This is a genomic window from Flavobacterium subsaxonicum WB 4.1-42 = DSM 21790, assembly GCF_000422725.1.
Classification (GTDB): Bacteria; Bacteroidota; Bacteroidia; order Flavobacteriales; family Flavobacteriaceae; genus Flavobacterium; species Flavobacterium subsaxonicum.
The window spans coordinates 57,672-115,342 of the sequence record NZ_AUGP01000029.1; the positions used below are offsets into that span (position 1 = coordinate 57,672).

Annotated in this window: 56 protein-coding genes and 1 other RNA gene (2 of these 57 cut by a window edge); 32 read left to right on the plus strand and 25 right to left on the minus strand. The window is 41.6% G+C overall.

Annotation, left to right across the window (positions count from 1 at the left end):
* On the plus strand, nucleotides 1-62 hold the end of the coding sequence (gene gldI / locus G509_RS0110000; protein ID WP_026991406.1) for a gliding motility-associated peptidyl-prolyl isomerase GldI. 499 nt of this gene lie to the left of the window's left edge; only the last 62 of its 561 coding nucleotides appear in the window; its start codon lies beyond the left edge, outside the window; it ends in the stop codon at nucleotides 60-62.
* 10 nt (nucleotides 63-72) lie between these two features.
* Complete coding sequence (locus tag G509_RS0110005) at nucleotides 73-1,173, plus strand: peptidylprolyl isomerase (protein ID WP_026991407.1); 1,101 nt, start codon at nucleotides 73-75, stop codon at nucleotides 1,171-1,173.
* Between the two features lie 150 nt (nucleotides 1,174-1,323).
* Here G509_RS0110005 and G509_RS0110010 read toward each other — a convergent pair whose 3' ends face one another.
* Nucleotides 1,324-1,755 (minus strand): hypothetical protein, encoded by a 432-nt coding sequence (locus tag G509_RS0110010; RefSeq protein WP_026991408.1) that lies wholly within the window; start codon nucleotides 1,753-1,755, stop codon nucleotides 1,324-1,326.
* 174 nt (nucleotides 1,756-1,929) lie between these two features.
* Between G509_RS0110010 and G509_RS0110015 the strand changes: the two genes are divergently transcribed.
* Nucleotides 1,930-4,599 carry a beta strand repeat-containing protein gene (locus G509_RS0110015; protein ID WP_026991409.1) on the plus strand — a complete coding sequence of 890 codons (2,670 nt, stop codon included), beginning with the start codon at nucleotides 1,930-1,932 and terminating at the stop codon, nucleotides 4,597-4,599.
* A gap of 181 nt (nucleotides 4,600-4,780) precedes the next feature.
* Here the strand turns inward: G509_RS0110015 and G509_RS0110020 are convergent, their stop codons facing one another.
* Together G509_RS0110020 and G509_RS0110025 are read right to left on the minus strand one after the other, a co-directional pair.
* Nucleotides 4,781-5,527 (minus strand): YqjF family protein, encoded by a 747-nt coding sequence (locus tag G509_RS0110020; RefSeq protein ID WP_026991410.1) that lies wholly within the window; start codon nucleotides 5,525-5,527, stop codon nucleotides 4,781-4,783.
* Nucleotides 5,528-5,614: 87 nt separating this feature from the next.
* Nucleotides 5,615-6,850, minus strand: a complete 1,236-nt coding sequence (locus G509_RS0110025; RefSeq protein WP_026991411.1) for a T9SS type A sorting domain-containing protein — start codon at nucleotides 6,848-6,850, stop codon at nucleotides 5,615-5,617.
* Nucleotides 6,851-7,028: 178 nt separating this feature from the next.
* Here G509_RS0110025 and G509_RS23815 point away from each other — a divergent pair, with 178 nt between their 5' ends.
* Nucleotides 7,029-7,154: a hypothetical protein gene (locus G509_RS23815; protein WP_026991412.1), complete on the plus strand. Its 126-nt coding sequence runs from the start codon at nucleotides 7,029-7,031 to the stop codon at nucleotides 7,152-7,154.
* Nucleotides 7,155-7,231: 77 nt separating this feature from the next.
* Here G509_RS23815 and G509_RS0110035 read toward each other — a convergent pair whose 3' ends face one another.
* The 4 genes from G509_RS0110035 to G509_RS0110050 form a co-directional block, all read right to left on the minus strand.
* A complete protein-coding gene (locus G509_RS0110035) occupies nucleotides 7,232-8,386 on the minus strand; it encodes an aldo/keto reductase (RefSeq protein WP_026991413.1) in 1,155 nt (384 codons plus the stop codon).
* A 102-nt stretch (nucleotides 8,387-8,488) separates the two neighbouring features.
* The gene (locus G509_RS0110040; RefSeq protein ID WP_026991414.1) at nucleotides 8,489-9,385 is read right to left on the minus strand and encodes an OmpA family protein; all 897 of its coding nucleotides are present in this window, start codon (nucleotides 9,383-9,385) and stop codon (nucleotides 8,489-8,491) included.
* A gap of 128 nt (nucleotides 9,386-9,513) precedes the next feature.
* Nucleotides 9,514-10,305: an OmpA family protein gene (locus G509_RS22850; RefSeq protein ID WP_026991415.1), complete on the minus strand. Its 792-nt coding sequence runs from the start codon at nucleotides 10,303-10,305 to the stop codon at nucleotides 9,514-9,516.
* Between the two features lie 371 nt (nucleotides 10,306-10,676).
* Nucleotides 10,677-12,866: a glutamine synthetase III family protein gene (locus G509_RS0110050; RefSeq protein WP_026991416.1), complete on the minus strand. Its 2,190-nt coding sequence runs from the start codon at nucleotides 12,864-12,866 to the stop codon at nucleotides 10,677-10,679.
* Between the two features lie 370 nt (nucleotides 12,867-13,236).
* On the opposite strand from G509_RS0110050, the gene G509_RS0110055 reads away from it, so the two are divergent.
* Nucleotides 13,237-13,497, plus strand: coding sequence for a hypothetical protein (locus tag G509_RS0110055; protein WP_026991417.1), 261 nt, complete (start codon nucleotides 13,237-13,239; stop codon nucleotides 13,495-13,497).
* 130 nt (nucleotides 13,498-13,627) lie between these two features.
* Entirely contained in the window at nucleotides 13,628-16,006 is a 2,379-nt protein-coding gene (locus G509_RS0110060) for a glycosyltransferase (protein ID WP_026991418.1), read from the plus strand.
* Nucleotides 16,007-16,191: 185 nt separating this feature from the next.
* On the opposite strand, the gene G509_RS0110065 is transcribed toward G509_RS0110060, so the two are convergent.
* Complete coding sequence (locus G509_RS0110065; protein WP_026991419.1) at nucleotides 16,192-16,725, minus strand: hypothetical protein; 534 nt, start codon at nucleotides 16,723-16,725, stop codon at nucleotides 16,192-16,194.
* Between the two features lie 122 nt (nucleotides 16,726-16,847).
* Here G509_RS0110065 and G509_RS0110070 point away from each other — a divergent pair, with 122 nt between their 5' ends.
* Nucleotides 16,848-17,402: a DUF1543 domain-containing protein gene (locus G509_RS0110070; protein ID WP_026991420.1), complete on the plus strand. Its 555-nt coding sequence runs from the start codon at nucleotides 16,848-16,850 to the stop codon at nucleotides 17,400-17,402.
* A 53-nt stretch (nucleotides 17,403-17,455) separates the two neighbouring features.
* Complete coding sequence (gene priA / locus G509_RS0110075) at nucleotides 17,456-19,906, plus strand: replication restart helicase PriA (protein ID WP_026991421.1); 2,451 nt, start codon at nucleotides 17,456-17,458, stop codon at nucleotides 19,904-19,906.
* Between the two features lie 5 nt (nucleotides 19,907-19,911).
* On the opposite strand, the gene G509_RS0110080 is transcribed toward priA, so the two are convergent.
* Nucleotides 19,912-20,610, minus strand: coding sequence for a LytR/AlgR family response regulator transcription factor (locus tag G509_RS0110080; RefSeq protein WP_026991422.1), 699 nt, complete (start codon nucleotides 20,608-20,610; stop codon nucleotides 19,912-19,914).
* Nucleotides 20,611-20,785: 175 nt separating this feature from the next.
* Between G509_RS0110080 and rpsF the strand changes: the two genes are divergently transcribed.
* From rpsF to rplI, 3 genes are read left to right on the plus strand one after another with little or no spacing between them, the layout of a single operon-like run.
* The gene (rpsF, locus tag G509_RS0110090) at nucleotides 20,786-21,127 is read left to right on the plus strand and encodes a 30S ribosomal protein S6 (RefSeq protein ID WP_026991423.1); all 342 of its coding nucleotides are present in this window, start codon (nucleotides 20,786-20,788) and stop codon (nucleotides 21,125-21,127) included.
* 3 nt (nucleotides 21,128-21,130) lie between these two features.
* Nucleotides 21,131-21,427 (plus strand): 30S ribosomal protein S18, encoded by a 297-nt coding sequence (gene rpsR / locus G509_RS0110095; RefSeq protein ID WP_020211613.1) that lies wholly within the window; start codon nucleotides 21,131-21,133, stop codon nucleotides 21,425-21,427.
* 15 nt (nucleotides 21,428-21,442) lie between these two features.
* Complete coding sequence (gene rplI / locus G509_RS0110100; RefSeq protein WP_026991424.1) at nucleotides 21,443-21,889, plus strand: 50S ribosomal protein L9; 447 nt, start codon at nucleotides 21,443-21,445, stop codon at nucleotides 21,887-21,889.
* 449 nt (nucleotides 21,890-22,338) lie between these two features.
* On the opposite strand, the gene G509_RS0110105 is transcribed toward rplI, so the two are convergent.
* Genes G509_RS0110105 through nadC form a run of 3 tightly spaced genes read right to left on the minus strand, consistent with a single transcriptional unit; the run spans nucleotide 22,339 to nucleotide 24,571 of the window.
* A complete protein-coding gene (locus G509_RS0110105) occupies nucleotides 22,339-22,767 on the minus strand; it encodes a DUF2147 domain-containing protein (protein WP_026991425.1) in 429 nt (142 codons plus the stop codon).
* A gap of 20 nt (nucleotides 22,768-22,787) precedes the next feature.
* Nucleotides 22,788-23,714, minus strand: a complete 927-nt coding sequence (locus G509_RS0110110) for a YihY/virulence factor BrkB family protein (protein ID WP_026991426.1) — start codon at nucleotides 23,712-23,714, stop codon at nucleotides 22,788-22,790.
* Nucleotides 23,714-24,571, minus strand: a complete 858-nt coding sequence (nadC, locus tag G509_RS0110115; RefSeq protein WP_026991427.1) for a carboxylating nicotinate-nucleotide diphosphorylase — start codon at nucleotides 24,569-24,571, stop codon at nucleotides 23,714-23,716. Before nadC ends, G509_RS0110110 begins: the two co-directional genes overlap by 1 nt.
* Nucleotides 24,572-24,741: 170 nt before the next feature.
* Between nadC and G509_RS0110120 the strand changes: the two genes are divergently transcribed.
* The 5 genes from G509_RS0110120 to G509_RS0110140 all read left to right on the plus strand — a co-directional run bounded on the left by G509_RS0110120 (nucleotide 24,742) and on the right by G509_RS0110140 (nucleotide 27,672).
* A complete protein-coding gene (locus G509_RS0110120) occupies nucleotides 24,742-25,632 on the plus strand; it encodes a hypothetical protein (protein ID WP_026991428.1) in 891 nt (296 codons plus the stop codon).
* A 45-nt stretch (nucleotides 25,633-25,677) separates the two neighbouring features.
* Complete coding sequence (locus G509_RS0110125; RefSeq protein ID WP_026991429.1) at nucleotides 25,678-26,154, plus strand: tetratricopeptide repeat protein; 477 nt, start codon at nucleotides 25,678-25,680, stop codon at nucleotides 26,152-26,154.
* Between the two features lie 60 nt (nucleotides 26,155-26,214).
* On the plus strand, nucleotides 26,215-26,667 hold the full coding sequence (locus tag G509_RS0110130; protein ID WP_026991430.1) for a hypothetical protein: 453 nt from the start codon (nucleotides 26,215-26,217) through the stop codon (nucleotides 26,665-26,667).
* A 3-nt stretch (nucleotides 26,668-26,670) separates the two neighbouring features.
* A complete protein-coding gene (locus G509_RS0110135) occupies nucleotides 26,671-27,126 on the plus strand; it encodes a hypothetical protein (protein WP_026991431.1) in 456 nt (151 codons plus the stop codon).
* An 84-nt stretch (nucleotides 27,127-27,210) separates the two neighbouring features.
* Nucleotides 27,211-27,672: a hypothetical protein gene (locus G509_RS0110140; RefSeq protein WP_026991432.1), complete on the plus strand. Its 462-nt coding sequence runs from the start codon at nucleotides 27,211-27,213 to the stop codon at nucleotides 27,670-27,672.
* Between the two features lie 4 nt (nucleotides 27,673-27,676).
* Here the strand turns inward: G509_RS0110140 and G509_RS21840 are convergent, their stop codons facing one another.
* On the minus strand, nucleotides 27,677-28,612 hold the full coding sequence (locus G509_RS21840) for a mechanosensitive ion channel family protein (protein ID WP_035738828.1): 936 nt from the start codon (nucleotides 28,610-28,612) through the stop codon (nucleotides 27,677-27,679).
* Between the two features lie 193 nt (nucleotides 28,613-28,805).
* On the opposite strand from G509_RS21840, the gene G509_RS0110155 reads away from it, so the two are divergent.
* The 7 genes from G509_RS0110155 (at nucleotide 28,806) to rlmH (ending at nucleotide 36,123) form a co-directional block, all read left to right on the plus strand.
* Nucleotides 28,806-29,273, plus strand: coding sequence for a DUF6495 family protein (locus G509_RS0110155; RefSeq protein ID WP_026991433.1), 468 nt, complete (start codon nucleotides 28,806-28,808; stop codon nucleotides 29,271-29,273).
* Nucleotides 29,274-29,389: 116 nt separating this feature from the next.
* Nucleotides 29,390-31,390: an NAD-dependent DNA ligase LigA gene (gene ligA, locus G509_RS0110160; RefSeq protein WP_026991434.1), complete on the plus strand. Its 2,001-nt coding sequence runs from the start codon at nucleotides 29,390-29,392 to the stop codon at nucleotides 31,388-31,390.
* Between the two features lies 1 nt (nucleotide 31,391).
* Nucleotides 31,392-32,066 (plus strand): DKNYY domain-containing protein, encoded by a 675-nt coding sequence (locus G509_RS0110165; RefSeq protein ID WP_026991435.1) that lies wholly within the window; start codon nucleotides 31,392-31,394, stop codon nucleotides 32,064-32,066.
* Nucleotides 32,067-32,099: 33 nt separating this feature from the next.
* Nucleotides 32,100-33,548 (plus strand): MBOAT family O-acyltransferase, encoded by a 1,449-nt coding sequence (locus G509_RS0110170; protein WP_026991436.1) that lies wholly within the window; start codon nucleotides 32,100-32,102, stop codon nucleotides 33,546-33,548.
* 3 nt (nucleotides 33,549-33,551) lie between these two features.
* Nucleotides 33,552-34,544, plus strand: a complete 993-nt coding sequence (locus tag G509_RS0110175) for a hypothetical protein (RefSeq protein ID WP_026991437.1) — start codon at nucleotides 33,552-33,554, stop codon at nucleotides 34,542-34,544.
* Nucleotides 34,545-34,571: 27 nt separating this feature from the next.
* The gene (locus tag G509_RS0110180; protein WP_026991438.1) at nucleotides 34,572-35,579 is read left to right on the plus strand and encodes a hypothetical protein; all 1,008 of its coding nucleotides are present in this window, start codon (nucleotides 34,572-34,574) and stop codon (nucleotides 35,577-35,579) included.
* A 70-nt stretch (nucleotides 35,580-35,649) separates the two neighbouring features.
* Nucleotides 35,650-36,123 (plus strand): 23S rRNA (pseudouridine(1915)-N(3))-methyltransferase RlmH, encoded by a 474-nt coding sequence (rlmH, locus tag G509_RS0110185; RefSeq protein ID WP_026991439.1) that lies wholly within the window; start codon nucleotides 35,650-35,652, stop codon nucleotides 36,121-36,123.
* A 189-nt stretch (nucleotides 36,124-36,312) separates the two neighbouring features.
* Here rlmH and def read toward each other — a convergent pair whose 3' ends face one another.
* Nucleotides 36,313-36,963 (minus strand): peptide deformylase, encoded by a 651-nt coding sequence (gene def, locus G509_RS0110190; protein WP_026991440.1) that lies wholly within the window; start codon nucleotides 36,961-36,963, stop codon nucleotides 36,313-36,315.
* A 3-nt stretch (nucleotides 36,964-36,966) separates the two neighbouring features.
* Nucleotides 36,967-38,358 (minus strand): phosphoglucosamine mutase, encoded by a 1,392-nt coding sequence (gene glmM / locus G509_RS0110195; protein ID WP_026991441.1) that lies wholly within the window; start codon nucleotides 38,356-38,358, stop codon nucleotides 36,967-36,969.
* A gap of 195 nt (nucleotides 38,359-38,553) precedes the next feature.
* On the opposite strand from glmM, the gene G509_RS0110200 reads away from it, so the two are divergent.
* The 4 genes from G509_RS0110200 (at nucleotide 38,554) to G509_RS0110215 (ending at nucleotide 42,712) form a co-directional block, all read left to right on the plus strand.
* Complete coding sequence (locus G509_RS0110200) at nucleotides 38,554-39,138, plus strand: acyl carrier protein phosphodiesterase (RefSeq protein ID WP_026991442.1); 585 nt, start codon at nucleotides 38,554-38,556, stop codon at nucleotides 39,136-39,138.
* Nucleotides 39,138-39,803, plus strand: coding sequence for a DNA alkylation repair protein (locus G509_RS0110205; RefSeq protein WP_035738830.1), 666 nt, complete (start codon nucleotides 39,138-39,140; stop codon nucleotides 39,801-39,803). Before G509_RS0110200 ends, G509_RS0110205 begins: the two co-directional genes overlap by 1 nt.
* Nucleotides 39,804-39,875: 72 nt before the next feature.
* Complete coding sequence (locus tag G509_RS0110210) at nucleotides 39,876-41,696, plus strand: chloride channel protein (RefSeq protein ID WP_026991444.1); 1,821 nt, start codon at nucleotides 39,876-39,878, stop codon at nucleotides 41,694-41,696.
* A gap of 107 nt (nucleotides 41,697-41,803) precedes the next feature.
* Nucleotides 41,804-42,712 carry an NAD(P)/FAD-dependent oxidoreductase gene (locus tag G509_RS0110215; RefSeq protein ID WP_026991445.1) on the plus strand — a complete coding sequence of 303 codons (909 nt, stop codon included), beginning with the start codon at nucleotides 41,804-41,806 and terminating at the stop codon, nucleotides 42,710-42,712.
* 125 nt (nucleotides 42,713-42,837) lie between these two features.
* Here the strand turns inward: G509_RS0110215 and fsa are convergent, their stop codons facing one another.
* The 3 genes from fsa to ffs all read right to left on the minus strand — a co-directional run bounded on the left by fsa (nucleotide 42,838) and on the right by ffs (nucleotide 44,659).
* Nucleotides 42,838-43,494 (minus strand): fructose-6-phosphate aldolase, encoded by a 657-nt coding sequence (gene fsa / locus G509_RS0110220; protein WP_026991446.1) that lies wholly within the window; start codon nucleotides 43,492-43,494, stop codon nucleotides 42,838-42,840.
* Between the two features lie 70 nt (nucleotides 43,495-43,564).
* Nucleotides 43,565-44,368, minus strand: coding sequence for an SDR family oxidoreductase (locus tag G509_RS0110225; protein ID WP_026991447.1), 804 nt, complete (start codon nucleotides 44,366-44,368; stop codon nucleotides 43,565-43,567).
* A gap of 193 nt (nucleotides 44,369-44,561) precedes the next feature.
* An RNA gene (gene ffs / locus G509_RS23095) (signal recognition particle sRNA small type) lies at nucleotides 44,562-44,659 on the minus strand.
* Between the two features lie 87 nt (nucleotides 44,660-44,746).
* Between ffs and G509_RS0110230 the strand changes: the two genes are divergently transcribed.
* The 3 genes from G509_RS0110230 to G509_RS0110240 all read left to right on the plus strand — a co-directional run bounded on the left by G509_RS0110230 (nucleotide 44,747) and on the right by G509_RS0110240 (nucleotide 47,146).
* Nucleotides 44,747-45,784, plus strand: coding sequence for a glutaminyl-peptide cyclotransferase (locus G509_RS0110230; RefSeq protein ID WP_026991448.1), 1,038 nt, complete (start codon nucleotides 44,747-44,749; stop codon nucleotides 45,782-45,784).
* An 82-nt stretch (nucleotides 45,785-45,866) separates the two neighbouring features.
* On the plus strand, nucleotides 45,867-46,379 hold the full coding sequence (locus G509_RS0110235; RefSeq protein WP_026991449.1) for a hypothetical protein: 513 nt from the start codon (nucleotides 45,867-45,869) through the stop codon (nucleotides 46,377-46,379).
* A gap of 176 nt (nucleotides 46,380-46,555) precedes the next feature.
* Nucleotides 46,556-47,146 (plus strand): LURP-one-related family protein, encoded by a 591-nt coding sequence (locus tag G509_RS0110240; protein ID WP_026991450.1) that lies wholly within the window; start codon nucleotides 46,556-46,558, stop codon nucleotides 47,144-47,146.
* A gap of 50 nt (nucleotides 47,147-47,196) precedes the next feature.
* On the opposite strand, the gene G509_RS0110245 is transcribed toward G509_RS0110240, so the two are convergent.
* The 6 genes from G509_RS0110245 to G509_RS0110270 form a co-directional block, all read right to left on the minus strand.
* Nucleotides 47,197-47,616 (minus strand): organic hydroperoxide resistance protein, encoded by a 420-nt coding sequence (locus tag G509_RS0110245; protein WP_026991451.1) that lies wholly within the window; start codon nucleotides 47,614-47,616, stop codon nucleotides 47,197-47,199.
* A gap of 132 nt (nucleotides 47,617-47,748) precedes the next feature.
* Complete coding sequence (tpiA, locus tag G509_RS0110250) at nucleotides 47,749-48,507, minus strand: triose-phosphate isomerase (protein WP_026991452.1); 759 nt, start codon at nucleotides 48,505-48,507, stop codon at nucleotides 47,749-47,751.
* The gene (locus G509_RS0110255) at nucleotides 48,507-49,010 is read right to left on the minus strand and encodes a TlpA family protein disulfide reductase (protein ID WP_026991453.1); all 504 of its coding nucleotides are present in this window, start codon (nucleotides 49,008-49,010) and stop codon (nucleotides 48,507-48,509) included. Before G509_RS0110255 ends, tpiA begins: the two co-directional genes overlap by 1 nt.
* A gap of 125 nt (nucleotides 49,011-49,135) precedes the next feature.
* On the minus strand, nucleotides 49,136-50,212 hold the full coding sequence (locus tag G509_RS0110260; RefSeq protein ID WP_026991454.1) for an ABC transporter permease: 1,077 nt from the start codon (nucleotides 50,210-50,212) through the stop codon (nucleotides 49,136-49,138).
* Nucleotides 50,213-51,304 carry a MauE/DoxX family redox-associated membrane protein gene (locus G509_RS0110265; protein WP_026991455.1) on the minus strand — a complete coding sequence of 364 codons (1,092 nt, stop codon included), beginning with the start codon at nucleotides 51,302-51,304 and terminating at the stop codon, nucleotides 50,213-50,215. It abuts the gene before it with no gap.
* Nucleotides 51,305-51,362: 58 nt separating this feature from the next.
* Nucleotides 51,363-51,905 (minus strand): DUF1599 domain-containing protein, encoded by a 543-nt coding sequence (locus G509_RS0110270; RefSeq protein WP_026991456.1) that lies wholly within the window; start codon nucleotides 51,903-51,905, stop codon nucleotides 51,363-51,365.
* A gap of 237 nt (nucleotides 51,906-52,142) precedes the next feature.
* On the opposite strand from G509_RS0110270, the gene G509_RS0110275 reads away from it, so the two are divergent.
* Together G509_RS0110275 and folP are read left to right on the plus strand one after the other, a co-directional pair.
* Nucleotides 52,143-53,219 carry an acyltransferase family protein gene (locus G509_RS0110275; protein ID WP_026991457.1) on the plus strand — a complete coding sequence of 359 codons (1,077 nt, stop codon included), beginning with the start codon at nucleotides 52,143-52,145 and terminating at the stop codon, nucleotides 53,217-53,219.
* Between the two features lie 80 nt (nucleotides 53,220-53,299).
* Nucleotides 53,300-54,127 (plus strand): dihydropteroate synthase, encoded by an 828-nt coding sequence (folP, locus tag G509_RS0110280; protein ID WP_026991458.1) that lies wholly within the window; start codon nucleotides 53,300-53,302, stop codon nucleotides 54,125-54,127.
* 494 nt (nucleotides 54,128-54,621) lie between these two features.
* Here the strand turns inward: folP and G509_RS23640 are convergent, their stop codons facing one another.
* Nucleotides 54,622-57,671: the 3' portion of a choice-of-anchor I family protein gene (locus tag G509_RS23640; protein ID WP_207382708.1), read on the minus strand. 1,402 nt of this gene lie beyond the right edge of the window; 3,050 of the gene's 4,452 nt are visible here — the last part of the coding sequence; its start codon lies beyond the right edge, outside the window — the gene reads right to left on this strand; its stop codon occupies nucleotides 54,622-54,624.

Here is a 57,671-nt window from a genome sequence, read left to right on the forward strand (position 1 = left end):
CGCTTGTTTGTACCGTTACCCTTAACGATATTAAACCGGAAAGCGTTTTAAAAGAGAATTAATTTAATATAAATGAAACCAATGACAAGTCTTTTTTTAAGCTTAGCAGCTTTTTTCTTTTCGTGCAATAATACGGCCACTCCGCCCCCGGCGAACGTAAAACTTGAAGATGGCATTTATGCCGAAATGGAAACCAACAAAGGAAAAATCACCTTACAATTAGAATACAAAAAAACTCCGCTTACCGTAGCTAACTTTATTACCCTTGCCGAAGGCAAAAATGATATGGTTAGTGCCGAATATAAAGGAAAGCCTTTTTACAATGGCTTAAAATGGCACCGTGTTATTAAAGACTTTATGATACAGGGCGGCGACCCTAAAGGCGATGGTTCTGGCGGCCCGGGTTACAAATTTGCCGATGAATTTACAGATCTTAAGCATGATAACGGCGGTGTGCTAAGTATGGCTAATGCAGGCCCTACAACAAATGGCAGCCAGTTTTTTATTACTCATAAAGCTACCCCGCACCTTGATGGCAAACACACTGTATTTGGCCACGTTATAGAAGGTATGGATGTGGTTAATCTTATAGAACAGGGAGACGAGATTAAAACCGTTAAAATTGTTCGTGTAGGTAAAGAAGCTAAAAAATTTGATGCCCCTAAAGTATTTAAAGAGTACTATGAGAAAGCAGCAGCTGAGAAAAAGAAAGCCGAAGAAGCCTTAGCCAAAGCTAAGACAGATAAAGTTGCCTTTTTTGCCGAAGCTAAAGCAAGCGGTACTAAAACCCCATCTGGCCTTATATACAAAGTACTAACTAAAGGCCCTGGTGTTAAAGCAGCAGACGGTTCTACAGTAATGCTGGATTATTCTGGTTACCTGGAAGATGGTTTCTTATTCGATTCGAGCAAAGCAGACGTTGCTAAAGCTATGGGCAACTACATACCACAAAAAGATGCAGCAGGTGCTTATGTGCCAATTCCGTTTACTATTGGTACTAAAACAGGCATGATACCGGGCTTTATCGAGGGTATTGAGCAAATGAACCCGGGCGATAAAATTATTGTTTTCATTCCGTCTCACTTAGGTTACGGCGAAAAAGGTGCACCACGCGGAAAAATTCCGGGTAACGCTGCCCTTGTATTCGAACTTGAAATGATGCCAGGCAAATAATATTTCAGATTAGATTGTTAGATGTTTAGATTTTAAGATCTCCGACTAACCATAAAAAAAGGGATTCCAAAATTTTGGAATCCCTTTTTTATGCTGTGACTTCAGGTTCAGAACGATCAAAAAACTTTAAACTTTAAACCTTAAACAAATTTAAAACTTCCACTCAAACTCGTCTTTGTTATTTATTGCAGCACCAATTTCCACACGAATAACTTCATTAAACTCCACACGGAAAATAATCCAGTTGGCTTCGTTAAAAAAGTGGTCTTCGCTATCAAAATTCTCAATCTCAAAAGATGATATAGCCGTACTGTTTAGGCTTGCCCTAAGGGTATCCCAGTTTTGACCTATTACCTTACCACCAAATAATTCAAGGTCAGGATGCGTGGCAATAATATATCCTAATTTTACATCTTCATCGGCATAAAAAGTAAGCCTTAATTTCTTGTCGTCGTAAAGGTAAATGGTGTTATCCTCATCGTCTTTAAAAACACGGTTAGGTTCGCCATAAAGCGCCTTAACGTCTTTCTCTTTCATACCAAACACCAGTTTGTCTATCCCCGATTTTAAGTTTATTTTCATAGTTTTTATATAAAGTTTTGTTAAACCAAAGGTAGTACATTTTGGCTCAATCGCAGTAATGGTAAGGCCAAACAGTAGATAATTTTCAAGATTAGAAACTCTAATATGTTATTTACGAAACCGTTAACGCTTTACCCTCGTAACTTTAAATAATTAACAACTAAAATTTTTATCATGAAAAAAACCTTTACTTTTTTAAAAGGTGTTGTGGTTTTATGTCTCGGGCTTGGGTTAGGCGCCAATGCTCAGACAATAACCGTTACCAACACCAACAATAGCGGCGCAGGCTCTTTTAGGCAGGCCGTTATTGATGCCACTGCAGGATCTACAATTCTATTTAATGCATCTACAAATGGCACTGCCATTACCTTAACATCAGATATTACAATAGACAAAAACCTTACAATTAACGGTAACGGCAGCACCCAGACTACCTTTAGCGGCAACAGCACTACAAGAATATTGCAGGTTACCAATGCTACCAATGTTACTATTAATAATATAGCTTTTACCAATGGCTCGGCTACAGATAATGGCGGAGCCATTTTAGCATCTAACAGTACAGTGCTTATCAACAATGCATCATTCAGCAACAATACTGCTGCGGGTGCAACCGCAGGAATGGGCGGTGGTGCTGTATATACTGTAGGCGGCACGGTTACAATTAACGAGTCTGATTTTACCAATAACGATGCTACCGGGGCAGCAGGCAGCGGCGGCGCTATATTAGCAGGCGTTGGCAGCACCCTTAACGTTAACGGTGGCGAATTTACCGGCAACACGGCTAACAGGGCCGGTGGTGCTATAGAAGGTAATTCAGGAGCAGGCACAACCATTACGTTAACTAATGTAACATTAAACGAAAACACTACCGGAGCTAACCCCGGCAATGGTGGCGGCCTGCACATTACAGGTGCCGGCAATACGGTTATTAATAACTGTACGGTTACAGATAACACAGCGGCTGCCGAAGGTGGCGGTTTGTGGAATGGCAGTGGCGCAATGACTATTCAGGGTACCGAAATTAGCGGTAATACCGCAAGTGGTGCAGCTGCCGATCAGGGTGGTGGCGGTATTTACAACCTTAGCGGTACACTTACCATTAATGCCGATACCGAGATTACAGATAACACTGCCGATGGCACTGCGGGTAGCGGCGGCGGTATACTAAACGATGTTGGCGGCACCCTTTCCATTACAGCCGCTGTAATAACCAATAATACCTCTAACCGTGCAGGCGGTGGTATAGAAGATAACTCAGGCGCAGCGGGCAGCGTTACGCTTACTAACGTAACCTTAAGCAATAATACTACTAATACATCGCCGGGTAATGGTGGTGGGCTACACGTTACAGGTGCCGGCACGGTTACCATTAATGGCGGTACTGTAAATGGCAATATGGCCGGTGCCGAAGGCGGTGGCCTTTGGAACGGAACCGGAACTATGAGTATTGACGGCACAACTATATCTGAAAATACGGCAGCCGGTGCTGGTGCCGATCAGGGTGGTGGCGGTATTTACAACCTTAACGGCGGTACGCTTACAATAATTAATGCCACAATTAGCAATAACGATGCTACCGGAACTTTAGGCAGCGGCGGCGGAATTCTTAACGATGTGGGTTCTCAGCTTAGCGTTACAGATACCGAAATTAGCGGTAACACGGCTATAAGGGCCGGCGGCGGTATAGAAGATAACAGCGGTACAAGCACAATTATTCTTAACAATGTAAACCTTACCGGCAACAGCGCTGTTGGCCCTCCGGGCAATGGTGGTGGCCTGCATATTACAGGTGGCGGCAGTGCTACAATTACCGGCGGTACGGTTAGCGGCAACTCGGCAAGGCAGGGCGGCGGTTTATGGAATGCCCTGGGCACCCTTACGGTTTCCAATGTTAGCATTACCGGCAATACAGCAAACGGAATTGCCGCTACCGATGGTGGTGGTGGTATTTACAATAATGGTGGTACGCTTTTAGTAAACAGCTCTACCCTATCGGCAAATACTACTACAGGCCTGTTGGGCAGGGGTGGCGGTATCCATGTAAATGGCGGTACGGCAACTGTTTTGGTTAGTACGGTTTCGGGCAATACGGCTCTTGCAAATGGTGGTGGTATCTACAACAATGGCACCCTTACGGTTAATGCCAATACTATTACTTTAAACTCGGCTACAGTTAGCGGAGGCGGTATCTATAATAATATCGAAACTGGCGTGAACATTAAAAATACAATTGTTGCAGGTAACCTTGCTATTATTAGCGGCAGGGATTTATTTAGCGATAACGGACTTATAACGTCTAACGGTTATAACCTTGTTGGGATGGATGACGCAGATGATTTTAACGATACAACCAACGACATAGTTGGCACATTGCTAAGCCCTATTAATGCAGGCTTAACAGCACTTGCCGATAATGGCGGCGCTACCTTTACCCACGCCCTTACCTGCCCTAACATAGGTGCCGATATGGGCGACCCGGCAGATAACTTTAACGACCAGCTGGGTATGACGGTATTTAACAACCGCAGGGATATTGGCGCTTTTGAATCGCAAGAAAACTGTGCGGTTGCAGGCACCGAAGATTTTGCGGTTAACAGCAAAAGCCTTGTGTATCCTAACCCATCGCTTAACGGCCTGTTTAACTTACAACTAGCACAAAACCATGGTAACGATGTTACTATATCTATTTACGATATTGCCACCGGTAAGCTTGTAAAATCGTTAAAAGCAGATGGCGTTACAACCGAAGTTGGTATGCAAAATGTTGCTAATGGCACATATATTGTACAAATAACATCTGATAATGCTACCGAAACGCATAAGCTTATTTTAGGGAGGTAAACTTATATTTTTCTGAGCATAATCTAAAAGAGGTTTCCGTAATGGAAACCTCTTTTTATTTGGATTTGGATATGCATATAAAACAATCTGACTTCTAAAATCTATTATCTCAAATCTATCATCTATTATCTGATTTCTATTATCTATTATCTCAAGTCTATCATCTATTATCTGATGTCTATTAAGATTTCTTCACCTTAATCTTCCCTCCCTGCTTTACTAAGATCTCTGAACCTTCGGCCAGGTAAACCGATACGGGCTTAGCATCCTGTAAAAAGGCAAAATCAGTCCCGTATACTATTTTAAAATCAACATTAACCTCATAATCCCTAATAGGGTAAATTTGCCATCGTGGGTGCGCAACTTCATATTCAGATGTCATGGTATCGCTAATTTTAGTGTATCCCCAAAAATGCTCGGTAATAAATTCCTCCTCGCTATCGGGTTTAATATCTACGGCGGTTTTATCTGCCACCACTTTAACGTTGTGCCACGGCCCTTTTTTCCAGCCGTATTCTACCGTAAGGGTATCGTCCTGCTCAACCCACAAGTGACGGGTTTTAAGGGTCTCATAATTTTCGCGGTACAACAAATTAGCCACTAACGTAAGCGCCGGCCTGGGCACTATCTCTTTTATAAACACCACGCCCCTTTTATATTCCTCAGTCTCCTTATACTTTACATAAAAGCGAAGATTGATTTCTTCAAAATTAATATGAAACGGAATCTTCATCCGCAGCACCTTAGTATCTACAAACATAAAGCCCACCAGGCTAACGTAGCAGGTACCATTCCAAATGTCGAGTTCGGTTTCAAAAGGCAAATATTTTTTGAGAATATTGGGGTCAACAGCATAGTTAACCATAACCAGTTTGCGCCATTGGGCATCTAAAAAGATGCGTTTTTTTATAGGAAGGGGTTGTTGCATAAAAGCGGTTATTACACAAAGTTACGCCAAGGAGGCACAAAGGTTAACAAAGAACTGATTTTATTTTTCCACAATCTAAAACTCTAATTACTTCTTAACCAGCCTATAGCTATAATCAGGATAATTATCGAGCGTTATGGCATAGATGCCGGTTAGAAGGCTGCTAACGTTTATCTTATTCAGAATTTTAGGTAACGACCCGGATAGCGATTGTTTGCCTGCGGAATCGTAAAAGGTATATTGCAGGCCAATTAGGCTGGGGTCTATTTCTATAAAAACAACATCGCCGGCAGGATTGGGATAAACGCGTATTTTATCGCGAATGCTATTTTGAGCCGTAAACAGCGGCATATTTTCCAGATAGTTATCTAAAAATGCCGAAAGGTTTATCTTATGAAGTTTTTGAGGCGTGTTTACAAAAGGCGGCTTTTTAAACTGCTCGTTAGTAAGATAATAATTGCCCCCGCCAGATGCTGCTATACCTTCTATCTGATGAAAATTAGCCGAGATGTTTACCTTTCGCTTGTTGCCGCTAAAAAAGTTGTTACCTGTAAAATCGTATAGCAGGTAAACAAAGGGCTGCAATAGGCTACTATAACCACTTAACACTAGTATTTTTTTATCTTCTGAATACGTAGCACCCGTTATAAGCCCCTTTACATCATATATTCCTTTTAGTTGCGCCACATACGCTCCTGGAGTTTTAGGCAGCGAATACACACTTGTTTTTTCAGATAGCCATTGCTTGGTAAACAGGTAAATACTATCGTGTGTTACCACAAAAGCCTCGCAATCAAAATCGGTTTTATTGTTGGCTGTAGCTGTAAAAGCAGTCTGGTTAGAATACGTAAAATTGATCGCGCCAAGCGTAGGATTCCCCGCCTGAAGCCCTGCTTTATCGGCAACTATAATTTTCAGGTCCTGGCGGTTGCCGCTATAGTTGTTACCAAAATCGCCAATGTAAATGTGGGTACTGTCCTGGTCTATATCTTCCCAGTCTTTATTTGTTGCAGTGGTTAATTCAAGCGTTTGCAAAACGGTACCGCTAATACTGTCCAGACTGTAAAGCTTTTTGTCGCCATTATCGTTATGGGTGTAAAGTTTATCATCCCACTTTACCAGGCCGGATGTTTCTAAAACCTCAGCGGGCAAAATAACCGACCCCTGAGGGTTTATGGATGCCGATGCGTAGGTGCAACTGCCATCATTTACGGTAGCGTTTGGATTGTAATTATTAGAAAGCGGATCTGTACAGCCGGAAACCTGAGCCACAGCATTTTGCGCAAAAAGCAAAAGCAGCAGGTAGCAGTAATATTTTTTCATGGCAGGTAAGATTTATCAGCCTCTAATTTACTTAATCTTATACTGAAAAAACCGACTTTTAGCATAAGTTTTGCAGTAAAGGCAGGCTTTTAGGCAATAATCATATATTTTAGTTAAAGCACAACTACACCATTAAAATTGTAACTAATTTTAATAAAAACTAAAAACATAAAACACCATGAATAAACTAATCAGAGCCCTTATTGCCGGATGGGGCGCCAAAAAACTTGGAGGCGGCTGCATAGGCACCATTGTAGTATTTGTAATTATTTATTACCTGCTGGGCTATTGCGACAGGATGTAATACAATAAGAAAGCCTTGCAAAACGCAAGGCTTTCTTATTTATAATTGTTACATTAAAGCATTAATGCATTGCTACACTAAGATGCTTTTGGCGTAGGAGCATTCTCCTCGATCAATTTTTCTTTTTTAAGCTCTGCCCAAAAATCGGCAGGAATGGTAGCCTTAATAGAGGCAGCATTCTCGTTAGCCTGTTTTACGCTGCGTATACCCGGTATGGTGCTGGCCACTACTGCCGGGGCGGCCGTAAATTGCAGCGCAGCTGTACGCAAGTCTACCTTATGGGCAGCGGCCACTTTTTTCATCTTTTCGTATTTAGCCATAATATCGGCAGGTTTTTCTCCGGCGTATAAGTAGCGATCCTGACCGGCAAGCAGTCCGGCGGCAAGTGGTGCACCCACTACAATGCTTACACCACGTTTTTCGCAGGCAGGAAACAACACCTCTAAATCGTCTTTATGCTTTACCAGCGAATACTGCGTAGCCGATAAAAATATATCGGGGTCGGCCACGTCCAGCGCTTTCATGGCAGGTTCGATTGTGTTTACACCAAGCCCCCAGGCTTTTATAAGGCCTTCGCTACGCATTTTAGTTAGCTCCTTCATGGCACCATTTTGGGCTATCTTAAAATAATCCAGCCATTTGCCGTTAAAGTCCTTATTATCTGGCGAAAGGTCGTGTATGTACACAATATCCAATGCCGGTATACCCAATCTTAAAAGGCTATCTTCGATAGACTTACGCACGCCATCGGCCGTATAATCATATTTGTAATTAAAGTTAAGGCGGCCTTTCCATAACTGATGGGTAAAGTTGGCATCAGGATACATAAGGCGCCCCACCTTGGTAGAAATTACATACTCTTTTTTATCTTTTTTATGAAGGAAGTTGCCCATGCGGCGTTCGCTTTGCCCAAGGCCATACCACGGCGAGGTATCATAATAACGGATACCGGCATCCCAGGCGGCCTGCATAGCCTGCAATGATTCTAAATCATCGGCTTCTTTAAAGCCATTACCCAAGGCCACGCCTCCCATACCTATTTTATAAGGCGGGCGGTAATGCTCTGCGCTGTAATCAGACGATGCAGCAGGCTCTGTAACTATAGGGGTTACGCCACTCTCGGGCGACAAAGTAAAATCGTTATCAAGAACATTGCCCACCAAAGGGGCTATAGAAGCGGCAGCGGCTCCTTTGGTAAGTGTATTTAGAAAATTTCGGCGTGTAGTGCTCATAACTCTTTGGGTTTTATGGTTACAAACCCAAATTTAGCCATTGCTTTAACTGTAAGCAATAATATTACTCTTAAATATATGATAAAGTTAAAACAACCACTATTAATTCTCTACTATAAGCACCTCTACCCTGCGGTTGGCTTCGCGCTCATCGGCATCTTTTTCGGGGATAGGATACATAGGCTGCGATACCCCAAAACCTTCAAAACTAAGGCGGCTTTTATCGATGCCACTCTTATTTAAAAACATCATAATAGCTTTGGCGCGTTGAGTAGAAAGGTTATTCCTGTCGGCTTTCATACAGCAAACATGGCCCTGCAGCTTTATTTTTAATTGCGGATTGGCTTTCATTACCTCCAACAATTCAAACAGGCGCGGACGTGAATCGGGCATTACGCCAAAGGTGTTTTCGTAAAAATTAAGGTTGGGTATACGTATCTTTTCGCCGGTTTTAGCTTCGCCAAGCTGTTTCATAAATGCCTGGTCTAACTTAAGTTCTTCTTCTTTGCCGCCAGGCCCCATTGCCATAACGGTGGCAGGATAATTTACCGGCCCTTTTGGTTTAGACGGTACAGTTGGTTTAGGGGTTTCGGTAATGCCTAATACCTCATTTTCGCGTGCCAGGTCTTTTTCCTGTAAAAAGTAAATGGTAACCTTACGATTTTCGGCCTTTACGGGCGATTGCTTGTGCAGCTTGCCAAAACTACGGGTCTTAAAATCGCTTCGGGCAGGCACTTTGCCTTTTATAGCACCAAAAACAGTGGTTACCCTGCGTTGCGAAAGCGTATCGTTAAGGCCAATGGTTCCGTCTTCATCAGTATAGCCGTTTATAGCGAGTACTTTAGATGTGGCGTTTGCTGATATCCAATCCTGTAATCTGCCTTGTTCCTTTTTGGTAAGGTCGTATTTATTGCTTTCAAAAAAAACAGAAAATTGCTCCTGCGCGGTTAGCATTGCCGGAAACAGCACCAGTATAAGTATCGAAAACAGTTTTTTCATGGCCGTGGGTTTATGTACTTCGAAAATAAGTATTTTATTTATTTAAAACGTTACGAGACCGTTTTTATTGGGAAGCCTTTTAATGGTATGCGGCTTAGAGCGGATGCAGGCAGCGCAAATTTTAAAGATCAATTACTTATTATCTCAATCTCTACCCTTCGGTTAATCACTTTCTCTGCTTCGTTTTTTTCGGGTATAGGATAGATGGGTTTGGTGCTGCCAAAACTTTTATAGGATAGCCGCCCCTTATCAATACCATTCCTGATAAGATAAATGTAAACAGCCTCTGCCCTTTGGCGCGATATAGGGCCGGTTTCAACTTCCTGGCAGCAAATGTGCCCGTGGATTTGTATTTTTAATGTCGGGTTATTTTGCAAAATGGCAAGCAGATCTTTTAAAATCGGTTGAGACTCCGGCAATACTATATAAGAATCGTTATAAAAATTAAGGTTAGGCACTTTTATCTTATCTCCTTTTTTAGAAGCATCTACAGCCTTAGCAAAATCACTTTTTCCTGCAAGCGAATCCTTTGCTACTTCTACTTGTTCTACCGGCTCAGGCTCTGTATAATAAAATACCACTTTACGGTCATACGGCGTATGTTCAGAAAATGCCTGGCTTTCGCCGAAGCCTTTAACCTCAACATCTTTAGAGAGTTTTACTTTATTATTTTTTAGCTGTTGCATAATATACCTGGCCCTGCTTTCTGATAGCTTTTGGTTATAACCAACCGTGCCCACACTATCGGTATAGCCGTATATCTTTAAAATCTCGGCACCGTTATGCTCTTGTGCCCAAACGGCAAAAACCTGTGGGGTTATCTCGGTAGACGCTTTATCAAAATCGAAAAATACGGCATATTGCTTTTGCTGCGCCGATAGCATTATGGTAAATAAAAAGAATAGGCAGAACAGTTTCATTGAGGTATGATTATAATATAAAGATATACAGATTTTTGTTTTGAAATATAGGGGAGTAAAGTAAATGTCGTGCTGAGCTACGATGGGGAGAGTCTTCCTATTCGGCTAAAGCCACAAATCTACAAGCTGCTTTAATCCCCTGACTAAAGTCAGGGGCAACACATCGTAACACCTACGCTCTATTAAGATTCTTCGACTCCGCTACGCTGCGCTCTGAATGACAAAAATTGCTGCAATAATAAAAATGCGCGGTGCCTCGATCAGTCATCCCCGCCTGTACCATTCGGGCAGGCGCGTTCCAATACTTCTAAAAAAAATATAAAAAAACCTGCCACTTTCGTGGCAGGTTTAGTCTGTAACCTATCAGTTAATTATCGTGTAAACAATAACTCTCTGTATTTAGTAAGCGGCCAAATTTCGTCGTCTACTAATAATTCTAATTTATCGCAGTGTTTCCTTATTACGTCAAAGTAAGGTTTTACGTTATCGCAATAAGCGTGAGCCTGCTCTTCAGACGATCCAAGTGCGTTAGCACTCTTACGTGCTTCGGTCATTTCTGCAACCTGGGTATTGATGCCCGAAATGTGCTCAGAAATTTCCCTGATGATAGATATTTGCTCTTTACCAACGGTTTCAAACTCGCTGCCAAAGATATCTTTAAGGCCTTTAACATTCTGGATAAGAACATTTTGGTAACGAATAGCTACCGGTACAACGTGGTTACGGGCAATATCGCCTAACACACGGCCTTCTATCTGTATTTTTTTAGTGTACTCTTCAAGTTCAATTTCGTAACGGGCTTCTGCCTCTACGTGGTTCATTACACCAAGCTCTTCAAATAAAGCAAGTGCCGACTCAGATACTTTTGCTTTAAGTGCAGCAGGTGTAGTTTTGTGGTTGCTAAGGCCGCGTTTAGCTGCTTCCTCTGCCCATGCATCGCTGTAACCGTCGCCTTCAAAAAGAATCGCTTTAGTTTCTTTAATGTACTCTCTAAGCACGTTAAAGATAGCATCATCTTTCTTCATCTCTTTACCATCTATAAGCGCATCAACTTCTTTCTTAAAGTCTCTAAGCTGTTTTGCCATAATAGAGTTTAAGATAGTCATTGCGTTAGCACAGTTAGCGCTTGAGCCTACTGCCCTGAATTCGAATTTATTACCTGTAAACGCAAACGGAGAAGTACGGTTCCTGTCGGTATTATCAAGTAATACATCCGGAATTTTACCCACTACGTTAAGTTTAAGGTCGGTTTTTTCTTCAGGAGAAAGTTTACCTGTAGAAACACCCTCCAATTCGGCAAGAACTTTAGTAAGCTGCTCGCCAATAAATACCGATATAATTGCAGGAGGAGCCTCGTTAGCACCCAGCCTATGATCGTTAGAAGCTGTAGCAATAGACGCCCTTAAAAGCTCTTCGTTGCTTGATACCGCTTTAATAGTATTAATAAAGAAGGTAAGAAACTGCAGGTTGCTCATTGGCGTTTTGCCCGGGCCTAACAGGTTAATACCTGTATCTGTAGCCATAGACCAGTTGTTGTGCTTACCACTACCGTTTACACCTGCAAAAGGTTTTTCGTGTAGTAACACTTTAAATGCATGGCGCTCTGCAACTTTTTGCATAACATCCATTAATAAAGAGTTATGGTCTACCGCAAGGTTGGTTTCCTCAAAAATAGGAGCAAACTCAAACTGGTTTGGAGCCACCTCGTTATGGCGTGTTTTAACAGGTATACCTAAAAGCATACACTCGTTTTCTAAATCGCGCATGTAGTTAAGCGCCCTTGTTGGTATAGAACCAAAATAATGGTCGTCTAACTGCTGGCCTTTAGCCGATGAGTGGCCTAAAAGGGTACGGCCTGTTAAAGTAATATCTGGCCTTGAAGCCGCAAGAGCAGAATCTACAAGAAAATATTCCTGCTCCCAGCCAAGGGTTGCAGTTACTTTACGTACGTTTTTATCAAAATAGTTACATACAGCTACAGCAGCCTCGTCTACAGCGGTAAGCGCCCTTAATAAAGGTGCTTTATAATCTAAAGCCTCGCCTGTGTACGATACAAATACGGTAGGTATGCAAAGTGTTGTTCCAAAAATAAATGCAGGCGATGTTGGGTCCCAAGCAGTGTAACCACGCGCCTCGAATGTATTACGGATACCCCCGTTAGGAAAACTCGAAGCATCCGGCTCCTGTTGTACTAACTGGCCTCCGCCAAATTTCTCTACAGGGTCTGAGCCATCAAAAGAGGTTTCAAAAAAGGCATCATGCTTTTCTGCAGTTGTACCTGTAAGGGGCTGAAACCAGTGGGTGTAGTGTGTAACGCCTTTAGAAAGCGCCCATTCTTTCATACCCATTGCTATGTACTCAGCAATCTTACGGTCTATTTTAGTTCCATGTTCAACTGCATTTTTAACTGCCTTGTGGGCTTCTGAAGTTAAAAACTGACGCATTGCTTTGTCATTGAACACATTACTTCCAAAAATAATCGATTTTTTGTCCAGTTCTTCTACTTTAACCGGCTTCCTGTTTGCGGTTTCTTTTAAGGCCTCAAAACGAAATGTTGACATGAAACTTTAATTTTTAATGTTAATGAATGATTAAAACCTGTGCAAATGTACAAAATTTTGTTCCAAAATATAATTACCCCTACTTTTTTAGGGGTTAAAATTTGCATTTTTTATCAATACCTCAATTCTGCCCTGTAAAATCAATACTTCATTAAATAATCATTAAATTTATAGTCTGCCTATCCGAATTTACTACCCGGATTACATTTTATTCAATATTATTCTTACATAGGTTAATAAAAATATAAATCTTACAAAGCTTTGTTAATTGAGTTAAACTTTTACTAAGCAAATAGGTGATATGATAGAGATTACATAATTTGGCTAAAGAAATTAAGTAACAAAATATAACCCTAAACACTAAATAGCCATGAGCAACAAAAAACTGATATTAAGCATTGCCGCAGGAGCAGCAGTACTTGCAGGAGCCGCCGTAATTGTAGCACGTAAAAGATCTCAAAAAAAATACGAAGCCAGCATAAGCGAAGCTAAAGCCAACTTTAAAGGCAAACTGAACGAACTACAGCGCAAAGCCCAAAAGGAATATAAAAACGCATCATCTGAAACCGGCGATATTGTAAACGCTGCTAAAGACCGTGCTGCCGAGTGGGTAAAAGCATCGAGGGCTTAACAATAAGCCATACCATTATAATGAAACAAAAAAACCGGTTACTCCTTAATAGCCGGTTTTTTAAATGTACCAACCAAAACTGCACTTAATGACCTAAAATGTACTTATAATAGCTTAACAATACGTCGCCATGAAAACCAGAAAAACTGCCGGAAAAAAATTCCAGCCCTATAACTCCCTAATAGAACAGCTTTCTGCCCAAAATATTACGCCTACCTCTTTAGATACGTTACCCGAAATACTGGTTATTACCACTTTTCCGCCAAGGCAGTGTGGTATTGCCACCTACTCTCAAGACCTTATTACTGCGCTTAACGATCATTATGTAGATTCTTTTTCTATTAAAATTTGCGCTATAGAAAGTAAAAACGAACAACATACTTATACCGATACCGATGTTAAGTATGTACTTAATACATCTAACCCGGAATCGTACACTGATTTAGCAAAAGCCATAAATGAAGATGATAATTTAAAAATTGTACTTATACAGCACGAGTTTGGTTTGGTGCACGAAACCGTAAACCACTTTAACTCTTTTATAGATGCTGTACAAAAACCGCTATCGGTGGTTTTTCATACTGTACTGCCAAATCCTAACGAAGAGTTTAAGGCCAACGTACAGCACATTTTAAACAGGGCAGATTCCCTTATTGTTATGACACACAACGCGGCCGACATATTGGTACGCGACTATATAGTAGACCGCGATAAAATTGCGGTTATTGCACACGGTACCCACCTGGTATCACACGGGCGTAGTGCCGAACTTAAAAGAAAGCACGGTTACGAGGGCAGGCAGGTACTTTCTACCTTTGGCTTACTAAGCTCTGGCAAAAGCATAGAGACAACGTTAGATGCTCTGCCTAATGTGGTTAAAACCAACCCTAACGTACTATTCCTTATCATAGGTAAAACCCATCCAACTGTAGCATTACAGGAAGGCGAAGTATACCGCGAGTTCCTTACCAAAAAAATCGAAGATCTTGGATTGCAAAATAATGTGCAGTTCATAAACAAATATGTGGCTTTAGATGAGTTGCTGGAGTACCTTCAGCTAACCGATATTTATATCTTCTCGTCTAAAGACCCTAACCAGGCTGTAAGCGGCACGTTTTCTTACGCGCTTAGCTGTGGCTGCCCAATTATCTCTACCCCTATTCCTCACGCTGTAGAGGTATTGGCCGGCGATACAGGCTTAATTTTCGACTTCGGAAATTCAGAACAGCTTACCGATGCTATTAACACCTTATTATTTGACCCGGTTTTAAGAGAAAAAATGATTCTTAACGGCCTGCACAAAATTGTGCATACCGCTTGGGAAAATTCAGCAGTAAGCCATGCTAAAGTGCTGCAAAAAACTGCCGGTGGCGATAAAGCTATCAAACTTCAGTACAGGAACCCTAAGGTTAACCTGGACCATATGAAGCACATGACTACTGATTTTGGTTTTGTACAGTTCTCTAAACTTAACGTGCCAGATCTTGCCAGCGGATATACTATAGACGATAATGCAAGGGCTATGATTGCCTTATGCCAGCACTATAAAAAATACAGGGAAAAAGATGTACTTAAATACATTAAAATTTACCTTGATTTTATTGGGTTCTGTCAGCAGCCCGATGGCAGGTTCTTAAACTATGTAGATGTTAATAAGAACTTTACCACCCAAAACGATAACGAAAACCTTGAAGACAGCTCTGGCCGCGCTATGTGGGCTTTGGGTTACCTTGTTTCTTTAGGAGGCATTTTACCTGCTGAGTATATAGATAAGGCTGAAGCTATTTTCCAGAAATCGCTGTCGCTTACTAAAAACATTTTCTCTACAAGGGCTATGGCGTTTGTAATTAAAGGTTTGTACTACTATAACCGCACGGTTAAAGATGCCGATACGCTTATATACATTAAAATGTTTGCCGACCGTATGGTACAAATGTACCGCCATGAGGCCGACGAAAACTGGAAATGGTTTGAAGGCTACCTCACCTATGCCAACAGTGTATTGCCCGAAGCTTTACTGCTTTGCTATGCCATTACCGGTAACGAGGTGTACAGGGATGTTGCTAAAGAATCGTTCGACTTTTTGCTAAGCAACACGTTTGATGATAACTCTATAAAAATTATCTCTAACCGTAGCTGGCTGGTTAAAGGCGGCAAGAGAGAAACTTATGGCGAGCAGCCTATAGATGTGGCTTACACCATACTGGCGCTGCGCAAATTCCACGATATATTTAAGGAAGAAGAATACCTTAATAAAATGGAAATGGCTTTTAACTGGTTTCTGGGCAACAACCACCTGCAACATGTTATTTATAACCCTTGCACCGGTGGCTGCTTTGACGGACTGGAACAATACAGCGTTAACCTTAACCAGGGCGCAGAAAGTACTGTAAGCTATCTTATGGCACGCCTTACTATTACTAAATACTTTGGTAACCCGGATACGGTTTACTTTAGGAGAAAACAAAGGGCTGCTAAAACATCGGCTCTTAGAACACAGGATATTTAATATCGCTTTTATATCGTTAGTTAATTTGAAGCCCCGCTATTGCGGGGCTTCTCAATTTATATACATTTTGATTTACTGGGATTTGGTTATTTGATTATCTGGTTATTTGATAATCTGGTTATTTGAAGGTATCACATAAAAAAGACTCCGATAATCGGAGCCTTATATTTATTGGAGAATCTATATTATAGCTTGATCGTTTTAATATCGCTATCTTTAATATTATAATATTTAACTACAGCATCATAATTAGTAAGGTCTACCGGAGCGCTTTGTTTACCGGTTGCTGTTAAATATCCAGGTATAATTAATGCCCTGAAAATTTGATTTTGAGTATAGGCTGTTGGATAAGTAGACAGATTAAAATCGCCATCTAAATAAATAACTACTTTATCTATAGAAAAGTCAAAGTTATAATCCAGGAAGCTACCATCATTAAAATAATAGGTAGTTGGTAAAGATCTCCATACATCATTACCATTATCCGGGTCGGCGCCATCATACCTATAAACCACGATCATATCAGACGATGGTATATTTGGATTTAAAGGAATTGTAATAGAGCTGGATGTACCACCAGTAGCAAAATTCACATTAGTAACCTCATAGTTTTCTGCAATGGTATCTCCATCTCCGCTTACCACCACATCGTCATCATTATTACAGCTGGTTAAAGATAGTAGTCCTGCAGCGGTAAAAAGTAAAAGTATCTTTTTCATAATCTTAAAATATTAAATGTTTGATATATTGTTTACGAAAGTATTTCAAAAAATGCGCCAAAAAATATTTTTAAGTGAATTTTAGGAAAAAAACATGGACTGATTTTTATATTTGCCTTACTATGATACAACAAAAACTTTACATGGTTTTGCTGGGATGCACGCCAAATGGCAGGCTTACAGAGCAGCACGATATATTTTTTGGCATTGCACCAACACTCTTAGACCTTAAGGCCGATATGTATGCTTTTTGGCCCGATGGCGGCCAGCTGCACGGCGATGCCTGGCGCGAGGTTACCCATATTAATGGATACAGCATTACCATTGTACCCAAAGAAGAAGCGGTTATTACCGAAGAAAAACTGTTTTTACTGAATTTAGGAGGTTACAAGCCAGGCGAGTTCGAAGAATATCATTACAAAGCACTTGTTGTGGCTAATAATATTGGCAAGGCTATTAAACAATCTAAGCAAACCATTTTTTATAAGCATTATGGCTTTAAAGGCGCCGAAAGCCATATTGACGAAAAGTACGGCCTTGATGTAGACGATATGCATAAGGTGGAAGATATACTACCTGCACTGCACAAAGAAAGATACCATATTGCCATTACTAAAACCGACGAAGTTTTTGAAGATGAACTACACATTGGCTATTTAAAACTGGGCAGGCGGTAGTATTATAGTGAGCCAAAAAAAACCACTATCTTTGTAGTTCCCAATAAAAGTATATGCCTTATTTTACCCAGGTAATCCTGCCCTTAGCGCTGCCAAAATCTTTTACTTATTCTGTTAACGAGGCAGAATACGCTTACTTAAAGTCCGGCATGCGCGTTGCAGTACCTTTTGGAAAGAATAAAATATACACGGGACTGGTGATTGAATTGCACCAAAATCCGCCACAACTGTATCAGGCTAAAGAAATTCACCAGATACTGGATGATAACCCTATTGTTACAGAAACCCAGTTACAGCACTGGAACTGGATTGCAGAGTACTATATGTGTACCATTGGCGAGGTCTATAAATCGGCCTTACCGGGAGGATTTATATTAGAAAGCGAAACCATTATTACATCGCAAAAAGACTTCAATCCGTTAGAAATAGCTCTTACGGATGAAGAATATTTAGTGTACGAAGCACTGCAAACCCAAAGTGCGCTAAAAGTACAGGAGGTAGTTTCTATCCTCAACAAAAAAACAATACTGCCTGTAATCAACAGGCTGATTGCCAAGAACGCGGTATCGTTGCAGGAAGAGATATCCGAAAAATATAAACCAAAAACCACCCGCTACATACGGCTGCAACCCGAATTTTTACAGGAAAGCCAGCTAAGCGAGTTGATGGAACTGCTAAGCCGCGCCCAAAAGCAGCGCGAGGCCGTGCTACAGTATTTTCAGCTGCATGCTGCCGAAAAAAAGCCTGTTACCGTTAAAAAACTTACCGAAGCCGGTACTACGGCTGCCGTTATAAAATCTCTTATAGATAAAGGCGTTTTCGAAGAGTATTTTTTAGAAGAAGACCGCGTGCAGTTTACCGGATCTGGCAATGCAGCATTTAACCTAAGCGAAAAGCAACAAGGTGCTTTTGATGAAATCAAGGCCAGTTTTGATAAGCATGCCGTTACACTGTTGCACGGTATAACATCGAGCGGCAAGACTGAAATTTATATTCGGTTAATAGAAGAATTTATAAACAGCGGCAAGCAGGTGCTATACCTACTGCCCGAAATTGCCCTTACTACACAGTTAGTAGTAAGGCTTACCGCCTATTTTGGCAATAAAGTAGCGGTTTTTCATTCTAAATACACCAATAACGAGCGTGTTGAAACCTGGCAGCAGGTGTTAGAAGCTTCGGCAAAGGCACAGGTAGTAATAGGCGCCAGGTCGGCATTGTTCCTTCCCTTCCAAAAATTGGGGTTGATTATTATAGACGAGGAGCACGAGCAAACTTTTAAACAACAGGACCCTGCACCACGCTATCATGCGCGGGATGCCGCCATTGTATTGGCAAACATGTTTGGAGCTAAAGTATTGTTAGGGTCAGCAACACCAAGCATAGAGAGTTATAGCAATGTAAATGCCGGCAAATATGGTTATGTGGCACTAAAAGAGCGTTTTGGCAAGGTGCTGCCGCCCGAAATTATTTTGGTAGATATTAAAGACAAGTACAAGCGCAAACGCATGACGGGCCATTTTAGCGATACCATGACCGAGGCTATTGCCGAAACCCTCGCACTGGGCAAACAGGTTATCCTGTTCCAGAACCGCAGGGGCTTTTCGCCGTGGATTGAGTGCATGACGTGCGGCCATGTACCGCAATGCCCGCAGTGCGATGTTAGCCTTACCTATTATAAGTATAAAAACCAGCTGCGCTGCCACTATTGCGCCTACCATATTGCCAACCCCACCCACTGCCACCAGTGCCATAGTACCGATATTAGCAGCAAAGGCTTTGGTACAGAGCAGATAGAACTGGAACTAAAAACGTTGTTCCCCGATAAGAATTCGTGGCGTATGGATCAGGACACTACGCGTGGCAAGCATGGTTACGAAAAAATAATAGACTCCTTTAAAAACAGGGAAATAGATATACTGGTAGGCACCCAGATGCTTGCCAAAGGCCTGCATTTTGATAATGTGGGGCTTGTGGGGATACTAAATGCCGATAATATGCTTTTTCAGCCCGATTTCAGGGCGTTTGAGCGTGCCTATCAAATGATGGTTCAGGTGGCGGGCCGTGCAGGCCGTAAAGAAGACCGCGGCACTGTACTGATACAAACCTACAATCCGTTACATAATGTAATACGCCAGGTTACCGAGAATGATTATGAGGGCATGTTTAAAGAGCAGATATACGAAAGGCACAATTTTAAATATCCTCCTTATTTTAGGCTGGTGCGCATTATTTTAAAACATAAAGACTACGAGAAGTTAAAAAACGCATCGCTCTGGCTCCACAATGTATTAATGCAACACCTTAATAATATACCGGTGCTGGGTCCGGAAGAGCCCGGTATAAGCCGTATACGTAACGAGTACATTCGTGCCATTATGATAAAGATACCACCTGGGGCAGCCCTGGGCAACACCAAAAGAACAATAGGCAAAATATTAGAAAGCCTGGATGCCGTGCCCCAGTACAGATCGGTTAAAGTAACCGTAAACGTAGACCCTTATTAAGGAGCCTACTGGTTTTTGTTAAGTGCGTTAGCCAAATCTTCTTTCTTATTACGGCTAAGCGGAATTTTAGTCGACCCAATTTCGGCAAACTTGCTGTTAAAGCGGTCTACCTTATCTATATTAATAATGTACGATTTGTGCACCCTTAAAAATTTATCTTCCGGCAGTTCGTTCTCAAAAGATTTCATGGTACTAAGTACCAGATGCGTCTCTTCGTCGGTATTAATCTTAATATAGTCGCCAAAAGCCTCTACCCAACGTATCTTTGTAATAAATATCTTAAAATTCTTAAGATTGCTTTTTACAAATATAAATTCGCCTTCTTCTTCGGGGCCGTCTTTTTTAAGCTGCTGCATATCAATGGCTTTTTGTGCAGCTTTATTAAATCGGTCTTTGGTTACAGGTTTGTGCAGATAGTCTACCGCGGCATAGTCAAAGGCTTTTAGTGCATAATCTGACTTAGATGACACAAAAATAATCTGGGGGCGGGTTTTAAGTCCGTCCAACAGATCGAAACCACTTTGTACCGGCATTTCTATGTCTAAGAAGAGCAGGTCTACACTTTTATTTAAAATGCAGTTACGCGCCTCAGATGCATTAGAAAAGTCACCCACGAGCGTTAAGTCGGGATGTTCGTTAACCAGCTTAGCGATGGTTATACGCTGAATGGTGCTATCATCTACAACAACACAGTTAAGTTTCATGTGTTATCTCAGTTTAGTAAAGGTTATAGTAATAGGTTTTGCTATTTTTGATGGATGATTACAAATATAAAGAAAAAAAGCTTTTTTTAACATTCAAAAAAAGCAAATTTAGGCCTTGTACATTAAATATAAATAACTACATTTGCACCCAATTTTATAACAAAATTATTGTATTATGAATCACTATGAGACTGTTTTCATCTTGAATCCCGTTTTATCTGAAACCCAGGTAAAGGAAACAGTAAGTAAGTTCGAAGACTACCTTACTTCACGTGGAGCCGAGATCGTATCAAAAGAAGACTGGGGCCTAAAAAAACTGGCTTACGAAATCCAGAACAAAAAAAGCGGATTTTACACGCTTTTACAATTTACTGCTCCGGCAGAAGTATTAATCGGTTTCGAAACTGAGTTTCGCCGTGATGAGAGGGTTATGCGTTTCTTAACTGTAAGCCTTGACAAACACGCAATATCTTGGGCTGAGAGAAGAAGGGAAAAACTAAAAACTAAAGCAAACTAAGTTATGTCAACTATAGAGCAGTCAGCTAAAGGCAAAAAAGACGGAGATATCAGATATCTTACGCCTTTAAATATCGAAACGAACAAAACTAAAAAGTATTGCCGTTTTAAAAAATCAGGTATCAAATATGTTGATTACAAAGATCCTGACTTTTTGTTGAAATTTGTTAACGAGCAAGGTAAAATACTTCCTCGTCGCCTTACAGGTACATCTCTAAAATACCAGAGAAAAGTATCGGTAGCCGTTAAAAGGGCACGTCATTTAGCGTTAATGCCATATGTGGCTGATTTACTAAAATAATAAAGAGGCAAGATTATGGAACTTATACTTAAACAAGACGTACAAAACTTAGGTTTTAAAGACGATACGGTTACAGTTAAAGCCGGTTATGGCCGTAACTACCTTATACCACAAGGATTTGCAACTTTAGCAACTCCAACAGCTAAAAAAGTTTTAGCTGAAAACCTTAAACAAAGGGCATTTAAAGAGCAAAAAGTAGTTAACGATGCTAAAAGCATTGCTGAAGCGCTTAAAGCTCTGGAAATCAAGATTACTGCCAAAGCTGGTGGCGAAAAACTATTTGGTTCTGTAACCAATGCTGATATCGCTGAGGCTTTAGAGAAAAACGGGCAGTCTATCGACCGTAAATACATTACTTCTGGTATTGTAAAACGTACAGGTAAATACAGTGCAAGCATCAGGCTACACAGGGAAGTAATCGTAGATCTTCCTTACGAAATTGTTGCTGAGCAAACTGCTTAATACCGTACTACATTATATAAGAAACCTTCGCAACGCGAAGGTTTTTTTGTTTATACACCTCACAACCAACATCTTGCCAGATTAATAAATGACTTTTATTTACGTAAGTGTAAGTGAACCGAGTGAAGTTCAACCCACGAACCCAAACCCGCAACACCCAATCCTGATTAGCCCCGATTGAAGCGGTATCCTGCCGACCACAGGGAGGCAGATTTAGCGTAAAGCGGGAATTGCGACGTCCGAAAATGCCCTTGCCTTTCGCTTCTAATTCTTACAAAAACACGCAATTTTAACAGTGATATTTCACTTTCGGACATTAAAAAACACTTCCTGGCAGAGAAGTGTTTTTGGTATGTTTGATTGTTATTTCAAAATTATGAGTTTTGAGTTGAGTGTTATGAGTTTCGTGTTGCTTTTAAACCCGAAACTCCAAACCCGGAAACCCGAAACTATTTCACCCTATGCCAAACCTGGCTGCGGCCCAGTAACGATATGCCCATGTAACCACGAACGCTAAGCTTGTCTTTACCATCTAATTTAATGGTACAGCTGTACAGTTTGCCTTTTTGCGGATCCAGGATATCGCCATCGGTATACTCGTCGCCGTCTTTTTTAAGGCCTTTAATGATGGTAAGGCCTAAAATAGGCTTGTCTTTGTCTTCGCCTTTGCAGTTTTGGCATTTGGCGTTCTTTTTAGCCGGGTTAAGTATCTCTACCACCTTGGCGTAAATTTTGCCGTTTTGCTCATACACTTCAACAATAGACTTGGCTTCGCCGGTTTCATCGTCTATGGTTTTCCATTTTCCGGTAACCTGTGCCGTGGCCGAAAGTATGCCTGTTAGGGCCACGAATAAGAAAGTAAAAATTATGCGGTTCATATTTAAAGTTGTTAATTTTATTAAATATACAAATTTTTCCGTTTTAATTTATGAATCAACGCATTTAATTCGAATCCCAATAAAAGTATAAAGCAGTTAATCCATATATACAACATTAATACAAGTAGCGTGCCAATAGACCCGTACAGCTCGTTGTACTTAGAAAATCGAACCACATAAATTCCAAACCCGTAAGAAGTTAGGCCAAACAACACGGTACTAAAAACCGACCCATAGCTAAAAAATGCGGCCTGCCGGGTTTCTTTAGCAGCTACTTTAAACAGTAGCGATGTTGTGGTAAGTATCATTAAAATCAAAAACAGGTAGCGCCCCCACTCCAGCAAATACACATTATTTTGCAGGTAGCCCCTAAAGGTAAGGTTACGGATAATGATTTCGAACGTTACAATTGCGGCCACGGTTATTATAAGCAGTACCGACAGCACTAACGACAGCCCGATGGCCACCGCATATTGCCTGAAAAACTTACGCTTAATGGTAATGTGCATACTGTTTTGGAAACCGCTTAAAATGGCATTCATACCATTGCTCATAAGCAGTATGGCCAGCAGGATACCGGTAGATAACAGGCTTTCCTGACTGTTGAGTAAAATATCCGACAGTATGCCGCTAATAGCATCGTAGGTATTGGGTGGCACATTATCGGCCACAAACTGCATAAAATCGTCGCGGAAGCCCTCCAGCGGTATGTGCGGTATTAGGTTTAAGATGAACAGCGCAAACGGAAAAAGCGACATAAAAAAGCTAAACGCAATAGCCCCCGCCCTATAGCTAATATCGCCCTTTAAAATACCGGTAATGTACAGTTCTATAAGATGATAGAGCGTTAACCCTTCAGAATACGGAAGCTTTATGCTCTTGCCAAACCGCACCGCATATTTTAGCACCGGTATGCGCTCAAGCTTATGTTCCAGTTCTTTAGACATTACAGTGCTTTAAGGCTTAAATCCATGTTGTAAATAGAGTGCGTTAGCGCCCCACTACTAATGTAGTTTACGCCACATTCGGCATACTGGCGCATGGTATCTTCGTTAATGCCGCCACTCGATTCGGTTTGGCAATAGTCGCCAATAAGGGCCACGGCCTCGCGGGTTTGCGCATAGTCAAAATTATCAAGCAGTATGCGGTGCACGCCAGGGTTGGCAATAATTTCGCGCACCTCATTTAGGTCGCGCGCCTCAACAATAATTTTAAGGTCTAAGTTGTTGGCTTTTAAATACTCGTGCGTTTTAGTAATGGCAGGTGTAATGCCGCCGGCAAAATCTATATGGTTGTCTTTAAGCATAACCATATCGTACAGGGCAAAGCGGTGGTTTTCTCCGCCGCCAATTTTTACGGCCCATTTTTCGAGGGCGCGAATGCCCGGCGTGGTCTTGCGGGTATCTAAAATACCGGTGCCGGTACCGGCCAGTATGTCTACATATTTTTTGGTTTTGGTGGCAATAGCACTCATACGCTGCATGGCGTTAAGCACCAGCCTTTCGGCCTTAAGTATGCTTTGCGAGCTGCCCGCCACGTGAAAAACCACATCGCCGTACTGCACCGGGGTGCCGTCTTGTATAAACACCTCAACGGTAAGGTTAGGGTCTACCGCCGCAAACACCTGCTGCGCAAAAGCCACCCCGGCAATAAGGCCGGTATCTTTTACTAAAAGTTTGGCCTTGCCGGTAGCCGAAGTCGGTATACAGGCCAGTGAGCTATGGTCGCCATCGCCTACGTCTTCTCTAATGGCATTGGCTATAATAAGTTGTAATTCGTGCTGAAATTGGGCATTAGATATCATTGCAATTGTTTAGTTAGGCTAAAATAAGGATTTTTTTTGGGAATGGAATTGCTCTGCCGAAACCAATGTTTACATCACTTTTACATTTCTTACAAAATAAATGTTAAGCAAATGAGGAAATCCGTAAGGAAGTGTAAATTAGATTGTTTAGTTTAGAGAAAAAATTGACTATGAAATTACTCATGCTTGATATATTAGACAACGAAAAAATATTTCCGGTAGTGATAAGTACGATTACTACAATTGTCGTATTTTTTCTAACCTTACTAACAAAAAATTTTATAGACACGAGAATTTTAAGATCCAAATTGAATACCGAGCATAAATTTGATCAAAGAAAAAAAATAAAGGAAGTATTAGCTAAACATAAAGTACACCTTCTAAGCGCGTGTGAAGATTTCAATTATCGTATGTGGAATTTCGCCAACAACCACAATAATAATTGGTTAAAAGTTAATGGAAATTACTTAGATAGAAATACGTATTATTTTCAATCCTTTATATATCGCCTTTTAGCAGTTTTAGCGTGGTCAAAAAAAATTCAGAAAGACATGATTTATTTAGATACTACAATTGCTTCAAAAGAAGACTTAGATTTCATAAAAATTTTAAATATATTTCCCTGTATGTTTTGCGATTTAACGTTTTTAGAGGGCCTGCAAGCTAACACTAATAATACCGACCATTTTTATAAAAATGAATTTGATCATTATGCGTATTATTTAATTACAGATGATGGCATTAAATCATTTTCAACATATTTAGATGAATTATCTACATCTGGATCTAAATTAAACCATTTATTTTTATTCTTTGATGGTATGTCTCCATTGGAAAGTAGAAAAAGGTGGGATAGATGTCACTTATTTCAAATTACAGTCATAGCTTTTTTAAATAACTATGGTTATGATTTTCAAAAAACAGACCCTGAAAAATTCAAAGAAATTTTAAATTTACCGAAGAGATCTTCTTATCTACCAAATTATTTTAAACTCTTGGATGATTATTGCTTAATGCATAACAAAAAAATTAAAGAACTAAAAAAAATAGCGAAGGTATAAATTAGATACATTACAATCTTCTCTATTGTACATTAGAAATTAAAAATGCAAAACCTCCTCCTCTCCCTCCTGCTCTGTTTTACGCTGACAGGATATGCCCAGCAAAAAGTTAAAAAGGTGCAGCCAAAGCCAGCGCCTGCAACCGCAGTGGTTACAGAAGAGGAGAAAACCTACCGTAAACTGATTATGATAGCCGACGACCTGTCGGCTAAAAAGCAATTTACCCTGGCCGCAGGCTTTTTTACAAAAGCACTGGCGTATAATATTGAAGTGCCTGAAACCACCCTTAAAAGGGCTATGGCTTATTTTTATGCGTTAGACTACACTAATGCCATACCTGACTTTACCACCGTGCTTGATACTACTACAGAGCCGGCAAACATTTACTTTTTAAGGGGCATTAGCAAACTTAACAGCCCCGATAAAACCGGCGCCTGCGACGACCTTACCAAAGCCAAAGAACTGGGCAAAACCTTTGAAGACCCCACCACCCTAACTAAGTTTTGCAGCACAAAGCAGTAGCGTGGTATTGCTGTAAATTTTATATATTAGTCGGCTTAACACCTTAGCCTTTCGTAACCCATGCAGGATTTATTAGACGAAGACGAATTTTTAGCCCCAAAACCCGAACCTGCTCCATGGAAATACCTAACAGTATTTTGTTTAATAGCTCTTGCACAAGTTATGGCTCTGTTTGTTGCGATTCGCTTTTTTCCTGATGCAATAAAGGAAGGAGACGAGATGCTGGCTGCCCTCACGGTAATTATTTTACCATTGGTTACTATATTTACGATGTTTTTTGGCCGTAGAAAAAACCGCTACCTTCCAAAAAAAATTATTGCGCTTTTTATTCTTATTCTATTAGGGTTTTATTTTGTTACGATCATGTCGATATCTGTTGCAGTTGGCTCTGCTACAGTAAGTACAATTTTTATAATTATGGGTTCATTTATGGCTTACTTTGTGTTGTGTTGTGTAATAATCCTTCCCATTGCTAATGCAATTCAAAAACGCGCCAAGCTAAATAGAATATAACCAATGAAAGACCTCCTTAACGAAGACGAATTTGTAACACCGGTAAACTACAACCCGTGGAAATCGTTCGCGGTGTTTTACTGTTTTGCAATTGCACAGGCAGGTATTGCCCAACTAATTACATATGCCGGCAATTCAAGCTATCAATCAAGGCTCATGTCGGGTTTCTTTAATATAATAGCGGGAATAACTATTTGCCTGGTAATGTTTTTACACAAAAAACAGAATCTTGCTTTGCCATGGCCCGTAAAAATTAAAGCTGTTTTATTACTCACAATAATTAACGCTGCTTCGTTACTGGCATTGGCAGCATTATCTTACAATGATTTTATGGATTCATTTGCCTTCTATTTTGGCAGATGTGTAATGGCGGCACTGATATACCTCTGCATGTATGGCATCTGCTGTTTAGTAGTTTACATAGTCCAAAAATCTAAAGAAAAAAACGGCAGGCTGTAAATAGCCTACCATCCAAACTGTTAAAGTACAATCTGCATATTCCTTATTTTATGTAACTTAGTATACCATCTAAACTAAAATTACATGAAAAAGTTACTCTACACTTTTATTGCCTGCCTTACCGTTGCGGCGGCTTCGGCTCAAAGCACCATCGATAAACAGCTTCAGGGAAGCTGGATGCTGGCCGAAGCTATGGTTAGCGGCATGCGCATTAACGTTACTGCTCAAACCATTACTTTTAGCAAAGCCAAAGAAGCCGAACTAACACAACAGCAACGCGACGTTATCAACTCGCAAAAGCAGGAGGTTTTTGATAACCTAAAAGGCAGCAGGGTTATAATTTCGGGTAAAACCATTGAGTTTTATATGGGTAACATGGGCAAACAGGGCACCTATACGGTTGCACCTTATAGCGATGCCCATGTACTTAAAGTTACGTATGAAGATGGTTCTGCCGACGAGATGATCGTGTTTATTAAAGATAAACAACTGCACATTACCAAAAGCGACGACATAGACCGCGACGAAATGGTTTTTGCCAAATAGCTACTTACGCATGCGACTGGAAGTTGTTGCTTCCCTCCTCTTCGTCGTTGCCAAGTACAGCACCGAGGCCCATATCCTGTAGGGTTTTGCCACCCTTCATTCCAAAATCGAGCGTTCGTATAGGGTACGGAATCATAATGTCGTTTTCATCGTATGCCTTTTTAATGCGCATAATGGCTTCGCTGCCCACTTTTTTGTAAATTTTAAGTTCGGCGCTTTCTATCCACATACGTACCGACAGGTTTATAGAGCTATCGCCAAACGATGTAAAAAACAAGGTGGTGGGCTGCGTTTTAGATATGTCTTCTATATCCTTAACGGCATCCAGGGTAACCTGTTTTACCTTATCAAGGTCGTCTCCGTAAGACACGCCAATATTAAGGTCAAAACGGCGCTTGTTAGAGCGTGTAAAGTTCTCTATCGGGTTCTGAAAAACATCTTTATTAGGTATAATTACTATAGGCCCCGTAAAAGTATTTATTACGGTGTCGCGAAGGTTAACCTCTGCCACTTTGCCCATAAAGCCTTTTATAAGTACAATATCGCCCACCTTTATAGGTTTCCTGAACGATATAAATATACCCGACATAAAGTTGGCCGCAATATCCTGAAACGCAAAGGCCAGCGCCAAACCTAATATACCGGCACCTGCCAATATAGAGGTTACTGCCTTGTCTAAACTTAAAACACTTAGCACCGTAAACAGCGTAATACCTATAAATACAATGTATATAAACGATGCAAACAAATTATTCAGCGTAGCATTGTGCGATACTTTTGCTATCAGCCTGCCCGCAAGCCTGCGTATTAGTTTGGCTATAAAAAAGCCAAGCACTAACAGTACGGCCGCAAGCACTATATTTGGCAACAGGCGTATAAGTTCGTGGCCCCATCGGGTTAGTTTGTTGGTAAGTAGTTGGGTTGCGTCGTTAATATCCATAATCGGTAGGTTTTAGGGGTGTTTTAGCTAATTTACCCATTACATTTTACAACTTTGGCCGGCTTAAGTTTATTTTATGAGTTTCAGCCCAGTGTTTAACTTTTTATTAAATGCAAAAAAAGTAGCCCCGCCCTGCCTGATATTTGCTCAAAAATCTTGAACTTCGCGGCGTTAAAATTAGCTTACACACAACATGAAATATACCCGCTTAACAAAAGAACAGTTAGAAGAGCTTCACCCGGAGTTTATTACCTTTCTGGCATCGCAATCTATAGATAAAGCCGCCTGGGATGAACTTAAAGCCACCAAACCCGAAACCGCCGAACACCAGCTCGATGTGTTCTCTGACCTGATATGGGACTCGGTTATTACAAAGGCCCAATGGCTGGAGCATTACTCTAAAAACCACATTTTTTTGTTTAAGCTGGACCAACAGGGTATGGAAAGCATTGTTATACATGCCCACACCCCTACCGCCGACTTTTTAACCGAAGGCGGCCTGCAATGGCTTAACGAAAATATTTTTAGCGACGAGGTGCACATTACCCGTGGCAAAAAAGATTTTACCGAAGACCGTAACATTGCCATATTCAGCCTTATAGAGCAGGGCGCCATTTTAAGCGAAGGCGTGCTGTATAAGCAGCTGGAGGATATGTTTTAGCTCTGGAGGAACTTAGGGACTGAGGTTCTTAGAGGCTGAGACACTAAGCGGCTAAGAACCTCAGCACCTTTCTAATTTTTTTTCTAAATTAGCAGGGCAAACAAACTTTTAATTTAATGGACATCCTCCAAACCATTCAGGCGCTGCGCGAAGAGCTTAACCAGCACAATTACAACTATTATGTACTTGATGCCCCTACTATTTCTGATTTTGATTTTGACATCAAACTCAAACAATTACAGGAGCTTGAGGCCAAACACCCTGAATATTTCGACGAAGATTCGCCTACCCAGCGTGTGGGCGGCGCCATTACCAAGAATTTTAATACCATTGCACACGAGCAGCGCATGTATTCGCTGGATAACTCTTATTCTAAAGAAGAACTTTTGGAGTGGGAAAAACGCGTACATAAAGGCCTGGGCACTACTAACGTGCAATATACCTGCGAACTTAAATATGATGGTGCATCCATAAGTATTACCTACGAAAATGGCCGCCTTACTAAAGCCGTTACCCGTGGCGATGGCTTTCAGGGCGACGAGGTTACCACCAACATAAAAACCATTAAGGCCGTACCCATAAAGCTTAAGGGCGATTATCCCGAGAAATTCGACATTAGAGGCGAGATAATCCTTCCGCTACAGGGCTTTGCCAAAATGAACCAGGAACTTATAGAAATTGGCGAAACACCTTATGCCAATCCGCGTAATACGGCTTCGGGTAGTTTAAAACTACAAGACAGCGGCGAGGTAGCCAAACGTCCGTTAGACTGCCTGCTGTACTCTATAATAGGCAATAACCTGCCGTTTAAAACCCAATTTGATGGATTAGAAAAAGCACGCCAGTGGGGCTTTAAAGTACCCAAACAGGCCACGCTTGCCAACTCTATGGACGAGGTGCTTGCCTTTATAGACCATTGGGATACGCACCGCCACGACATGCCTTACGAGACCGATGGTGTGGTTATTAAGGTAAACGACCTGCACCAGCAGGAAGAGCTTGGTTACACGGCTAAGAGTCCGCGCTGGGCAATTGCCTATAAATTTAAGGCCGAACGTGTTGCTACACGCCTGCATAAAATAACCTACCAGGTGGGCCGCACGGGTGCCATTACGCCGGTTGCCAACTTAGAGCCGGTTCAGCTGGGCGGTACCACCGTTAAACGCGCCTCGCTACATAACGCCGACCAGATTGCAAAACTCGACGTTCGCGAGGGCGACGAGGTGTTTGTAGAAAAAGGAGGCGAGATTATACCAAAAATTATTGCAGTAGACTTTACCAAACGCCCTGACGATTTAATGCCAACGGTTTATATAGATAAATGTCCGGAATGTTTTACCGATTTGGAGCGCAAAGAGGGCGAGGCACAGCATTACTGCCCTAACTTTTACGGTTGCCCTCCGCAAATAATTGGGCGCATACAACACTACATTTCGCGTAAAGCAATGGATATTGAGGGCCTTGGCGGCGAAACCGTTGCCCTGCTCTATAATTCTGACCTGGTGCATAACTATGCCGACTTATACGAGCTTAAAAAAGAGCAGATTATTCCGCTGGAGCGTATGGCAGAAAAATCGGCCGATAACCTAATTAACGGTATCGAAAAGTCAAAGGAAATTCCGTTTGAGCGCGTGCTGTATGCTTTAGGTATAAGGTATGTGGGCGAAACGGTTGCCAAGAAACTGGCCCGCCACTACAAAACCATCGATAATCTGGCGAAAGCCTCGCTAATGGACCTGGTATTAGTAGACGAGATTGGCGAACGTATCGCGCAAAGCGTGCTGGGCTTTTTTGAAAACGAAGAGAATATTAAAATAGTTGAGCGCCTTAAAGGCTACGGTGTTCAGCTTGAGGCTGTGGCTGTTGCCGATACTACCGTGAGCGATAAGCTTGCCGGAAAAATAGTGGTGGTATCGGGCGTGTTTGCAAAATTCTCGCGCGATGAGCTTAAAAAAGCCATTGAAGATAACGGCGGCAAAGTGGGCAGCTCCATCTCATCCAAAACCCATTATGTGGTAGCGGGCGATAATATGGGCCCTGCAAAGCTGGAAAAAGCCAATCAGCTTGGGGTTACCATTATTACCGAAGACGAGTTTATTGCCCTGATAAATCAGTAATATGAAAAATGCAATTGCTGCCTTAATTAGCTGTATTATATTATTACTACTGTCTGTTGCTGCAACGGCACAGGATAAAACACTTGCAACTGTAACAAAAATAAGCAGAAAAGACAGCTTAGAAGCTGCTGCAGAACAGCAAAATGCAGCATTATTATGGAAACCTGCCACAACAGACAGCCTGCTTTGGATAAACAAAAATGGAGATATTGGCAGAAAGTCGGCATACTATGTTGAATGTGTAGGAGCATACATACCTTATTATATAACAACATTTGATAACAAATTACATACACCTTACAAAGATGTTATCGAGCTAAAAACCTTTAAGTTTTTTGCAGGTAGCAAATATGGTTTGGGCGCTTTTTTTAAAGACAGTAAACACATTTACCACTCTTGGGGAAATTCGGGCATTGGTGGTTTTAGTATTATAGATGCCGACTATAACACGTTTAAAAATTTAGGTAATTGCTATGCCATTGACAAATATAAGGTGTATGATGTTAATTTCGGTCAAATACAGGGAGCCGATGTAGCCAGTTTTACACTTATTGACAGCGAAAATTGCATTGGTAAAGACCAAAACAATTTTTATAAAGGTGATATAATAATTAACGAGTCCGAACTGGACGACCCTGAAATAAAAGCCATTATAAAGAAGTTTAAAAACAAATAACTTGCCCACAACAACCCTCAGCTCCATAAAAAAATGCTCTTTAACTCCATACAGTTCGCCCTATTTTTACCGGTAGTATTTATACTTTACTGGTTTTTGGCGCGCAACAGCTACAGGCAGCAAAACATACTGCTTTTGGCTGCCAGCTACTTTTTTTATTCCTGTTGGGATTGGCGCTTTCTATTCCTGCTCCTGTTTTCTACCCTTTTGGATTATGCCGCAGGCTTACAGATAGCAGCAACCGATAATCATAAACTAAAAAAAACCTGGCTATGGCTTAGTATTGGTATTAACCTGGGCTTTTTAGGCGTTTTTAAATACTATAACTTTTTTGCCCAGTCGTTTACACAACTACTCAACGGCTTTGGCTTAGAGGCGCATGCAACGACCCTTGGCATCATTCTGCCGGTAGGTATATCGTTCTACACCTTTCATGGCCTCTCTTATATTATAGACGTTTACAAGGACCGTATTAAGCCCGAATGCAACTTTATAGATTACAGCCTTTTTGTAAGCTTTTTTCCGCTGCTGGTGGCCGGCCCTATAGAGCGTGCCACACACCTGCTGCCACAGCTTAAGCAAAAGCGTACCTTTAATTTAGACCAGGCTAAAGACGGCCTGCGCCAGATATTATGGGGCTTGTTTAAAAAAGTGGTTATTGCCGATATGTGTGCCGAATATGCCAACCTTATCTTCGACCATTACGACGACTATTCGGGAAGCAGCTTATTTTTAGGCATGCTGTTTTTTACCTTCCAGATCTATGGCGACTTTTCCGGCTATACCGATATTGCCCTGGGCACAGCACGATTGTTTGGCATAGACCTGCTTCGCAACTTTGCCTACCCCTATTTTTCGCGCGATATTGCCGAATTCTGGCGGCGCTGGCACATATCGTTATCCTCCTGGTTTAGAGATTATGTATATATTCCCCTTGGTGGAAGCCGCGTTGGCACGCTAAAGAAAGTCCGCAACATATTCGTCATATTTCTGCTAAGCGGTTTTTGGCACGGGGCTAAGTTTACATTCATTGTATGGGGGCTATTGCACGCCCTGTATTTTTTGCCGTTGCTGCTTACCAACAACAACCGTAAAAATTTAGACATTGTGGCTGCAGGCCGTTTGCTGCCATCGGTTAAAGAGCTTGTGGGCATGCTAACCACCTTTATGCTGGTAGGCTTTGCCTGGATATTTTTTAGGGCCGAGAGCATGGCGCACGCCTACGGTTATGTTGGCAGGATGCTCTCTAAGAGCTTGTTTACAGCACCTGATATTCCCACTAAAAAAATTGCTGTGTTAACCTTAGTGCTAACCGGTATTTTCTTTTTTGTAGAATGGCTTGGGCGCGAAAACCAGTATGCCATACAAAAAATGGGGCAAACCTGGAAAAGGCCGGTTCGATGGGCATTGTACTACGCCATAATTATAGCAATATGCCTGTTTGCAGGTAAAGATGAGCAATTTATATACTTTCAGTTTTAAGCCATGAAACAATTTATAGTGCTTATTCTAAAGTTTTTAATCCCCATAATAGTTGTTATAGGCATTTATGTAGTAGCCGATCCGTTCCGGGTTATATGGCAATATGACTCCTATTTTGAGAATAACAAACCGGGCATCCACGTTAACCGAAGCATTGCAGGGGCAGCCAATTTTAAAAATAAATACAAACAGTACAAATACGATTCGTTTATTTTTGGTAACTCGCGTTCTTTAGCCTGCCAGGTGGCCGACTGGCAAAAGCACCTGCCCCAGCCTGCAAGTGCCTACCATTTTGATGGCGCCGGCGAAAGCCTCTACGCCTTAAACAAAAAGCTGAGCCTTATAAACAGCACAAAAACCTCCATTAAAAACGCCGTATTTTTTGTAGACCAGCAACTGTTGCGACAAAGCCGCCCGGATAATGGCCATTTGTTTACAGTAAGCCCCCTTATAGACTCTGATTGCAACACACTAACCTACCATGCTACATTTTTAAAGGCATTTTTATCGTATAAATTCATCTTTTATTACATCGACTTTAAACTAACCGGCCAATTAAAGCCCTATATGGTGCCCACTTTTTACAGGCCCATACAGTACAACGCGGTTACTAACGAGATGAACTCTCAAATTATGGAAGACCAGCTTGCTAATGGTACCTATTATACGCCGCAGCGGATGTCGGTTTTTTATGAGAGGGATACCGTACAAACCTATTTTAAGACTTGTATAAAGAAAAAACAAAAGAAACTACTGGCAGAAATAGCCTCGGTTTTAAAAGATAACAACACCAATTATAAAATAATAATAAACCCCTGCTACGACCAGAAAAAGCTAAGCGCTGACGATATGCAATATTTAAGGCAGGTTTTCGGAGCGCAAAATGTATTCGATTTTTCGGGTATTAACAGCATTACCAATAACTACCAAAATTACTACGAGGCCGTACATTACAGGCCACATGTAGCAGCCGGTATTTTAGATTCTATTTATTAATTTGAAGTACGCCTTGGTTTTTAAAGCATGAAAAACTTTATTATTTTACTACTCAAATTTATAATTCCACCGGTTTTACTGGTGGCAGGCACCTATGCGTGGCTCGATCCGTTTAAGGTTTTATGGTATTACGACTCGTATTATATTTCGGGTTCGCAAACCGGCATCCCTTTAAATAAAGAGTATGTAAGCACTACTAATTTTGAAAATCGCTACGCCAAACAGCAGTATAACTCTTTTATTTTTGGCAGTTCACGCTCTATGGTTTATAGCATTGCGCAATGGCAGGAACATCTTCCGGCAAATGCAAAACCCTATCATTTTGATGCTTCCGGCGAAAGCCTGTTTGCCTTACATAAAAAACTTGTGTACCTGGATAACAAAGGCGTAAAGCTAAATAACGCTCTTGTAATTATAGACCATAGCCTGCTTGTAGACATAAAGCCCGCTACCGGGCCTTTATTTGTAAATGCACCGCAGCTTTTAGATAATGCAAACATTTTAGAGTTTCATTATACCTATTTAAAGGCGTTTTTATCGGCGAAGTTTATACTTCCATATCTGGATTACAAACTCTCCGGTACTGTAAAACCATACATGAAACGCAGTTTTTTTGTTACTCCTATTAACTATAACCCAATTACCAACGAAGTGCAAAATACATATGCACACAGCGAAATTAAAAACGGAACATTTTACACACCCGAACGTATGGCGTTATTTTATAAAAGAGATACCGCACAATATTATTACAAGTCCAGCCTTAAACAAGCACACCGGCTAATGCTACAGGAAATAGCCGCCATACTAAAAAAACATAACACCAATTATAAGATAGTAATTAGCCCGCTTTACAACCAGAAAAAGCTTGCTGTTGCCGATGTAAATTATCTAAAACAGTTATTTGGCAATGAAAATATTTACGATTTTTCGGGTATAAATTCCATCACTAACGATTATACCAATTATTACGAAACATCGCACTACAGGCCCCAAGTAGCCCGCAGCATTGTAGATTCTATTTATAAATTTTAAAACTGCCCTATACTTTGTAACTTTACAAACTTTTCGACTTTAAGACTTTACAAACTTTCGACTCACGTACATGAACATCAAACTTATAGCCATAGGCAAAACCGATAATAAAGCCCTGCAAACCCTTATAGACGATTACCAAAAGCGGTTGTCGTTCTACATTAAGTTTGATATGGAAATTATTCCGGATATTAAGAATGTAAAAAACCTGAGCGAGGCACAGCAAAAAGAAAAAGAGGGCGAACTTATATTGGCTAAGCTATCGGCCACAGACCAGCTTATTTTGCTCGACGAGAACGGCAAAAATTTTAGCAGCGTAGGATTTTCAGACGAGCTTCAAAAAAAGATGAATTCCGGCATTAAAACACTGGTATTTGTAATTGGCGGGCCTTATGGCTTTAGCGATGCCGTTTACAGTAAAGCCCAAGGCAAAATATCATTATCGGCCATGACGTTTTCGCATCAAATGGTGCGCCTGTTTTTTATAGAGCAGGTATACAGGGCATTTACCATTTTAAGAAATGAGCCATATCATCATCAGTAAAATCAGTATCCATTTTAGATTTTAGATTTTAGATTGAGTGCGAGTGCGAGAGTGAAGTTGCCAACAACTGACAACCAACAACCAACAACTAAAATTGGGCACAAAAAAAACAGCCGCGCCTGGCAAACTTGGTGCGACTGTTAATTAATTTTAACTTACAATGCTAATATAACACTAATTAGCTGATAATTATTGTCTTCTAAGCAATTTTTCTAAATATAAATTTACTTCGGCGTTTATAAGGCTATATTGCTGCTTAGATTGCTGCGCAAGCCTGTCTGTAAACAAGATACCTAACAAATGGTCTGTTTCGTGCTGAAATATAACCGCCGTAAAGCCTTCTACCATTTCGTCGTGAAATTTACCTTCTAAATCAAAGTAAGTAAGGCGTATTGTATAGTTGCGCAACACGTCTCCCCTAATGTCCGGAATCGATAAACAACCCTCCGCACCCTTTCTCATAAGTGCCGATCGCCATGTAATTTTGGGGTTAAGGTACACCTCAAACGGTTCGCCGGGCTTATCAAAACGCTGCACCCAGATAACATTTTTGTTGATGCCTATTTGCGGTGCGGCAATGCCTACGCCGGGGTGCGCCGTGTCTTTAACCGTGGCATACATGCGCTGGGTTAGTAGCAAAAGCGACTCATCTTTTACGTCTATATTGGTAGAAAGGGTTTGTAAAACCTTTAAATCGGCCGCCTCAGTAACCTGAAGCAACCGCATTTTAGCATTCCTGTCGCCGCCCTTAACAAGGGCACGGTCGGTATCGCTAAGCCTTTGGGCCTGGGCGTTTGCAAAAAACAAAAGGGCTATAGCAGCCAGTAAGGTATTTTTCATGGCTTAGATTCCCGCTACGGCTTTAATCTCGTTAATAATCCTAACCGCAAGGTCATCGGCTTTTTGCTGCGTTTGCGCCTCGGTATAAATCCTTATAATTGGCTCAGTATTCGATTTACGTAAATGCACCCACTCATCGGCAAAATCAATCTTAACGCCATCTATTGTAGATAGTTGCTCATTGATATATTTACCCGCCATAGCCTCTAAAATAGCATCTACATTAATTTGCGGGGTAAGCTCAATCTTATTTTTACTCATATAATATTGAGGGTACGAAGCCCTTAGTGCCGCAACCGATTTGATATTATTCTCGGCCAGATAGGTAAGAAACAACGCCACACCCACCAGCGAATCGCGGCCGTAATGCAGCTCCGGGTAAATAATACCGCCATTGCCCTCGCCACCTATTATGGCGTTATTTTGCTTCATTAGCTCCACCACATTTACCTCGCCAACAGCGCTGGCCTCATAAGTACCGCCATATTTTTGTGTAATATCGCGCAACGCACGCGAAGACGACATATTGCTAACCGCATTGCCCGGCGTTTTGCCCAGCACATAATCAGCACACGCCACAAGGGTGTACTCTTCGCCAAACATTTCGCCATCTTCGCTAATAAACGCAAGGCGGTCAACATCAGGGTCAACTACAATACCAAAGTCGGCTTTCTCCTCCACCACAAGCTTGCAAATATCGCCCAGGTGCTCTTTAAGCGGCTCCGGGTTGTGCGGAAAATGCCCGTTAGGCTCGCAATACAGCTTAACCACCTCTACACCCATTTGCTCTAAAAGCTTGGGTATTATAATACCGCCCGACGAGTTTACGCCGTCTACCACCACTTTAAAACCGGCCTTTTTAACAGCATCAGCATCTACAAGCGGCAGGTTTAGCACCTCGTCTATATGTATATCCATATAGGCATCGTTAATGGTAATTTCGCCCAGGCTGTCTACATCGGCAAAATTAAAAGCCTCAGCGTCGGCAATTTCCAGTATTTTAGCGCCATCATCGCCACTTAAAAATTCGCCTTTGGCATTTAAAAGTTTAAGGGCATTCCATTGTTTTGGATTGTGGCTTGCGGTAAGTATAATACCACCATCGGCATTTTCCATAGGCACGGCAACCTCTACCGTTGGCGTGGTGCTAAGCCCAAGATCTATTACATTAATGCCAAGGCCTATAAGGGTATTGATAACAAGATTGTGTATCATAGGGCCTGAAATACGCGCATCGCGGCCTATTACCACCGTTAATTTTTCTTTATCCGAATTATTTTTAAGGAAAGTTCCGTAAGCCGAAGCAAATTTTACAGCATCTACCGGGGTAAGGTTGTCGCCAGTGTGGCCGCCAATTGTACCCCTTATGCCTGATATCGATTTAATTAAAGTCATTTTGCATGTGTTTGTTGTAAAAGCAAAGATAACTTATTTAGATTTTTAGATTAACAGATTTTAGGAATATTAGAGCAGGACGGGCAGACGTAAGATAATAGATGATAGACAGGCGCAGCTTTACGACCTGATGACTTTGCTACTTTGAAACCCTATAACTTTCTTCATTAAAAACTTTTTCCCTATCTTAGGTCTATGAATTTTTTAGCACACATATACCTTTCGGGCGATAACGACGAACTTAAGATTGGCAATTTTATAGCCGATGGCATTCACGGTAAACCCGATGATTTTCCGCCGGGCATACAAAAAGGCATCATGCTGCACCGCGCTATAGATAGTTATACCGATGTTCACCCCATCTTCAGGCTGGGCACTAAACGCCTGCATGCCAGCTACCACCACTATGCTGCGGTTATTATGGATATTTTTTACGACCACTTTTTAGCTAAGAACTGGTCTAATTACAGCAACATACCGTTAGAAAAATACACCGCCGATTTTTACCAATTGCTACAGGATAATTACGATATTTTGCCCGAACGCTCTAAGGGCATGCTGCCCCACATGCTGCAATACAACTGGCTGGTTAGCTACGCTTCTATTGAAGGTATTGCCAGAACACTAACCCAAATGGACCAGCGTACCAAAAATAAAAGCGGCATGAAAGGCTCTATAAAGGAACTGCATGAATTTTATGCCGAGTTTGAGGCGGAATTCACCGCGTTTTTTGTGCAGATACAAAAGCATGTTGAAGAGAAAAAAGCAGCACTGCTGTAATGGATTTTATACCAGCACTTAGCCGGGCTTTCGCCGAAAATGCATCGGCCACCAATGCCGGCGCAATGGCAAAATACATGAAGGGCCTTTTCCCTTTTTACGGACTAAAGACCGATGTTAGGCGCGCACTTACCAAAGATTTACTTGTACAGTATAAGGACGAAGTTAGCGGCAACGCTCGCCAAATTGCGCTGGAATTATACCGCAAGCCCCAGCGTGAATACCATTATACGGCTATAGAAATTGTAACGAAACAGCTTAAAAATAAGTTTGTTACAGAGGATATAGCCCTGATAGAAACACTTTTGGTTACCCACGCTTGGTGGGATAGCGTAGACACTATTGCAAAATACCTGCTGGGCGGCTACCTGCAACAGTTTCCGGAACAGATTCCAACAGTAATTAAGCGATTTTCCGATTCGGATAACATGTGGCTTAACCGGTCGGTTATACTATTTCAGCTTGGTTACAAAAAAGCTACCAATGTAGATTTGCTGTTTGTCGAATGTAAAAAGCACAGCCATTCTAAAGAATTTTTTATACAAAAAGCCATTGGCTGGGCATTGCGCGAGCATGCCAAGACCGATCCTGATGTGGTGCGCAATTTTGTAGCAACCGCCAATTTAAAACCCTTAAGTACCCGCGAAGCCTTAAAAAATATATAAAATGGGTTGAAAATTTTTAGTAAAAGAATTATCTTAGCGTTTTATTGCAAATCCTCAAATTTTTTCTACTAAATGCCCAATCGCATTATCACCAGGATCAGGTTGTTTTTTCGGCACAACCTCGGTCGGCTCGAAGCCTTGTTCTTTCTACTTAAAAGCCTTTTGTCCGAAAGGCATTTTATTTACCTGTCGTGCATACTGGTGGGGCTCTCTACATCTTTTGCAGTAATTGTACTTAAAAGCTTTGCGCATAACGTTTTCCTGGGGGCTACCTACGTAAACAGATATCTAAAATTACCCTATATTAACAGTATACTGCCCATTGTAGGCATACTGCTAACCGTTTTTGTGGTTAAGCGCGTGCTTGATGGCAGGATAGAAAAAGGCAGCTCGCGCATACTGGTTGCCGTGGCAAAAAAGGGCGGAATTATGCCCCGTAAGCAAATGTATGCCCAGATAATCACGGCATCGTTAACGGTTGGCCTTGGCGGATCTGCCGGACTCGAATCTCCCATTACCATTACCGGTGCGGCCTTTGGATCTAACTTTGCACGCAAATACAAACTCTCTAAAAACGACAGGATACTGCTCCTGGCCTGCGGTGTGGCTGCGGGTATTGCTGCTGCGTTTAACGCCCCTATTGCAGGCGTGCTTTTCTCTATCGAAGTAATTTTGACCGATGTTACCATATCGGCCTTTATCCCAATTATGATATCGGCCGCTACAGGCGCATTAGTCTCAACCATAGTACTTAACGAAGAGGTTTTGCTGACTTTTAGGCGCCCTTTACATTTCGACTGGCACAACATTCCGTACTATATAGTACTGGGGCTGCTTGCAGGTTTTGTATCGTTGTACCACGCAAAGGCCTTTCAAAAAGTCGAGGCGCACTTTGCCAAACTAAGGATAAAAGGCTACCGCAAAGCACTATACGGTGCTATTCCGCTGGCGCTTATCATCTTTATGTTCCCCACACTTTTTGGCGAAGGATACGAAAGCATCAGGATACTCTCTAACGCCCACCCCGAAGAGCTATTAGACAACACAATATTAGAAGAATTTAAGCAAAACGGCTGGGTACTGCTGCTTTTTGCAGGTATTACCATGCTGTTAAAGGCCTATGCTACAGGGTTAACACTTGCCAGCGGAGGCAACGGCGGTAACTTTGCGCCATCGCTTTTTGTGGGGTCGTACCTTGGGTTTTTTGTAGCCAAATTCTTTACTATGTTGGGCTTTTCTAAAAACCTGCCAATAGACAATTTTACCATTGTGGGCATGGCCGGTATTTTGAGCGGGTTGTTTCATGCGCCGCTTACGGCTATCTTCTTAATTGGCGAAATTACAGGCGGTTACAATCTTATGGTACCGCTTATGATAGTGTCATCCATCAGCTTTGCGGTATCAAAACAGTTCGAAACTTACTCTATGGATGTTAAGCACCTTGCCGATAAAGGACAGGTGTTTACCTCTAATAAAGATAAGAACATACTTTCCAGCCTTGATATTATGGAGGTGGTTACCAGCGATTTACCAACCCTGTCGGTAAACCAGAAAGCCGAAGATGTTATTGCATTACTATCCAACACCCAATACAACCATTTTGCGGTAACCGATGATAAGAACCGCCTGCTGGGCGTGGTCGATTTTATAAACATAAGGCAGATGATATTCAGTGCTTTTAAGGTAAAATACGCCACGATGGACGAACTAATGACCCTCCCCGCAGAGGTGGCATCGGTAGAAGACTCCATCGAAATGATCATGGAAAAGTTTGAAAATACGCATGTTAGCTACCTCCCCGTTCTTAAAGACGACCGCTACTACGGCTTTATTTACAAAGAAAAAGTACTCGAAGCCTACAGGCAAAAGCTCAAGGATATGGTTATTGAGTAAGTTCAAAACGCTGATTTCCAACCTATTTCGCGCGCTGTTAAATGATACGTTAAAGTTGCGCAGTATCTGTTTTGTGATGGTTAACTTTATGATTATAAGCCATCAGCATGAAATTAGAACAATTATACGACGTTATTATTATTGGCGGAAGCTATGCGGGCCTTTCAGCAGCTATGGCCTTGGGCAGGTCGATGCGTCGCGTTCTGGTTATAGACAGCGGCAACCCTTGCAACACCAAAGCGCCTCAGGCTCATAACTTTATAACTAATGATGGTAGTTCGCCTACCGATCTTTCCAACAGGGCAAGGGCACAGGTTTTAGCCTATCCTACCGTTAGATTTTTAGATGCACTTGCAGAGGAAGTACTACCAAACGGAACGACTTTCGAAGTACTTACCACTGACAATCAAAACTTTACAGCACACAAAATTATATTCGCCACAGGGGTTACTGACCTTATTCCGAATATCCCCGGCTTTGCCGAATGCTGGGGTATCAGCATATTGCACTGCCCATACTGTCATGGCTATGAGCACAATAACAAAGTTACCGGTATTATTGGCAATGGTGATATGGGTTTTGAACTCACCAAAGTAATCCGCAATTGGACCGACAAGCTCACACTATACACCAACGGCACCAGCACCCTTAGCCCTCAGGAAGTTATGAAACTCAATAGCCATAATATTGTGGTGGTAGAAAACGAAATTGATTACATTGAAGAGTCTGGCGGCATCATTAAAAAACTGCATTTTAAAGATACAGAATCCGATAGTCCGGAAGTTATTTACACACAACTACCTTTTAATCAACAATGTAACATACCCGAAAAGTTAGGGTTGCAGTTTACCGAGAAGGGTTTTATATACATTTCTAAATGCATGGAAACCTCTATACCCGGCATTTATGCAGCAGGCGATTGCCTGTCGCTTTACCGCTCTATTGCGCACGCGGTAGCATCGGGTAATAAGGTGGGTGCACTGGTTAATAAATCACTTATCGACGAACGTTTTTAAACAAAAAACAGGGCTTCTCAACCTGAGAAAACCCTGTTTATATCGGTATAAAATCCTCAAAATATACCAATCGGTATTATTTTTTGGGTTTATTTATCGTTAATTCAAAAATATACCGTTCGGTATTATTTGTTGCCTTTTTCGTAGTCTGCTAAAAACTGAGCAAGGCCACTATCAGTAAGTGGGTGCTTTAATAAACCTGCAATTGCAGAAAGCGGACCCGTAATAACATCGGCACCAATTTTAGCACAATTTACAATGTGCATTGTGTGGCGAACCGAAGCTGCAAGAATCTCAGTCTCGTAGCCATAGTTATCGTAAATAAGGCGAATGTCTTCTATAAGTTGTAAACCATCTACAGATATATCATCCAAACGGCCAATAAACGGCGATACGTAAGTAGCACCTGCCTTAGCGGCAAGCAATGCCTGGCCGGCAGAAAACACAAGTGTTACGTTAGTTTTTATACCTTTATCAGTAAAATATTTGGCAGCCTTAACACCATCTTTGGTCATAGGCAGTTTTACAACAATTTGTGGGTGCAGTTCGGCAAGTTCTTCACCTTCGCGAACCATACCATCATAATCTACAGCAATAACCTCGGCACTTACGTCGCCATCGGTAATGTTGCAAATGTCTACATAATGTTTAAGGATATTGTCTTTACCGGTAATACCCTCTTTAGCCATTAAAGATGGATTAGTAGTAACGCCATCAAGTACTCCAAGTTCCTGGGCTTCTTTAATCTGGGCAAGGTTTGCCGTGTCTATAAAAAACTTCATGATATAAGGTTTATGTTGTTTAAATACATATAAAACAGCTTTTTTGGCTGTGTTTAACTGCGTTGCAAAACTACAATTTATAATGGTTCATCAGCATTTTTTCGTAAACTTTATCAGGCAAAATTCGCTTAAGCACGATAGAGAATTTCTGCATAAAAACACCCACCTTATAATGCACGTTGGGGTTTGGGGTTTTCATAATGGCATACACAGCCTCAGCCATTTGCTGCGGGTTGCTGCCGGCATCTACATGCGTATTCATAAGGTCTAAGGTAGCGCCATAAGGCACCTCATAGGCCGATCCTTTAAGCAGCGGGGCATGGTAGCGCCCACTGGCAATATTGGTGGCAAAATCGCCGGGAGCCACGCTGGTAATGGTAATACCAAAGCCCTTAACCTCCATGCGCAGCGCCTCTGTAATAAGCTCCAGCGCCCCCTTGGATGCCGAATATACACTGCGGTACGGCAGGCCCATGTAGCCTGCAATAGAGGTAACATTAATTATAAGTCCGCTTTTTTGGGCACGCATGTGCGGCAATACGGCTTTCATAACCTCAATGGGTCCGAACAGGTTGGTTTCAAAGTTGTTCTTTATCTCCTCGGCAGGAATTTCTTCAAGCGGGCCGGTAATGCCTACGCCTGCGTTATTAACCAGTACATCTATAGTACCTGCCTCGGCAATTACCTGTGCAACAGCAGCTTTTATACTTGCAGTGTCGCGCACATCCAACGCTACTAACGGGAATGGGCTGCCCGGAACCTTTTTAGGGTCGCGGCTCGTGCCATACACCTTGTAGCCTTTGGTTAGTAAAAATTCGCCTGTGGCTTTGCCAATGCCCGATGATCCGCCGGTTATAAATATTACTTTACTCATATTTTTTATCTTGAAGTATGCCTTAAAAAAGCAAAGAGCGAAAATACTTTTTTGAGGCGAAATAGACTAATGTATGCTACAGGATTTTTACCAACTGCTGTAAAATACGTGCACACCTATTTGTTTTGAAGAAAACCGAACCGGCTATAAACTAAAAAATCCCCTTACGGAGACCTGAAGTAAAAAAAGAAAAAATGGCAAGCGACCTACATCGCACCGCTACAACCACATACCTTTGCTGTGTTCCCACCCTGGAGGAGTCTGCAGGAGCTGGTCGTGTAGGACTTGCCGCCGCAAATATACAACCTTTTTGTATTTTTGCAAGTGCATTGCCAATATAAAATAGCTTTGTATATTGCCTTATCTTTTATTAAGCACATGAAAAAACATAACCTCTTAGCTTTCATTTTATTGGCTGCGGCTGTAACGGCCTGTAACAATAAAAATATTTCTTTTAATATTAACGCTACGGTCCTAAAAGGGCAATATCAGCCTCAGGAATCGGTTCCGTTAACGGTAGTTAACGTCGATAATGTGGCAATAGACTCGGTTGTATATTATCTTAACGATAAAAAATTAGGTACGGTAAAGGGTAACGAAAAGTTTGATGCCCCCCTAAAAGACCAGAAATTCGGCTACCAGAACATTAAAGCGCTGGTGTATCACGAAGGTAAAAGTACCGAGGCTACTACCCGCGTAGAGCTGGTTAGCAATGTTAAGGCTAAAATATTGGCTTACGAGGTTGTAAATACCTATCCGCACGATACCGAATCGTACACGCAGGGACTTGAGTTTTACCGCGATACCCTTATTGAGGGTACCGGCCAGTACGGAAAATCGAAACTGCGTAAAACCGACTATAAAACGGGTGCTATGTACAAGGAGATCTCTTTAGAAGGACGCTACTTTGGCGAGGGTATAACCATTTTTAACAACAAAATTTATGAGCTGAGCTGGAAAGAGAACACCGGTTTTATTTACAATGCCGACAATCTTAAAAAAATAAAAGAGTTTGAATACACCAAGCCTATACAGGGCTGGGGCCTAACGCACGATGATACCCACCTGTACCAAAGCGACGGTACAGAAAAGATATATAAACTTGACCCTGAAACCCTTAAAGAGGTAGACTATATTAATGTATATACCGAAAGTGCTAAGGTAAAATCTGTCAACGAGCTGGAGTGGGTTAACGGTAAAATTTACGGTAATATTTACCAAACCAACACCGTAGCTATTATAGACCCTGCCACCGGTGCGGTTGAGGGCGTGCTTAACTTTGCCGACCTTGATAAAAAAGTGACCAATATTGATAAAGACGTTCTTAACGGTATTGCCTACAACCCTAAAACCAAAACCTTTTTTATTACCGGTAAAAAGTGGGATAAAATGTTCGAGATCAGAATCAAAGAATAGTTAATTTGGCTATTCGTGGATTTGGTTATATGGATAAAGGATTCTGAAAACTCGGAAAATCAGGAAGCACCAATAAATTTCTATGCAAAAAATTCTCTTAGCACTATTTATAATTCTTACCTCATCATTATCGCTGCACGCACAGGTAAGTAATTTTAAGGATAAACTTATTGCTGCCGACTCTGTAGTAATAGTAAGTCACGATTATGGCTACAAGATTAATAAGAATGGAAAATCAGGTTATTGGGTGAGATTTGTAGAAAAAGATTCGCTTAATTTTAAATCAGTAAAAGAAAGAATAAAGCTGGATAAATCATCTGTAATACATTTATATGATTCTTTAACTTATAGTACAACATCAGATATAGAATCTGTTTCCTGTTACAATCCGCACCATGCATTGCTTTTATATCAAAAAGGTCAGTGCTATGTTGTAGATATATGCCTGCAATGCCGCAATTACACTATTTCTAAAGATTTAACTCTACCTCCCGGCCTACTTAGTAATTATAAAACCTGGGGAAAATTTCGGGACTTTCTAAGCGAATTAAATATAACGTATGAAATACCTGCAACCGGAAAGTACGGATATTAAGATTTAATCTATAATTATCCGTGCAGCCCAACCATTACCCAAACTATATTTTACTAACTTCGCCCATACCTGCTGTTTTAGCGGCAAAACCAACCAATTTGTGGAGTCCGGAGCCCACTATAAAAAACGGGGCGAAATTCTGAAAAGCCAAACGAGTAAGAGCAAACAACAAACCAATGGCCTTTAATTTTTTTGATTCTGATAGTTATTTTATAGACGAGAAAGTCAACTTTTTTAAATTCGAGAATACCTACAATATTTATAATGATATAGGCGCGCATGTGGGTGCCGTTAAGCAAAAGCTTACCACCGGTCAAAAAATGCTAAGGCTGCTGCTTAAAAAACCCATGCTGCCGTTTTTACTGGAAATTAAAAATACCGAAGACGAAGTTCAGGCGTCAATCTCGCGCGGGTGGACTTTCTGGATGTCTAAAATTGTTATTAAAGACCCACAGGATAATGTAATTGGCACCATCAAACAAAAATTCAAATTTTTTAAACCCACCTTTAAGATTTTTGATGCTACCGAAACCCAGATTGCCGAAATTAACGGCGACTGGAAAGCCTGGAATTTTACCATTACCGATGCTAAGGGCGTGCAAATTGGCAACATCAGCAAAAAATGGGCAGGTGCTGTAAAAGAGATCTTTACATCGGCCGATAAATACAACGTAAACATCAACCCTGATTACCCCGAAAACACCAACAAAATTGTTATTCTTGCCGGTGCCATCACCATAGATATGGTACTTAAAGAAAGTAAATAGACAAAACAGGACATAAAAAAAGCGGTAAGAAATTACCGCTTTTTGTTTATTTAGTCAACGCTGCTCGTCAGGTCAACATCTACATTGCCACGCGTTGCATTGCTGTAGGGGCAGGTTTGGTGGGCTGCCTTAACCAGCTCATCGGCAACTTCGGCGGTAATGCCTTTAATGTTGGCGTGCAGTTTAACGGCCAGGCCAAAGCCGCCTGCATCATTCTTGCCAATAGACACCTCGGCGGTAACCATAGTTTCGTCTACCTTAATTTTCTTTTCGCGTGCTATATGGTTCAGCGCACTCTCAAAACATGCGGCATAGCCTGCGGCAAATAACTGCTCGGGGTTGGTGTATCCGCCCGGGCCACCCATTTCTTTAGGTATGCGCACTTCGAGGTCTAAAATCCCGTCAGACGAGTTTACGTGGCCATTTCTGCCGCCCTTTGCAGTAGCTACTGCTGTATAAATTGCTTCCATTTACATTTCTTTAATTGTATCTCAAATTTACGGCTCAAAAAAGTAACCCGAAAGAAATTACTTATAAGGTAACGTTAAAACATAAAAAAAGCGGTAATTTCTTACCGCTCTAATCTATATATCCGTTAGGAATTAAGCCTGCATACCTGCAACTATACCTAAAAAGTCATCTGCTTTAAGCGATGCGCCGCCAATAAGGCCGCCATCTACATCCGGTTTAGAGAAAATCTCGGCCGCATTGTCCGGCTTAACGCTGCCTCCGTAAAGGATAGACGTTTCTTCGGCAATTTTGTTGCCTACATTCTCACGTAATAGTGTACGTATAAACGCATGCATTTCCTGAGCCTGCTCTGCAGATGCTGTTACGCCTGTGCCAATAGCCCAAACCGGCTCGTAAGCCAGTACAACGCTGCTCCAGTCGGCTTCACCAATATGAAACAAACCTTCTCTTAACTGGCTCTCCACCACGTTAAAATGGTTTTCGTTCTGCCTGTCGGCCAATTCTTCGCCAAAGCAAAAAATAATGGTTAGGTTGTGCCTTAAAGCCGTATCCACTTTTTGTGCAAGTAAAGCATTGGTTTCGCCAAAGTAAGCCCTGCGCTCTGAGTGGCCTAAAATAACGGTGTTTACTTTAATGCTTTTTAGCATGCCTACAGAAACTTCGCCTGTAAAAGCGCCGTTTTCTGACTGGTGCATGTTTTGTGCAGCCACAATAACGTTAGTGCCGGCAGTTTGCTTTACAGCAGCCTGAAGGTTAACAAAACTTGGTGCTACAACAATTTTAGCAATTGTTTGTTCCGGCTTTTTAGCCAGTATGTCTTCCAGCAACGTTTCTGTTTGCTGAATGTCGTTGTTCATCTTCCAGTTACCTGCAACGATTTTTTTTCTCATTATTTAAGTTTTTTTAATGTCTCTACAAGTTTAGCGTCGTCAGCCTCAATGGCTTTAAACAGGGCAATTTTGCCGTTTTTGTCTACCACCATATAACGCGGAATCCAGTCCAGTTTAATATCGGCTGCAAAAGCGCCCTCTTTCATGCTGGTACCCACGTGGTAGTTATCGCCATTGGCGCCATATTTTTCAATGCCCGCTTTCCATTTATCATCTACCCTGTCATAAGATAGGAACAAATAAACGGCATTCGGAAACTGTTTTTGCAGGTCGTGCACCTTTGGCATGCCTTTAATACAATCCGGGCACCATGATGCCCAAACATCAATTACAATAGTTTTGCCTTTGTATTTGGCAAGTATGTCTTTAAAGGCAATCTGCTTGCCATCTAATGTAGTCATTTTAGCTTCAAGGGCTTCTTTACCAAAGCTGGTAGCCTCTTGTGCCTGCGTGCATGATATCATGGCGAACAGTAATATGGGTAATAAAAGTATTTTTTTCATTGTTCTTTTTTAAATTAAAGAGTAACAAATTTACGATAAGCAACCGAACTACTCCCTGCCTTAGGCAAAATATTTAACATCGGGCCATCAGTAAAATTTATTTTATCGTTTTCGCAAAGTGCGCTTTACTCCAGCCTTATCCTTGGGTCCAGCCATGCATAAATAATATCGACCAGTATGTTTATAACCACAAAGGTGGCAGCTATTACCAGTACCGACCCCATAATTATGGGCAGGTCGAGCGTGTTTAAGGCCTCTACCACCTCTTTGCCGAGACCGTTCCACCCAAAAATATATTCTACAAACACGGCACCGGCAAGCATACTGGCAAACCAGCCCGATATTGCCGTAACCACAGGGTTTAGCGCATTTTTAAGCGCATGCCTCCGGATGATATTCAGCTCGCTTAACCCTTTGGCACGGGCGGTACGGATGTAATCCTGACCCATAACCTCCAGCAGCGAGTTACGCATTAACTGTATTACCACCCCAAGCGGACGGATGCCCAGCACTATAGCCGGCAATATTATATTTTTCCATTTTATGTGAGAGCCTTCGCCAAAATCATCAACTTCATAAAGGCTGCCCGTCATGTCCAGGCCCGTGTATTTATGAAGCAGAAAACCAAACACCCAGGCAAACAGTATGGCCGCAAAAAACGATGGCAGGCTCATGCCTAACGTGCTAACAAGTGCTATGGTACGGTCTATCCTCGTGTCTTTATACAAGGCCGACACTACGCCCAACGCTATACCAATTACTATGGCTATAACAATGGCAAAGCAGGCCAGTACTACGGTATTGGGCAGGGTATCGCCTATTACCTGGGTTACCTTCTTGCCACTTTTCTGGAAGCTCTCCCTTAAATAAGGTGCTTTTAAAACTGTGGTGGTGTTGCCAATGGTAAACAGTTTTGCTGCGGTGTATTTACCCTCGGCCAGATACGTGTAATCATCGGGTGTTGTGCTGTGGAAGGATACCGGCGAAAGATCATTTAAATAATAAAAATACTGGGTGCTGACCGGCTGGTCGAACCCATATTTTTTTTTGATAATGGCCAACTGCTCCGAATTTTCGTTCTGGTCGAGCATCATGCGGGCAGGGTCGCCGGGCAGTACCGTAAACAAAAAGAATATAACCGTAACCACGCCAAAAAGCGTGAGCAGTGCATAGCCCGTTTTGTATAAAAGGTACTTTATCAATTATTTTTTAATTTCAGAAGATGATTTTTTAAGGGCTTTCAGTAAATCGGCGGCCACAAATTTCTTTTCGGCAATACCGTCCCATTCGGCTACCTTGTTACCGTTCCATAAATAGAAAACCCCCGGTGTATCACGGCTGTTGCCCAGTGTTTTCCAAAAGGTAGCCACATCCAGCACCTTATACGGGTACTGCGCTCCGGCAAATTTAAAGAAATCCGGAATCAGGTCGGCTTCCTCATCCATAAACAAAATGTAAAGTTCAGGAAAGTTTTTATCCTTAGCCTTCATTTCGGCAAGCTGTTTTACTGTTTCCCGGCAATGCTCGCAGCCCGGTGCAAAGAGGCCCACTATTTTTTTGCCTTTATCGGCAGCCGCAAAATATTGCGAATAGATCGACTTTACCGGCTTGGGTGCCGCTTCGGCCGCAGGGGCTTCTGTTACAGGTGCAGGTGTTTCAATACCCGTAGCCTCTGTTGGCGTAGTAATTTCGGTTACTGCTTCAACCTGCAATTCTTCGGTAGCTAAGCTGTCGGCTGTGGTTTCCGGTGTAAAAGCTACTGCACTTGTAGTTTGCCTGGCAATAGGGGCTATCATAAAAATGGCCAGTATACAGGCAAATATCACGGTGGTAAGTACCCAAATGTTGGTGCGGTCGGCCCACGGGTTAAGCAGTTTTAGCAGCCACAATAACAAGCCAATGGCAACCATATTTTTAATAATAGCCTCTATGGGTGTCATGGGCAGTAATTCGCCAAAACAGCCGCAGTTGCCCGCGTTGCCCTTTGTGGCAATTTCGTAGCTAAGCTGGATGATAAACACCGCTAAAAGTGCTATGGTAGTGGGAATTACTAATTTTTTAAGGTAGTGGGGCTGCAAGAGCAAAAAGCCCAGGGCAAACTCAAAGCCAATAAGCGTACGCGAAAAATAAACCGCCAGACCTTCCGGAAAACCTAACGGAATTAACTGTTTCATTTCGAACGTGGTAATGGCAAAATAAGGCGAATCGTACAGTTTGGCTGTTGCCGATAGCAGGAACAAAAACGATACGATGATGCGCAGTGCTAAGGGCAGGTATTTTTTTATGTCTTTCATTGGTATAAAGCTTTCCCCAAAATTAAGGCATCAGGCCTTTGTATTTGTTAATGACTTGTTATTGCGCGTACCCGGTTAAAATAAGGGCAAAAACGGCGTAATTAAGCATGTCCTGGTAGTTAGCGTCGATACCTTCGCTAACCAGTGTTTTACCTTTATTATCTTCGATCTGCTTTACGCGAAGTATTTTTTGCAGTATCAGGTCGGTCAGCGAGCTAACCCTCATATCGCGCCAAGCCTCGCCATAGTCGTGGTTCTTAGCTTCCATAAGTGTTTTGGTAAGCTGCACTTTCTCGTCGTACAAAGCAGTGGCTTCGGCAACACCCAGGTCCGGTTGCACAGCCACACCCCTATCCAGCTGGATAAGCGCCATTATAGCATAGTTAATAATACCAATAAATTCGCCGGTCTCGTCCTCATTAACCATGCGCACCTCATTTTCCTGAAGGCTGCGTATGCGCTGGGCTTTAATAAATATCTGATCTGTTAAAGACGGCAGGCGAAGTATACGCCATGCGCTGCCATAATCGGTCATTTTGTTTATGTAAAGTTGCCTGCATTGGGCAATAACGCTGTCGTATTGGCTTGAGGTATTACTCATTTAAGTAGTATCTTTGTATGAAATTTTTTCAAATGTACTAAAAACGTCTTAATAATTTAAATCGTACCTAAAATACTGCTAACATACTTCTTTAAATAATAATTGCATATACACTTTAGTCATTTTTCAAAATTAAAACATTTTTAATCCTATATAAACAGTTTATTTTATTTAGGATTGTGTGTTAAAAAGCATGTTAAAATTATTTATATTAGCCAAAATTTAATGACCTCCTTTATGTCCAGAATTAAAAGCCTTGATGGCATCAGAGCAATATCTATATTAATGGTTTTAATTGGACATGCTTCTGAAACGATGCCAAAAAGTTTAAAGGAAAATATCCTTTTCATGTTTATAGCTAATGGATCATTAGGTGTAAAAATATTTTTTGTTATAAGTGGGTTTCTTATAACTAAGCTTTTACTTATTGAAAAAAAAAAGAATGGAAAAATAAACCTCAAGGATTTCTATCTAAGAAGAATATTCAGGATATTCCCCGTATTTTATTTATATATAATAGTTATCCTATTTCTTAAATACACTCTTATACCTAACATATTTAATAATTTTACCCTTGTAGGTTTTGCATGTGTATATTTGTGGAATTATAAGCATTTGCTCGTATCTGATACTACTCCTGACAATGGTAACTGGTTTTTTGGCCATTTTTGGTCGCTGTCTATGGAAGAGCAATTTTACCTTGTCTGGCCAGTTATGTTTATTAAAATAAAAAACATGAGCCTTTTAATTAAAATTGTTGCCGTAATAATTATACTAATGCCTATTGTAAGAATAGCTACTTACTTTTTAATGCCAGATAGCCGTGGACAATTAGGTATGATGTTACAAACCGGAGGAGACAGCATACTTGTAGGTTGTTTAGCTGCACTACTCGAACAAAATACAAAATTTAAAAAAGTTGCTGTAAAATATTATAGCAATGGATATCTAATAGCGTTATCTGCTTTATTTATTTTTATTTTATCACCTTTATTAAATTCAAAACTTGGAGGTACTTATAGCGTTACCTTAGGACATAGTATCAATAATATATTTATAATAATATTAATATTTTGGTGCATTTATATTCCATCAAAAGTTGCCAATGTATTAAATAGCCGTGTTTTAGTACAAATAGGTATACTTTCTTATTCATTATATATTTGGCAACAACTTTTTTTAACAAACAGGACAGATCTTTGGGTTAATAAATTCCCTCAGAATATCATTATTGTAGTATTTGTAGCTTTTATTTCATATTACGTTGTAGAAAAACCGATACTTAATATTAAAAAGAGATTTAAAAAAGTTTAGAATATTGTATATTCTGTTAACATAATTAGTTTTTACAATAATATTGTTACAATTATACATATCCTAAAAAAAACAGACTTATGCACATCAACTGCAATGGCACGCTTATAAACCTTACCGAACCCAGGGTTATGGGTATCTTAAACTGTACACCCAACTCTTTTTTTGATGGCGGAAAATACCGCGACGAAACCCTGTTACTGCAACAGGCCGAAAAAATGCTGGCCGAAGGTGCCGATTTTATTGATATTGGAGCTTACTCCAGCAAACCGAACGCCGAATTTGTTAGCGAAGATGAAGAGATAAGTCGCATGGTTCCGGTAGTTGAGTTGATTTTAAAGCACTTTCCGGATGCCTTGCTTTCTATCGACACCTTTAGGGCTAAAGTTGCCGAAGCCAGCATTAACAGCGGCGCTGCCATTATTAACGATATTGCTGCCGGCTTGCTCGACGACGCTATGCTGCCAACCGTTGGCCGCCTTAAAGTGCCTTACATTATGATGCACATGCGCGGCAACCCGCAAACTATGGTTAAACTAACACAGTATGATGATATTGTGCAGGAAATGCTTTTGTATTTTTCTGAGCGTATTGCCGCTGCCCGCCATCAGGGTATTGAAGATATTATAATCGATCCCGGGTTTGGGTTTGCAAAAACGCTGGCGCAGAATTACGAAGTACTCAACAAAATGGAGTTGTTCGACATGGTTGGCCTGCCGCTGCTGGCCGGTGTGTCGCGCAAATCGATGATCTATAAATTGCTGGGCATTACCCCGCAGGAAGCGCTTAACGGCACCGCTGTTTTAAATACGATTTCTTTAACCAAAGGTGCCAAAATTTTACGCGTTCACGATGTTAAAGAAGCGGTTGAAGCGGTAAAGATCTACAAGCAATTGACCTGCATATAATTTACGTTTGAAATAGCAATCGTAGTATTCCCCTCCTTTGGAGGGGTGCCCGTAGGGTGGGGTGGTTTCACACGTTCTTTTGTCTTGAAACAAAAGAACCAAAAATTCAAGGCTCTAACTTCTTTTTGCTACAAATTAGGCGCTTCGGCTAAACGATTTGAACTCGCTATCGCTCAGACAGCAAATCGTTCTTAACGCCTCTCCTCCTAATTTGCTTAACGCAACGAAGTTTAAGGCCTTAGCTTCACTCAAACCGTAACCAATCAAACCTTCTTATCTTTTCTAAAAACATTCAGGCTGAGCTCCGAAGGAGCGGCATATAAACCTTATCAATAGTCCTCTCCCCCAGCCCCTCTCCAAGGGAGAGGGGAGCCGAAAACGGGTACAGTTCGACAACTTTTTTAATATTATAAGAATAAAATCCAAAAAAAATCCTGCCTCTTCAGGCAGGATGATTCCCCTTATGGGTAAAAATTAAAAAACACGAAACTAATCTACTTAACAATTAGTTTTTTAACGATACCTTCAGACGTTTTGATAATGTAAATACCGGTCGCCATTTTAGAAGTATCTATAGTAAGGGCCTGTTTGGCCTGTTGGATCAGTTTTCCGCTGTAGTCGTACACCTCAATATCGGCAACGCGGTTAAAATATGCCACTCCGCTAACCGATGGGTTAGGGAACACAACAAAGGTTTTTGGTGTAGTAACAAAATCGCCGGTACCAAGGTTTTCTGTATTCACTTCGAAAATGGTTAACGTACCACTAATTTCGTTCGCTATAACAATGTACGGTTTGCTGTTAGGGCTATCTGTAGGATTGATGTAAGTAATACCTTCTGGACCGTGGTCTCCGGTGTAGGCTGATACGCTCCTGCTGTTTTTGTAATCTACAAAAGTTGGGGCATTAGGGTTGGTTACATCGTACACCATTACACCACCAATTCTTTCTAAAGAGATAAACGCATAGGTTTTACCCATAATTTCTGCCACCGTTACACCTTCAGCCTCCGGGCCTTTAGCACGGCTACGGCTTTTAAAGCTGTTATCTTCGTGGTCTGAGTTAAATATCGGGTTGATAGACGAAGCCGAAGCGGTATACATCTCGAAATCATCGCCACTGTCAAAAACAATCTGCTTGGTATCTGCATTAAAGATCGAGAACGAACGCGACCCTAAAGCGTAGATGCCGTTGTAAGCCGTACCCGCATCGTTTAATCCGTCAAGGTTAGTTACACGAAGCCTGCCTGCGTTATGCGATTTTTTAAGCATAGCCGCCTCCGGAAATTCGGTAGCATCAAGGTTGTAAGAAGCTGCACCAATAGTAGTTCTTTCAACAAAGCTGCCGTATTCTTTCTCATCGCCTTCGTTAGCCGTAACTATGTAGTTTGTTCCGCCTACATTGTAGTTAGCAGCGCCATCGGGAATAAAATATGCCTGTACCGGCCAGTTGGCAATAAGCACCTCGTTATTATTATCAGATACATCAAAACCGTTACCCGGAAGACTCATGTCTTTAGTACCCAAAGCCCAAACCGAAGTAATTGTTTTTGTTACAAGGTTAATCTCGGCAACAGCATTGTTTTCCTGTAGGGTAACCCATGCTTTTTGCGAGTCGGCGCTCGAAGTAACATACTCAGGCTCAAAATCCTGAGACATAGTGCTCGAAGCATAGAGTTTCCTCACACCCGATGCTATCAGAGCACTTTCAGCCGAAGCTGAATTATAAGCTGTAAACAATAATGTAGTTACATCATCATTTGTAAGCGATGCTATACCGCCTGTAATATCTATTATACTAACCGATCCTTCAGGGTCTACCGTATAGTTTGCGTTGGGCTGACCCTCATTAGCAGTAAGTACTTTTGTACCATCTTGTGTAAACGAAATATTATCCGGCAAGGCACCAACAGTTACCTGTTTGATAAATACACCCGCAGTAGTAAAGAACACAACCGAACCATCTAACTGTTCGTTAGCATTTGGCGAAGCAACAGCCACAACACCGTTTTTAACGGCTACACTGGTAACACCACCATAAGGAGTCATGTTTATAGAACCTGTTGTTACAGGAGCTTCAGGATTAGTGAAGTCGATAATATCTAATCTGCCTTCTACCGCGCTTGTAGCGAAAAGTTTTTTGCTGGCAGCATCAAATACCACGATCTCGCAAGTACTTTCGTTAGCACCCGATGGGTCAAAACTGGTAACGTAATCCAGCTGGATGTCCTGGCTTGGTACCTTGGCAAGACGGTCGTTATCTTTAATGTAGATCGTTGCAAGCGACTCGCCTGTAATAGCAACGTTAACAGCATTTTCAAGGCTAAGTACAAAGTACTCGGCATGCTGCTCTTCTAACGTATCGTCAATAATCGGAATAGTAATGGTTTGCGTTAAGCTACTTGTACCCGTAAAGTTCAGCGTTTGTGTAGCAAGCGTAAAGTCGGCGCTATCGGCAGTGCTAAAAGGCGCACCTTTAACCACTAAGTCAACAGATCCGGCCACAGGGCTGGTAAGGTTGATAACAAAATTAAGTGTACCTGCATTTTCGTTAACCACTACAAAATCAGTAGCAAAGGCAACCGTAGCTGTGTAGTTAAAGTTGAAAGTATACGCACATGCCATTGTAAGGCCGTCTTCGTCAATAAGGTTGTTAACCGTAAGCTCGTAAGCAGTACCGGCAGTAAACGGAGTGCTGTATGTAAGCGTTACAGTGTTACCCACGGCAACAGCAGTAGTTAAACCGGCAACACCGGTATAGTTAGCCGTTGTAGCGGCAGATGCAGCATTAAGCTCGTTATTAAACACTAACTGTATGGTTGTGTTGTTTAAAACAGTAGCTGTTTGCACATTTGGCGAGCTTGGGAAAGCCCATGTTGGCCATGTTTGTGGTGCGGTAGCACCGGCAACGCCTGTCCAGTTAGCAGGGTTAAGTATAGCTGTTTTCAGCTGGGCAGGTGTACCGGCTTGTGTACCATTATAAAATGCGTTAACTGTGTTACCCGTAATATTGCCCGGTGCAGTACTAAGGTTGGCAGCGCTTGCACCATCAGTCAGGCCGGCAGGAAGCATAGAAACGCTACCACCACACTCTGTATTGGCAGCAGCCCATCCGTTAGAGGTTAGTGCTGTAATATAATTAGCAGCAGCAGCAGTGCCGGTGTAAACAATTACCTGGTCGCCACCAGAGCTAAGGCCAAAGCCAGACCCTGTAACCGTACCTGTATTAGCAACAAGCGCACTGGTTTGGATGGTAATAACAGATCCGGCAGGTACGCAGCTTGTAGCCGTCCAAACAATACCGTTAGCACATTGTGCCTGGGCGTTGGTAGTGTATTTAGAGTCGGTTAAATTAATAAAAGTACCCGCGGCAATGTCTACAAAAGTTACAAGGGCTACGTCATCTTCAGTGCTTGTAGCATTCATACGATACGCCGTAAAGGCCATATCGCCGGCTGCAAACGCAGTTTGTACAGCAATGGTTGTAAAGGTTGAACTCTGAACTTCTGCCACAGCATTGTTGTTCATATCTTCTACCGTGTTGG

Bases quoted from the DNA above. Each gene is read 5' to 3' on its own strand.
- G509_RS0110005 (WP_026991407.1), top strand. From the start codon at position 73: ATGAAACCAATGACAAGTCTTTTTTTAAGCTTAGCAGCTTTTTTCTTT.
- G509_RS0110010 (WP_026991408.1), bottom strand. From the start codon at position 1,755: ATGAAAATAAACTTAAAATCGGGGATAGACAAACTGGTGTTTGGTATG.
- G509_RS0110015 (WP_026991409.1), top strand. From the start codon at position 1,930: ATGAAAAAAACCTTTACTTTTTTAAAAGGTGTTGTGGTTTTATGTCTC.
- G509_RS0110020 (WP_026991410.1), bottom strand. From the start codon at position 5,527: ATGCAACAACCCCTTCCTATAAAAAAACGCATCTTTTTAGATGCCCAA.
- G509_RS0110025 (WP_026991411.1), bottom strand. From the start codon at position 6,850: ATGAAAAAATATTACTGCTACCTGCTGCTTTTGCTTTTTGCGCAAAAT.
- G509_RS23815 (WP_026991412.1), top strand. From the start codon at position 7,029: ATGAATAAACTAATCAGAGCCCTTATTGCCGGATGGGGCGCCAAAAAA.
- G509_RS0110035 (WP_026991413.1), bottom strand. From the start codon at position 8,386: ATGAGCACTACACGCCGAAATTTTCTAAATACACTTACCAAAGGAGCC.
- G509_RS0110040 (WP_026991414.1), bottom strand. From the start codon at position 9,385: ATGAAAAAACTGTTTTCGATACTTATACTGGTGCTGTTTCCGGCAATG.
- G509_RS22850 (WP_026991415.1), bottom strand. From the start codon at position 10,305: ATGAAACTGTTCTGCCTATTCTTTTTATTTACCATAATGCTATCGGCG.
- G509_RS0110050 (WP_026991416.1), bottom strand. From the start codon at position 12,866: ATGTCAACATTTCGTTTTGAGGCCTTAAAAGAAACCGCAAACAGGAAG.
- G509_RS0110055 (WP_026991417.1), top strand. From the start codon at position 13,237: ATGAGCAACAAAAAACTGATATTAAGCATTGCCGCAGGAGCAGCAGTA.
- G509_RS0110060 (WP_026991418.1), top strand. From the start codon at position 13,628: ATGAAAACCAGAAAAACTGCCGGAAAAAAATTCCAGCCCTATAACTCC.
- G509_RS0110065 (WP_026991419.1), bottom strand. From the start codon at position 16,725: ATGAAAAAGATACTTTTACTTTTTACCGCTGCAGGACTACTATCTTTA.
- G509_RS0110070 (WP_026991420.1), top strand. From the start codon at position 16,848: ATGATACAACAAAAACTTTACATGGTTTTGCTGGGATGCACGCCAAAT.
- priA (WP_026991421.1), top strand. From the start codon at position 17,456: ATGCCTTATTTTACCCAGGTAATCCTGCCCTTAGCGCTGCCAAAATCT.
- G509_RS0110080 (WP_026991422.1), bottom strand. From the start codon at position 20,610: ATGAAACTTAACTGTGTTGTTGTAGATGATAGCACCATTCAGCGTATA.
- rpsF (WP_026991423.1), top strand. From the start codon at position 20,786: ATGAATCACTATGAGACTGTTTTCATCTTGAATCCCGTTTTATCTGAA.
- rpsR (WP_020211613.1), top strand. From the start codon at position 21,131: ATGTCAACTATAGAGCAGTCAGCTAAAGGCAAAAAAGACGGAGATATC.
- rplI (WP_026991424.1), top strand. From the start codon at position 21,443: ATGGAACTTATACTTAAACAAGACGTACAAAACTTAGGTTTTAAAGAC.
- G509_RS0110105 (WP_026991425.1), bottom strand. From the start codon at position 22,767: ATGAACCGCATAATTTTTACTTTCTTATTCGTGGCCCTAACAGGCATA.
- G509_RS0110110 (WP_026991426.1), bottom strand. From the start codon at position 23,714: ATGTCTAAAGAACTGGAACATAAGCTTGAGCGCATACCGGTGCTAAAA.
- nadC (WP_026991427.1), bottom strand. From the start codon at position 24,571: ATGATATCTAATGCCCAATTTCAGCACGAATTACAACTTATTATAGCC.
- G509_RS0110120 (WP_026991428.1), top strand. From the start codon at position 24,742: ATGAAATTACTCATGCTTGATATATTAGACAACGAAAAAATATTTCCG.
- G509_RS0110125 (WP_026991429.1), top strand. From the start codon at position 25,678: ATGCAAAACCTCCTCCTCTCCCTCCTGCTCTGTTTTACGCTGACAGGA.
- G509_RS0110130 (WP_026991430.1), top strand. From the start codon at position 26,215: ATGCAGGATTTATTAGACGAAGACGAATTTTTAGCCCCAAAACCCGAA.
- G509_RS0110135 (WP_026991431.1), top strand. From the start codon at position 26,671: ATGAAAGACCTCCTTAACGAAGACGAATTTGTAACACCGGTAAACTAC.
- G509_RS0110140 (WP_026991432.1), top strand. From the start codon at position 27,211: ATGAAAAAGTTACTCTACACTTTTATTGCCTGCCTTACCGTTGCGGCG.
- G509_RS21840 (WP_035738828.1), bottom strand. From the start codon at position 28,612: ATGGATATTAACGACGCAACCCAACTACTTACCAACAAACTAACCCGA.
- G509_RS0110155 (WP_026991433.1), top strand. From the start codon at position 28,806: ATGAAATATACCCGCTTAACAAAAGAACAGTTAGAAGAGCTTCACCCG.
- ligA (WP_026991434.1), top strand. From the start codon at position 29,390: ATGGACATCCTCCAAACCATTCAGGCGCTGCGCGAAGAGCTTAACCAG.
- G509_RS0110165 (WP_026991435.1), top strand. From the start codon at position 31,392: ATGAAAAATGCAATTGCTGCCTTAATTAGCTGTATTATATTATTACTA.
- G509_RS0110170 (WP_026991436.1), top strand. From the start codon at position 32,100: ATGCTCTTTAACTCCATACAGTTCGCCCTATTTTTACCGGTAGTATTT.
- G509_RS0110175 (WP_026991437.1), top strand. From the start codon at position 33,552: ATGAAACAATTTATAGTGCTTATTCTAAAGTTTTTAATCCCCATAATA.
- G509_RS0110180 (WP_026991438.1), top strand. From the start codon at position 34,572: ATGAAAAACTTTATTATTTTACTACTCAAATTTATAATTCCACCGGTT.
- rlmH (WP_026991439.1), top strand. From the start codon at position 35,650: ATGAACATCAAACTTATAGCCATAGGCAAAACCGATAATAAAGCCCTG.
- def (WP_026991440.1), bottom strand. From the start codon at position 36,963: ATGAAAAATACCTTACTGGCTGCTATAGCCCTTTTGTTTTTTGCAAAC.
- glmM (WP_026991441.1), bottom strand. From the start codon at position 38,358: ATGACTTTAATTAAATCGATATCAGGCATAAGGGGTACAATTGGCGGC.
- G509_RS0110200 (WP_026991442.1), top strand. From the start codon at position 38,554: ATGAATTTTTTAGCACACATATACCTTTCGGGCGATAACGACGAACTT.
- G509_RS0110205 (WP_035738830.1), top strand. From the start codon at position 39,138: ATGGATTTTATACCAGCACTTAGCCGGGCTTTCGCCGAAAATGCATCG.
- G509_RS0110210 (WP_026991444.1), top strand. From the start codon at position 39,876: ATGCCCAATCGCATTATCACCAGGATCAGGTTGTTTTTTCGGCACAAC.
- G509_RS0110215 (WP_026991445.1), top strand. From the start codon at position 41,804: ATGAAATTAGAACAATTATACGACGTTATTATTATTGGCGGAAGCTAT.
- fsa (WP_026991446.1), bottom strand. From the start codon at position 43,494: ATGAAGTTTTTTATAGACACGGCAAACCTTGCCCAGATTAAAGAAGCC.
- G509_RS0110225 (WP_026991447.1), bottom strand. From the start codon at position 44,368: ATGAGTAAAGTAATATTTATAACCGGCGGATCATCGGGCATTGGCAAA.
- G509_RS0110230 (WP_026991448.1), top strand. From the start codon at position 44,747: ATGAAAAAACATAACCTCTTAGCTTTCATTTTATTGGCTGCGGCTGTA.
- G509_RS0110235 (WP_026991449.1), top strand. From the start codon at position 45,867: ATGCAAAAAATTCTCTTAGCACTATTTATAATTCTTACCTCATCATTA.
- G509_RS0110240 (WP_026991450.1), top strand. From the start codon at position 46,556: ATGGCCTTTAATTTTTTTGATTCTGATAGTTATTTTATAGACGAGAAA.
- G509_RS0110245 (WP_026991451.1), bottom strand. From the start codon at position 47,616: ATGGAAGCAATTTATACAGCAGTAGCTACTGCAAAGGGCGGCAGAAAT.
- tpiA (WP_026991452.1), bottom strand. From the start codon at position 48,507: ATGAGAAAAAAAATCGTTGCAGGTAACTGGAAGATGAACAACGACATT.
- G509_RS0110255 (WP_026991453.1), bottom strand. From the start codon at position 49,010: ATGAAAAAAATACTTTTATTACCCATATTACTGTTCGCCATGATATCA.
- G509_RS0110265 (WP_026991455.1), bottom strand. From the start codon at position 51,304: ATGAAAGACATAAAAAAATACCTGCCCTTAGCACTGCGCATCATCGTA.
- G509_RS0110270 (WP_026991456.1), bottom strand. From the start codon at position 51,905: ATGAGTAATACCTCAAGCCAATACGACAGCGTTATTGCCCAATGCAGG.
- G509_RS0110275 (WP_026991457.1), top strand. From the start codon at position 52,143: ATGTCCAGAATTAAAAGCCTTGATGGCATCAGAGCAATATCTATATTA.
- folP (WP_026991458.1), top strand. From the start codon at position 53,300: ATGCACATCAACTGCAATGGCACGCTTATAAACCTTACCGAACCCAGG.